This is a genomic window from Streptomyces sp. NPDC002776, assembly GCF_053592195.1.
In genome coordinates this window covers 1-57,671 of sequence record NZ_JBSFVG010000026.1, presented here as the reverse complement: position 1 = coordinate 57,671, position 57,671 = coordinate 1, and the positions used below count along the sequence as shown (strand labels likewise).

The 57,671-nt window shown below is 71.4% G+C and carries 37 protein-coding genes (1 of these 37 running past the window's edge); 12 read left to right on the top strand and 25 right to left on the bottom strand.

Annotation, left to right across the window (positions count from 1 at the left end; genetic code table 11):
* From ACWD11_RS32850 to ACWD11_RS32820, 7 genes are all read left to right on the top strand, one after another.
* Window positions 1-531, top strand: partial view of an ArsR/SmtB family transcription factor gene (locus tag ACWD11_RS32850; RefSeq protein WP_389420926.1) — the 3' portion only. 405 nt of this gene lie to the left of the window's left edge; the window shows 531 of its 936 coding nt (coding positions 406-936); the start codon falls outside the window, past its left edge; its stop codon occupies window positions 529-531.
* A 594-nt stretch (window positions 532-1,125) separates the two neighbouring features.
* A complete protein-coding gene (locus tag ACWD11_RS32845; RefSeq protein ID WP_451287474.1) occupies window positions 1,126-2,079 on the top strand; it encodes a hypothetical protein in 954 nt (317 codons plus the stop codon).
* A gap of 11 nt (window positions 2,080-2,090) precedes the next feature.
* Window positions 2,091-2,246, top strand: a complete 156-nt coding sequence (locus tag ACWD11_RS32840; RefSeq protein ID WP_451287472.1) for a hypothetical protein — start codon at window positions 2,091-2,093, stop codon at window positions 2,244-2,246.
* A gap of 567 nt (window positions 2,247-2,813) precedes the next feature.
* Window positions 2,814-3,455, top strand: a complete 642-nt coding sequence (locus tag ACWD11_RS32835; RefSeq protein ID WP_451287493.1) for an ABC transporter ATP-binding protein — start codon at window positions 2,814-2,816, stop codon at window positions 3,453-3,455.
* Window positions 3,452-4,258: an ABC transporter permease gene (locus tag ACWD11_RS32830; RefSeq protein WP_451287470.1), complete on the top strand. Its 807-nt coding sequence runs from the start codon at window positions 3,452-3,454 to the stop codon at window positions 4,256-4,258. Before ACWD11_RS32835 ends, ACWD11_RS32830 begins: the two co-directional genes overlap by 4 nt.
* A 64-nt stretch (window positions 4,259-4,322) precedes the next feature.
* Entirely contained in the window at window positions 4,323-4,982 is a 660-nt protein-coding gene (locus ACWD11_RS32825; protein WP_451287468.1) for a hypothetical protein, read from the top strand.
* On the top strand, window positions 4,964-6,322 hold the full coding sequence (locus tag ACWD11_RS32820) for a wax ester/triacylglycerol synthase domain-containing protein (RefSeq protein WP_451287466.1): 1,359 nt from the start codon (window positions 4,964-4,966) through the stop codon (window positions 6,320-6,322). The genes ACWD11_RS32825 and ACWD11_RS32820 overlap by 19 nt, the downstream gene beginning before the upstream one ends.
* Here ACWD11_RS32820 and ACWD11_RS32815 read toward each other — a convergent pair whose 3' ends face one another.
* Window positions 6,323-7,411, bottom strand: coding sequence for a polyprenyl synthetase family protein (locus tag ACWD11_RS32815; protein ID WP_451287464.1), 1,089 nt, complete (start codon window positions 7,409-7,411; stop codon window positions 6,323-6,325).
* A gap of 72 nt (window positions 7,412-7,483) precedes the next feature.
* The gene (locus tag ACWD11_RS32810) at window positions 7,484-8,986 is read right to left on the bottom strand and encodes a polyprenyl synthetase family protein (RefSeq protein ID WP_451287462.1); all 1,503 of its coding nucleotides are present in this window, start codon (window positions 8,984-8,986) and stop codon (window positions 7,484-7,486) included.
* Window positions 8,987-9,293: 307 nt separating this feature from the next.
* Here ACWD11_RS32810 and ACWD11_RS32805 point away from each other — a divergent pair, with 307 nt between their 5' ends.
* Complete coding sequence (locus tag ACWD11_RS32805) at window positions 9,294-10,448, top strand: oxygenase MpaB family protein (protein ID WP_451287460.1); 1,155 nt, start codon at window positions 9,294-9,296, stop codon at window positions 10,446-10,448.
* Window positions 10,449-10,515: 67 nt separating this feature from the next.
* Here the strand turns inward: ACWD11_RS32805 and ACWD11_RS32800 are convergent, their stop codons facing one another.
* Window positions 10,516-10,881, bottom strand: a complete 366-nt coding sequence (locus ACWD11_RS32800) for a MerR family transcriptional regulator (RefSeq protein WP_389420934.1) — start codon at window positions 10,879-10,881, stop codon at window positions 10,516-10,518.
* Between the two features lie 58 nt (window positions 10,882-10,939).
* Between ACWD11_RS32800 and ACWD11_RS32795 the strand changes: the two genes are divergently transcribed.
* Entirely contained in the window at window positions 10,940-11,269 is a 330-nt protein-coding gene (locus ACWD11_RS32795; protein ID WP_389420935.1) for a putative quinol monooxygenase, read from the top strand.
* A 10-nt stretch (window positions 11,270-11,279) separates the two neighbouring features.
* On the opposite strand, the gene ACWD11_RS32790 is transcribed toward ACWD11_RS32795, so the two are convergent.
* Genes ACWD11_RS32790 through ACWD11_RS32775 form a run of 4 tightly spaced genes read right to left on the bottom strand, consistent with a single transcriptional unit; the run spans window position 11,280 to window position 26,913 of the window.
* Window positions 11,280-15,152, bottom strand: a complete 3,873-nt coding sequence (locus ACWD11_RS32790; protein ID WP_451287457.1) for an amino acid adenylation domain-containing protein — start codon at window positions 15,150-15,152, stop codon at window positions 11,280-11,282.
* Window positions 15,149-22,783, bottom strand: a complete 7,635-nt coding sequence (locus tag ACWD11_RS32785; protein WP_451287455.1) for an amino acid adenylation domain-containing protein — start codon at window positions 22,781-22,783, stop codon at window positions 15,149-15,151. The genes ACWD11_RS32790 and ACWD11_RS32785 overlap by 4 nt, the downstream gene beginning before the upstream one ends.
* Window positions 22,780-23,889 (bottom strand): MupA/Atu3671 family FMN-dependent luciferase-like monooxygenase, encoded by a 1,110-nt coding sequence (locus ACWD11_RS32780; RefSeq protein ID WP_451287453.1) that lies wholly within the window; start codon window positions 23,887-23,889, stop codon window positions 22,780-22,782. The genes ACWD11_RS32785 and ACWD11_RS32780 overlap by 4 nt, the downstream gene beginning before the upstream one ends.
* 51 nt (window positions 23,890-23,940) lie before the next feature.
* Window positions 23,941-26,913 (bottom strand): amino acid adenylation domain-containing protein, encoded by a 2,973-nt coding sequence (locus ACWD11_RS32775; protein WP_451287451.1) that lies wholly within the window; start codon window positions 26,911-26,913, stop codon window positions 23,941-23,943.
* A gap of 110 nt (window positions 26,914-27,023) precedes the next feature.
* Here ACWD11_RS32775 and ACWD11_RS32770 point away from each other — a divergent pair, with 110 nt between their 5' ends.
* Window positions 27,024-28,313, top strand: a complete 1,290-nt coding sequence (locus tag ACWD11_RS32770; protein ID WP_451287449.1) for an MFS transporter — start codon at window positions 27,024-27,026, stop codon at window positions 28,311-28,313.
* A 124-nt stretch (window positions 28,314-28,437) separates the two neighbouring features.
* Here the strand turns inward: ACWD11_RS32770 and ACWD11_RS32765 are convergent, their stop codons facing one another.
* The 16 genes from ACWD11_RS32765 to ACWD11_RS32690 all read right to left on the bottom strand — a co-directional run bounded on the left by ACWD11_RS32765 (window position 28,438) and on the right by ACWD11_RS32690 (window position 53,972).
* Window positions 28,438-29,208 (bottom strand): 4'-phosphopantetheinyl transferase family protein, encoded by a 771-nt coding sequence (locus ACWD11_RS32765; RefSeq protein ID WP_451287447.1) that lies wholly within the window; start codon window positions 29,206-29,208, stop codon window positions 28,438-28,440.
* Window positions 29,209-29,211: 3 nt separating this feature from the next.
* The gene (locus ACWD11_RS32760; RefSeq protein ID WP_389420942.1) at window positions 29,212-30,186 is read right to left on the bottom strand and encodes an aspartyl/asparaginyl beta-hydroxylase domain-containing protein; all 975 of its coding nucleotides are present in this window, start codon (window positions 30,184-30,186) and stop codon (window positions 29,212-29,214) included.
* A 77-nt stretch (window positions 30,187-30,263) separates the two neighbouring features.
* Window positions 30,264-31,550: an MFS transporter gene (locus ACWD11_RS32755; protein WP_389420943.1), complete on the bottom strand. Its 1,287-nt coding sequence runs from the start codon at window positions 31,548-31,550 to the stop codon at window positions 30,264-30,266.
* Window positions 31,551-31,593: 43 nt separating this feature from the next.
* Entirely contained in the window at window positions 31,594-33,492 is a 1,899-nt protein-coding gene (locus tag ACWD11_RS32750) for an amino acid adenylation domain-containing protein (RefSeq protein WP_451287444.1), read from the bottom strand.
* A 35-nt stretch (window positions 33,493-33,527) separates the two neighbouring features.
* Entirely contained in the window at window positions 33,528-34,538 is a 1,011-nt protein-coding gene (locus ACWD11_RS32745; RefSeq protein ID WP_451287442.1) for a TauD/TfdA family dioxygenase, read from the bottom strand.
* Window positions 34,535-35,320: a thioesterase II family protein gene (locus ACWD11_RS32740; RefSeq protein ID WP_451287440.1), complete on the bottom strand. Its 786-nt coding sequence runs from the start codon at window positions 35,318-35,320 to the stop codon at window positions 34,535-34,537. Before ACWD11_RS32740 ends, ACWD11_RS32745 begins: the two co-directional genes overlap by 4 nt.
* A 2-nt stretch (window positions 35,321-35,322) precedes the next feature.
* On the bottom strand, window positions 35,323-35,541 hold the full coding sequence (locus tag ACWD11_RS32735) for an MbtH family protein (protein WP_171145510.1): 219 nt from the start codon (window positions 35,539-35,541) through the stop codon (window positions 35,323-35,325).
* 164 nt (window positions 35,542-35,705) lie between these two features.
* Window positions 35,706-36,986, bottom strand: a complete 1,281-nt coding sequence (locus ACWD11_RS32730) for a glutamate synthase-related protein (RefSeq protein ID WP_451287438.1) — start codon at window positions 36,984-36,986, stop codon at window positions 35,706-35,708.
* A gap of 58 nt (window positions 36,987-37,044) precedes the next feature.
* Complete coding sequence (locus ACWD11_RS32725) at window positions 37,045-38,349, bottom strand: methylaspartate mutase (protein ID WP_451287436.1); 1,305 nt, start codon at window positions 38,347-38,349, stop codon at window positions 37,045-37,047.
* A complete protein-coding gene (locus ACWD11_RS32720) occupies window positions 38,349-38,819 on the bottom strand; it encodes a cobalamin B12-binding domain-containing protein (protein WP_389420949.1) in 471 nt (156 codons plus the stop codon). Before ACWD11_RS32720 ends, ACWD11_RS32725 begins: the two co-directional genes overlap by 1 nt.
* A 21-nt stretch (window positions 38,820-38,840) precedes the next feature.
* Window positions 38,841-39,590, bottom strand: a complete 750-nt coding sequence (locus tag ACWD11_RS32715) for an SDR family NAD(P)-dependent oxidoreductase (RefSeq protein WP_389420950.1) — start codon at window positions 39,588-39,590, stop codon at window positions 38,841-38,843.
* A gap of 60 nt (window positions 39,591-39,650) precedes the next feature.
* Window positions 39,651-40,670: a guanitoxin biosynthesis L-enduracididine beta-hydroxylase GntD gene (gene gntD / locus ACWD11_RS32710; RefSeq protein WP_389420951.1), complete on the bottom strand. Its 1,020-nt coding sequence runs from the start codon at window positions 40,668-40,670 to the stop codon at window positions 39,651-39,653.
* A gap of 21 nt (window positions 40,671-40,691) precedes the next feature.
* Entirely contained in the window at window positions 40,692-51,575 is a 10,884-nt protein-coding gene (locus ACWD11_RS32705) for an amino acid adenylation domain-containing protein (protein ID WP_451287433.1), read from the bottom strand.
* A 73-nt stretch (window positions 51,576-51,648) separates the two neighbouring features.
* Window positions 51,649-52,650, bottom strand: a complete 1,002-nt coding sequence (locus ACWD11_RS32700; RefSeq protein WP_451287431.1) for an asparagine synthetase A — start codon at window positions 52,648-52,650, stop codon at window positions 51,649-51,651.
* Window positions 52,651-52,866: 216 nt separating this feature from the next.
* Entirely contained in the window at window positions 52,867-53,310 is a 444-nt protein-coding gene (locus tag ACWD11_RS32695) for a helix-turn-helix domain-containing protein (protein ID WP_389421535.1), read from the bottom strand.
* Between the two features lie 299 nt (window positions 53,311-53,609).
* Window positions 53,610-53,972, bottom strand: a complete 363-nt coding sequence (locus ACWD11_RS32690; protein ID WP_451287429.1) for a hypothetical protein — start codon at window positions 53,970-53,972, stop codon at window positions 53,610-53,612.
* Between the two features lie 190 nt (window positions 53,973-54,162).
* Here ACWD11_RS32690 and ACWD11_RS32685 point away from each other — a divergent pair, with 190 nt between their 5' ends.
* Window positions 54,163-54,417 (top strand): hypothetical protein, encoded by a 255-nt coding sequence (locus ACWD11_RS32685; protein ID WP_451287427.1) that lies wholly within the window; start codon window positions 54,163-54,165, stop codon window positions 54,415-54,417.
* Between the two features lie 661 nt (window positions 54,418-55,078).
* Here the strand turns inward: ACWD11_RS32685 and ACWD11_RS32680 are convergent.
* Together ACWD11_RS32680 and ACWD11_RS32675 are read right to left on the bottom strand one after the other, a co-directional pair.
* Window positions 55,079-56,194 carry an NAD(P)H-dependent flavin oxidoreductase gene (locus ACWD11_RS32680; protein WP_451287425.1) on the bottom strand — a complete coding sequence of 372 codons (1,116 nt, stop codon included), beginning with the start codon at window positions 56,192-56,194 and terminating at the stop codon, window positions 55,079-55,081.
* A 59-nt stretch (window positions 56,195-56,253) separates the two neighbouring features.
* Window positions 56,254-56,862, bottom strand: a complete 609-nt coding sequence (locus ACWD11_RS32675; RefSeq protein ID WP_451287423.1) for a flavodoxin family protein — start codon at window positions 56,860-56,862, stop codon at window positions 56,254-56,256.
* Between the two features lie 117 nt (window positions 56,863-56,979).
* On the opposite strand from ACWD11_RS32675, the gene ACWD11_RS32670 reads away from it, so the two are divergent.
* Window positions 56,980-57,573, top strand: a complete 594-nt coding sequence (locus ACWD11_RS32670) for a TetR/AcrR family transcriptional regulator (RefSeq protein ID WP_451287422.1) — start codon at window positions 56,980-56,982, stop codon at window positions 57,571-57,573.
* The last annotated feature ends 98 nt before the right edge of the window (window positions 57,574-57,671 follow it).

Genomic DNA, 57,671 nt, shown 5'->3' with positions numbered 1-57,671 from the left:
CTGGGCAAGGAGACCGAGCGGGTGGGTTCCGCCGTGGTCAGCCGGAACCTCGACGCGGTGCTGACCGGCCTGAGCCCTCGGGTGCGTTACGTGGACGGGGCGCTGGAGTTGCCGCAGTGCGCGAGGGAGGTCTTCGAACTCGCGGGCCGCCGGCTGGTGCTGGTTCCCGTGGTCTCCGCTACGGCCGCCTCGATGCACAGTCTCGACCGCGACGACGTGGTCTGGTTCAGCTACCCGCTGCCGGGGCTAGGGCGTCTTGGCCCACCGGAACGGCAGCCCGAGCGTGTGGACGGTCTCGCTCAGCTGCTGGGACCGGTCAGGGCGGGCGTGCTCCGCTCGGTGCAGCCCCCCGCCACGGTCAGTGAACTGGCCCGCGCGCTGAACATGGGGGTCAGCACCATCACTTACCACTGCGAACATCTGAAGGCGGCCGGTCTGCTTCAGCGCGAACGCTACGGCCGTGAGGTGCGTCAGCGGTTGACCGGCCGCGGGGCCGCGCTGGTGGAGCTGCTCACGCGTCCGGCCGGGTAGCCCCGACCGGGAGCCGCTGGAGCAGACCCCAGGTGGACCCCGCGACCACCTGACGCCGTATCCCCTGCCCGTCCGGCGCGGTGATCGCCTGTCCCCGCGGGTCGGTGCCGTGCCCTGGAGCGTTCGGGCGGGGGTGAAGGCGCGGGCGGCTTCGTCGACCGTGCAGGACCTCGGGGTGAGGTTATCGAGGGTGCGCAGGGCGGGCGGTGGCGGTGTCCAGGGTGCGGACCAGTCACTCATTCCATAGGGCACGGTTCTGGGCGAGGAGACTCTTCACACTGAGGCCGGGCCAGAGCAGGACCGGCCATTGCCAGACCTTGCAGTCCAGGTCACCGACGCGGCGGGCCGCGGTGATCGCAGCGCGGCTGAGTGGTCGCCGGGAGATTGTTCTCGGGAGGACGCCGGCAGCATGCCGGTATGCGCCGCTGTGCCTCTACTCCCCGCTGTCCTGATCGGTGTCGGTACCGTCCTTGATGCAGCGGGCGAAGTTGAGCTTCGGCACCTGGAACATCGCGGACGCCCTCACCCCGCAGCACGCTCTGGGTGGCCGGGTTGCATACTGCCCTCAAGCGGATGTTGGGCCAAGGGGGAGTTGTGAGGACGGTCTACGACGGTGCGATGAGGGTCAGTTATCGACAGTTCTACGTGGAAAGCCGCCTCGACTTTCCTGACGAGGAGGAAGTCGCGCCTTGCGCCGGCCAGAGCAACGGGCTGTGCGGTGCCGCGAATCCAGGCTACTTGTTCCTGACGACGGGTCTGCATACAGGACGTGTGGGCCTGACCGTGGAGGTCCACGAGGTCGAACCGCCGCTCGATGAGCGGTGGGAGGAGATCGTCGAGGTCTCTTTCCGTCCCGGCTCCACGCGGACCGCCGTCGTGCCATGGGGCGATGGCCCGATCTGCTTGCTCGATTTACCTATCGCCGACTACCGGGTCCGCTACTGCGGACAAGGCATGGACGTGACACCGGACGACGAGCTCTCCGTATTGGAGGGAGGCCCGCTGGTCGATCACTACCTGCTGCAGTTCTGGCCGGCAAAGCCCGCCCCTGACCGCGTGATCAAGCAGACCACGCAGAGCGCCGCGTACTGGCATGACCACGCGCGCACTCTGCCGCCCCCGCCCACTCCCGAGGAACGCGCCGAGGCCGAGCGCTGTAGCCGTGAGGCGCAAGAAAGGATCGTCCGCGAGGCGGAGTGGCAAGCCGAAGCAGGCGATTGGGGTGAGCGGCCGCCGAGTCCGACGCTGCGCGAGGTCGGCGGCAGAAAATTGGGCCTCATTCCCCTGGACCGGGACCTGATGGACGCCGTGCATACCGCCGACCCGGCCACTCAACGAGCTATCGCAAAGGCGGCCGTTGGCCAGGCCCTCGTCAAAGCTGAACTCCATACGTTCCAGGAGTTCGGGCGCGCTATCCAGGCGCTGCATGCCGGAGAGAAGCTGCCCACCCCTTCGACGACCAGAACAGGGCTTGGGAGTGGTTCTTCACGCAGAAAAGCCTTCCGCACACCTTCGTGCACACTCTGCACGGCTCTGAAGATGACCTGAGGCAGCAGGCCATGGCAATGCCGGCACTGTTCGCCGCCGTGCAGGAGGATCCGCTGCGCGCGGCGCTGGACGCCTTGTACGCGGCCGCCGCCACATACGGCAGTGCCTACACCGACCTCCTGGCAGAGGTACGCGACGCGTTCCCGGACCTGAACTGGCCATCCTGAGGCCGTGTCTGGGATGGTGCGACCCGACGTCTCCCCCATTGCCGGTCTGTTCGCGGAGTGGGCTGCCGGATGGGGAGAGTCACAGCCGCGCAGCATCCGGATGGTTGCGACGACGCACGAGGCGGCGACCCAGTGGCTCCACGGCCCTCGGGTCGGGTCGGGGGCGGACCGGATCTGCTTCGCGACGGTTCAGGGGACATTCCATAAGGGCGGGAGAGTGGGCAGCGTTGTTCGTTGACCCCGTCACCTTCCGGGTCGTGACGTACACGGTGCGAGCGCGGGATGAGGTCCCGAGCCGCTCACTCGAACAGCTCGGGACCGTCCATCAGCTTTGACGTCTACGGGCACGCCCCGCGCAGTTGGCACGTCAGCAGGCTTGCTGGCACATGCCGCTGATGTTGGCCCTGCACGGCGGGCGACCTTCACAGCATGATCGGTCGTGTCCTGTGATGCTCATCGTCGTTGCACGACTGAGTCGGGGCCCTCGCATCCCTGATGTCCGGCCATTGCCGGGGGGCTCGCGGCAGGTTGACGTTGAAGAAGACGGTGGGTGTGAAGGGCGGAGTGATGAGCGCGGTTGGTCCGGTGCTGGACGTGCGGGATGTACACAAGGGATACCGGCGACGTCCGGTATTGCGCGGAGTGTCGCTGGATCTCCGTCCGGGTCAACTGGTGGGCATCGTCGGCGAGAACGGGGTCGGCAAGAGCACTCTGCTGCGAATCCTGGCCGGGGACCTCCCTGCGGACAGGGGCGCCGTGGAGCGGGCGGGCCGGCTGGGCTGCTGTCCGCAGGAGACCGTGCTCCACCAGGCGTTCACCGTCGAGCAGCACCTGCAGTTCTTCCGGGCCGCTTATGGCATCGCACATCTGACCCGGGCCTACGAACTGCTGGAGGCGCTGAACTTCAGCGGCTACCGGCACGAGCGGGTGGAAACACTCAGTGGCGGCACACGCCAAAAGCTCAACCTGGTTCTTGCCTTGATGCATGATCCGCAGGTGCTGCTCCTGGACGAGCCGTACCAGGGATTCGACTGGGAGACCTATCTGCGGTTCTGGGACCTTGCGGCAGCTGTGCGGGCCCGGGGCTGCGCGGTACTGGTGGTCTCCCACCTCGCCTACGACGCCTCGCGTCTGGACACCCTGTACCGCCTGGACGGCGGGGTATTGCGGGAGACGGACCAGACCGACACGATCGCGGTGGCCTCGTGAAGCGCTGGCGGACCTGCTTCGGCACGGCGGTGCGGTTCGCGCTGGTCGAGCAGGCCCGTAACCGGCTGGCGCTGCTCATCGTGCTCCTGTTCGTTCCGCTGTGGACCACGTTGGCCTACGCCGTGGTCGCGCCGACAGCGCTGCGGTTCTACGTCCGGCCGGTCGGCCGTTTCGTGGTCATGGACGGCAATGTGCTGACCCAGGTCGTCGGGGCGTTGCAGGCCCTCACTCTGGTCGTCGCGTTCATGATGTTCGTCGCCACCGCTCGCTCCGCCGTCTTCGACCGGCGCCTGGTGCAGGCCGGGTTTCCGCGTTCCTGCCTGGCCCTGGCGAAGTGCACCTCACTCGTCCTGGTGGCGGCCGCGGTCGCCGTCTATGTCACCACGTGGACGCATCTGTTCTGGCGGCCGGAGCAGCCGGTCGTGTTCGCCGCCGGAATGTTCACCGGGGCGCTGATCTACGGCAGCATCGGCATCGTGCTCGCCGCCGCGGTGCGCAGTGAACTGGCCGGCATGTTCCTGGCCATCATGATCAGCTCGATCGATCTGCTGCTGCAGAACCCGCTGATCAACCCGGAATCCGACAGCGCCCTGGTGCGGTACCTGCCGGCCCACGGCGCGGTACAGACCGCGGTGACGGCCGCCGGCCTGCACGCGATGCCTTGGAGCTGTCTGCTGCTGGGCTTGGGGTGGGCGCTGGGCATGGCGGCAGTCGGTATGACCGCCTTCGCCCTGCGCACCCGCGCCACCCGGTCGGCACGAGCCTCCGTACCAGGAGTGCTGGAGACCGCTTCCGCGCCGTGACCAGGGCTGTTCGGTGTCGTTGTGCCGGTGGACGTCAACAGGTGTCGCGAGACAGGGGGCATGAGTGGCCGAGCAGCAGACCGCGGTGGTGCGGCAAGCACAGTCGGCTCTTCCTGCCCATGTCCGGGAAGCGTCCGGCATGCCGGCCCGGACCGACGCGCGCTGGGCGTGGCTCCTCAGCGACGGCTTCGAGCCGAGGAACTGGATGCTGGCCCTGGCGCCGCTGATCGGATGGCGCGCCGACGGCGTCACGGGAGCCGGATGGGGCCTGTTCGCGGCCCTGTTCACCAGCGTGCTGCCCTCGGTGCTCCTCCGTCTGGGCGAACGCCGCAGTTACTGGAGTGACCGGCATGTACGGCAGCGCCAGGATCGTCTGGTGGCCGGCCCCGTCGTCCTGGCCTCGGTCATCACCGGAACAGGGCTGCTGCACGGGTTGTCAGCCACACCTGCCGTCCGTGCACTGGTGACGGCGATGCTGGCCGTGCTGCTGGTACTGATGGTGATCACCTTCTTCTGGAAGGTGTCGGTGCATTCGGCGGTCGCGGCCGGTGCCCTAGCAGTACTCGCTCTGCTCTACGGGCCGTGGTGGGCCCTTTCCGCCCCGCTGGTGGCGTTGATCGGCTGGTCACGGGTGCGGCTGCGGTGCCACACCGTCGCCCAGGTGGCCGTCGGAGCGTGCGTGGGCGCGGTCGTCAGCAGCGCGGCATGCACTCTCCTGCGATGACACAGCCGACACAGATGCGAACATTCCTTCCCCCCAGCGCCGCCGATCTCTTCCTGCGCGACCTGGAACAACGCGCCGAGCACCCGGACGCCGCCTCGACCATCGGTGCGGTCCTGCATCTGTCCGGCACCGTTCCCGAGCTGAGTGACCTGCAGGAGTACGTGGCCGCGCGCCTGCCCCACCTTCCGTGCCTGACGCACCTCCTGCACGGGGACGGCCGACAGGCTCAGTGGGTACCTGTCGTTCCCGACCCCGTACATCACGTCGGCGCACGTCGCGTGCCCAGAGGGCCAGAAGCTCTCGAAGCGGCGGTGCAGGAGCTGATGGGCGTCCCTTGGCCCGAGGGCGTCCCGGCCTGGCGCCTGGTCCTGCTGCACGGACACGTCCCCGACGGGTTCGCGCTGCTGTACCTGACCCATCACGCCGTGCAGGACGGCGGCACCATCGTCGCCGTCTTGGAGTCCTTCTTTGGTCCGGATTCACCCGCCGAGCGGCCCGCTCCGGTAGCGCGGACACGGTCCGTCGAGCCCCGGCCCGGGATGCGGCAGCTATGGCGCAGCGCCGCCATTCTGCTGCGGCATGCCAGGAAGCACCATGTGTGGACCTCGCCCGCGCGGCCGCTTTCCAGCCGCCGTCGCATGTCGTGGGCGCACGTGCCTGTGACGTTGCTCAAGGCGGCGGCCCGTGCGGGCGGCGCCGGCATCAACGACGTCTACCTCACTGCCTTGGGCCACGCGATCGCCGGGTGGGCGAGCGCGGCCTGGCCGCGTGCCGCCCGGACTCCCATTCCCGTCATGGTTCCCGTCAGCCTGCGCACGGCGGACGAGTGGGCTGCCCCGGGCAATCGCCTCTTCCTGACGCGGGTCGACCTTCCGGGCGGCCTTCCTCCCCTCGCCCGGCGGCTCGCCGACACCAGCGCGGTCACCGCTGCTTTCAGGCTGCCCGGACACCGAGCCGTACTGCGCGCGGCCCTAACCCGCCTGCCGCCCGGGCTTCTCGGGCGCCTCGTGGCCGTGAGTACCGCTCCGGGCCGGCTCACCCTTGCTGCTTCCTTCCTGGTGATGCGCAAGCGTCTCCGTTATGGCGACGCGGCCGTGAACCGGATCGATCCCGTCATGTGCTGTCCGCCCGGGGCGCCCCTGGCGGTCGTCATGCTCGTCTACGCGGGTGAGGCAAGTCTGTGCTTCCGCATCGACGAAGCCCTCCCCGGCGCCGACACCCTGCCCGGACTGTGGCGGCAGGCCCTGGTAGAGCTGTCGACCGCCGGCCGGCCGATGATCAGCCCCGGAGCCGTTACGGCAGCAGGAGCCGCACCCGCCCCGGGGCGGTCTGTAGAGTGATCACAGAGCCCGTTCGACACTCCACAGCGGCAGGTGTTCGAAGAGGGCGACGGCCTCCTCACGCCAGCGCGGGCGCCAACCGGCCGCTTCGGCCGAAGCCAGTTCCGCATAACGGCGCATGTCCGCCCGCAGCTTCTGCTCGACCCCGTGGCTGGTGGCGATCTCCCGGACAGCGGCCACCGTCTCCGGCGTGCAGGAAGAGTCGCCGAGCGCGGCTTCCACCACCGCCCGCTCGGTGCCGCTCACGGCCGCCAGCAGGGCAGCGATGGTGTAGCTGCGCTTGCCGTCGCGCAGGTCACGACCGGTGGACTTACCCATGGTCTGCGCGTCGCCGAACAGGTCGAGGTAATCGTCCCGCATCGTCTCGTAGATTCCCACGAGCCGCGTGTAGCGGCGCAGCTCCGCCTCGAAGCGGGCCGGCTCCTCCCCTGCGGCCAGCAGGCCCAACTGCAAGGGGGCCAGAATCGAGTAATGGGCGGTCTTGTAGTCGGAAACGGCGTGCAGCAGTTCCTCGGACGGGATGTCGGTGAAGTCCCGCTCGATGTCGGTGATCTGGCCCACGATCGCGGCGGAAGCCGCCGCGGTCAGCACACCGACCATGGCATGACGGACCGACAGAGGAGCGGGCGAGTCGAGGACAACCTGCAGGGACAGGACCAGCGCGAGGTCGCCGGCGAGCACGGCAAGCCCGAGCGCTTCCTGCGGACGGTCGGGGAACCTCTCCCTGTAGGCGTAGTAGGTGGAAGGGCCGCCCCGGCGGACGAGGCCGTCGTCGATGATGTCGTCATGGATCAGCCCGTGCGTTTGCAGCAGTTCGATGCTCAGCGCGGCCTCCTCCAGACCGGGCACAGGATCGGACGTCACCAGCCGGGCCGCCTCGTAGATGAACGCCACCCGCAGCCGTTTTCCGCCCCGCACCGACACGTCCCGCAGAAGTTTGAGGCATTCAGGAGTGAAGCTGCTGGACGGCGGGGCATCGAAGCCTCCTGCGAGGTCACGGAAGTACTGCTCGAACCGTGCGTTGAAGCGGTGTTCGTAGGCGGCGAAGCGCTCTTTGACCTGGTCGGTGGGGAGGGCGGTGTCGGTCATGAGGAGGGTTCCGTCCGTGATGGCGGGCGCGCGCGAGACCGCGGCGCCAGGAGTGGGGTAGGGCTGGTGGGTTCAGGACGTGTACTGGGTGGCGGTGACAGCCAGTCCGCGCAGCGCCCGGGACGCAGTCGGCGGCAAAGGGGACGCATCCAACACCCGCATGACCTGCTCATAACGTGACGTGATCATGCGTTCGGTACGGTGCCGCGCGCCGGTTTGCTCCAGGATGGCCCGCACCTCGGCCGCCCCGTGCTCGTCGAGATCAGCCCGGCCTACCAGGCGGCGCAGGCGACGCTGTTGCGCCGGGGTGGCCGCACGCAGACCCGCAGCGAGGAGAACGGTGCGCTTGCCCTCCCGCAGGTCTCCCAGGCCAGGCGTACACGCGCCGTCCGTGCTGCCGAAGACATCCAGCAGGTCGTCCCTGAGCTGGAACGCCTCTCCCAGAGGCAGCCCCAGCGCGGTGCACAGGTCCAAGGTGGTGTCATCGGCGCCGGCGACGGCGGCTCCCAGCTGCAAGGGACGCTCGACCGTCGCAGTGGCGGTCTTGTAACGGACGATCCGCAGCGCCGCGTCAATGTCGTCATCGGGACCGGTGCCCATCACGTCCAGGTACTGGCCATACATCACCTCCTCCAGCATCGCGTCGTACAGCCCGTGCACCGCCCGGCGCCGCTGGACGGACAGTTCGGCGGAGTGCAGCAACTCCTGCGCCCAGATCAGAGCGAGGTTGCCGACCAGAAGGGCACCGCCCGCCCCGAGCCGCTCCGCCCGCGAGGACGAACCAAGGCGCGTACGCAGCGCACGGTGCACGGCGGGGCGGCCTCGACGGGTGGCGGAATCGTCCATGATGTCGTCGTGGATCAGGGCGAACGCCACGAACAGCTCCAGCGACGCCGCCACCTTCAGGACCGCAGCCCTGTCCTCGCTCCCGCCCGCGGCATGCCAACCCACCACACACAACAGGGCCCGGATACGCTTGCCGCCCGCGGCCAGGAAATCCCGCAGAGTGTCCGCGACCTCCGGCGGATGGCTCCTGCCGAGCGCCGCGCGCGCCTTGTCCTCCAGGAAGTCCTCCAGCACCGCATCGACCTGCTCCCGCACAGCACTCAGATCGATCTCCCGAACGTCAAGCACACCCGAAGTCACCGGCCGGCCCTCCCGGCAAGACGCACCGGCGAACGGCCATGACTCACGGGCAACGGGACAATGCCGCCATTTCGGACCGATAGGGGGCGGCTGTCTTCGGATCCCGTCCGGCCATGCGGCCGGACCACCCGTTTGATCTTCATGCCTGATCAACGACCAAGGCGGCCCCAGAGCACGCCCTGACCACCATGGACCGTTCTGGACATCGCAGACCCCGGCGAGATCCCGCTTGCCCTGAGCAACCGCTTGACGCAGCAGAGCAGCCGGGTGCCCCGAAAGCGGGTCGGCGTCCTTGTCGGACCCGGCGCGCTTCGGCTCGCACAGTGTCCAGTCCACCAGGGCCGGAAGGGAGTTGGCGGGCACGTCCAAGGCCTGGCCGCCGGGGCAGGACGCCAGCACGGCCCCGGCGGTGTCGATGTCGACGACCACGAGCGGCCGTTCTGCGATGTTTCGTACCGGCGCGGCTGCCTGGTCGAAACCGCGGTGGGAAGCGTACAGGGGAGGCGATGCGCGGATGCGGAGTGAGTTCCTCCAGTACGCGGGGGGCGTACCCCTCCCGACCTCGAATGGGGGATCGCGGGTCCGGCCTGAGGCCGGAAAGATCACTTTCGCGTTGCCTGGTCTGCGCGCCTTGCGCCGTCCGCCCCTGCCGGCGTCGCCCGGCAAGACAGTGTGTGGTGCCTGCCCGAACCCGGCGACGGAATGATGAGTCCCGCAAGCAAGAGGGAGTTGTGCTGTGCCGCTGACAGCCGCCAACGTCGTGACCGAGATGGAAGCCGCGAGCAAGGCCGGAGACCCGCCCGCCGACCAGCTGGTGTCCGAAATGATCGACAACAGGGAGGTCGACGGGGTCAACCACCTGTTCCGCACCATCAACAAACTGGGGCCGGACCAGGACCTGAGCGGGCTGCCCGAGCGGCTCGCCCAGTTCCTGCGCGAGGCGCAGGCTCCGCCGCCGGGCTGGAGCGAGGCCGATGTCCGGGCGGCGGAGGGCTTCTTCGCTCACCACCACGGGGAAGCGTCCATGCTCCAGGGCACGGTCGGCCTCATCGGCACCTACCTTTCTCCTACCGGAGCCTTCACCCTGCGCTCCACGGGACGGCTGGGCGGCGTAGAGGGACCGGGCCGCCGACTGTCGCAGTCCTCGCGGCTGTTCATCGACATGGGCAAGGAAAACGCCCTGCGGGACCGCAGCCTGGCCGCGACCGTCACGAAGGTGCGCCTGGTCCACGCCTCCGTACGACAGCTGCACAAGAAGAGCGGCGAGTGGGACTACGCCAAGTGGGGAGAGCCGGTCTCCCAGAAGTACACCACCGGCGCCGCCTGCGTCTTCAGCGCCCAGATCCTCCAGGGCATGCAGAACCTGGGCCTGCACGTCGCCAAGGACGACGCCCACGGCTTCATGTGCGCGTGGCACTACATCAACCACTACCTCGGCACCCCGGAGAAGTGGCTCCTGCCCAAGAACGCCGACGAGGTCGAAGCGATCTGGAACGCCCAGCGCGACAAGGAGTGGAAAAAGACCGACGACGGCGTCTACATGACCGCCCAGGCCATCAAGTTCTACCGGGACCTCATCGGCCCCGGGGCCAGTGACGCCTACATCGCCCTGACCCGCGTCGCGCTCACCGACAAGTACGCCGACATGGCCGGCGTCCCGAAAAGCCCCCTCGACCTCGCCGGCAAGCCTCTGGCCGCCGGACACGGCCTCGCCAGCCATGCGCTGGGCGGCCTGGCCGGCGGCACCGCCAAGAAGACCGTCGGCGTGAACCCGTACAAGGAGATCCTCGGAGTCGCGTCCAAGGCCTTCAACCAGGTGGAGCGCTACGCCCTCACCCACGGCGAGGACGACCAGCCGCAGATGCATCAGGAACTGAACGACAACCGATGACCATGGCTTGCGGCTGAACGTGCAGAACGGCGAGGGCCTGACCGCTCGTGGTCCAGGCCTCGCCGCTTCAACGACGCGCCTCGATCTGTTCGCGGGCCCGAGTGGCGGAGATGAGCCCGGCCAGGGAGGTGCGGGTTTCCGTGAGTGCGGAGATCCGGTCGTCCAGGCCTTCAAGGTGTTCTTGGAGGGTCTCCAGCTTGCATCCGGCGACCGTGCCGTCTTCCCGGATGCACGGCTGCAGGTCGCGGATGACGCGGCTCGGCAGGCCGGCATCCAGCAGCGCTCGGATGCGGCGGACCATGGCGGGGGCGTTGTCGCCGTAGCGGCGGTGGCCGCTGTCGAGGCGGTGGGACTCCAGGAGGCCCTGCTCCTCGTAGTAGCGCAAGAGGCGGACTGAGGTGCCCGTAATGGCGGCGAGCTCGCCGATCTTCATGTGGTGCTCCTCACATCCCCTTGAACCTCACACTGGTGTGAGATCTTAGCGTGAGGCCATGACGAACACAGATCGCCCCATAGCCCTCTACGGATTCCTGCGCCCCAAGCCGGAGCGCGCGGACGAGGTCCGGCGCATCCTCTCCTCTTTCGTGGAACCCACCCGGCAAGAGCCCGGCAACCTGCAGTACCACCTCCACGAGCAGGAGGACGGCCGCTTCTTCCTGTACGAGGTCTGGCGCTCCCAGGAAGACCTGGACCGGCACAACGCGACGCCCCCGCTGCGCGCCTTCCTGGAGAACCTGTCGACCTTCCTGGAGGAATCGCCGGAGGGCTACTTCGACACCATGCTCAGCCCGTACCCCGAGGCAGAACCGGTCCCCGCCTGACGAAGCATCATCAGGGCGACAGCCTCGGCCCGAGCAGGGCTGCGATGCGCTTGAGAGGCTCGGCATCGAGCAGTTCATGGTGACCGCACCTGATGTCGTGCGAGGTCACCGACCCGGTGCAGTACGGCTGCCAGGCCGCGGGATTCGCCCCGCCGTTCTCCTCTCCCGTGGCACGGAAGAACATGACCTCGGTGCCGCCCCCGAGAACGGGCGGTCGGCCGACCCGCAGGAGCTCCACCGCGGACGCTGCCGCCGCGCGCACACCGGTGACGACCGTGTCGCCGAGGACGGCCAGGGAGGCGGGAGGCTCCCCCGTGGAGGAGAAGCCCAGGGTCCGCAGGACTTCGCCCTCTTCCTCGCCGGGTGGGTCCCAACCGTCCGTCGGCAGGTAGGTGTCCAGGAGGGCGAGGAGTTCCACCCGTTCGCCTTCCTCGGTCAGGCGGGCGGCGATCGCGTGGGCGAGCTGTCCGCCGAGGGACCAGCCCAGCAGCCGGTAGGGGCCGTCCCGCTGGACGGAGCGCATCGACTCCACGTGCCGGCGCACCACTTCGTCCGGCTTGAAAGGCCCCGGCCCCGGCTCCGCGAGGTCGGCCGCCTGGAGCCCGTACACCGGTAGGCCGGGGTCGAGGTGCGGGAGCAGGCGGGCGTACGGCCAGGCGAGGCCGCTCACCGCGTGGACGCAGAACAGCGGCCGCCGGTCCGCCCCCTGCCGTAGTGGCAGGAGCGGGCCGAGTCCGGCGTCCGGATGGTCGTCGCCGAGCCGTCGGGCCAGGGCCGTCACGGACGGTGCCTCGAACAGCGCGCGGACGGACAGCGCCGCTCCCGTCATCGCCCGGACCCTGCCGATGAGCCGGGTCGCGAGCAGGGAGTCCCCGCCGAGGTCGAAGAAGGACGCCCCGGGGTCCGGCGCGGGCACGCCGAGCGTCTCCGCGAAGAGCCGGCTCAGCATCTCCTCGCGAGGGTCGAGGGGCACCGCAGTGGCCCGGGGCGGAGGCGGCGGCGCGGGCAGGGCGGCACGGTCGAGCTTGCCGCTCGGCGTCAGCGGGATCCGCTCGGTCTGCACGAACACGGACGGCACGAGATAGTCGGGCAGCAGGGCGCGCGCATGGCGCCGCAAGTCACGGTGATCCAGGGTGAGTTCGGGCCGTACGGCGACGACGTGGGCGACCAGCCCGCGGCCCCCGGCGCGGTCGTCGCACACCGTCACGACGGCCCGCGCCACCAGGGGATGGCGCAGCAGCGCGGCCTCCGCGTCGGCGGGCTCCACCCGGTGCCCCCGGATCTTCACCTGGTCGTCCAGCCGCCCCAGGAACTCGATCGCGCCGTCCGCCCGGTATCGCACGCGGTCGCCGGTGCGGTACATGCGCTCACCCGGCTCGCCGAACGGGCAGGCCACGAAGCGCTCCGCGGTCCAGCCCGGCCGGCGCAGATAGCCGCGGGCCACGCCGGCGCCGGCCAGGTGGAGTTCGCCGGGCACGCCGACGGGCACCGGGTTCAGCCGCTCGTCCAGCACGTAGGCCCTGGTGTTGCGGATGGGGCGGCCGACGGGAGGCTCGCCTTCGGCGCTCCCGTCGCCGGCCTGCCAGGTCAGGGCGAAGACGGTGGTCTCGGTGGGGCCGTACACATTGGTCACCGCGCAGCCGGGTATGTGGCGGTGAATCTCCCGCAGCAGGGCGCCGGACAGCGGTTCGCCGCCCAAGTGGACGCGCCGCACCGCCAGTTCGCCGGTCAGGGCGGGCAGGAGGCTCGCCAGGGCGGTGGGCACCGTGGTCAGGAGGGTGCCGCGCCAGCCGTCGCGTTCGACGAGCGCCAGCAGGTCGTCGACCAGTTCCACGCAGCCGCCGAGCGCGAGCGGCAGGACGGTGTCCTCGATGTGCGCGTCGAAGGCGAAGGAGATCGACCCGAGGACCCGGGCGACCGAGTCGACGCCGAACTCGGCCTCGTACGCGCCGATCAGGTTCACGACACCGGCGTGTTCGACGACCACGCCTTTGGGTGTGCCCGTGGTGCCCGAGGTGTGGATGACGTAGGCCGCGTGGTGCGGGAGGATCGGCCCGCCCCGCTCACGGTCCGCGATCCGGGCCTGGTCGCGTGCCGCGAGGTCGCGGGCGGTGGCCGGGTCGTCGACGACGATCAGGGGGGCGCCGGGCGGCAGCAGGGACCGTTCGGCGTCGGCGGTCACGACGAGGCGGGGCCGCGCCTCGGCGAGGACCCGGGCCAGCCGGTCGGCGGGCTGGCGAGGGTCGAGGGGCAGATAGGCGGCCCCGGTCTTGAGTACGGCGAACAGGGCGACCAGGGCGTCAGGGGTGCGCGGCAGGAGCAGCGCGACGGTCGACTCGGGGCCTGCCCCCGCGTCGAGCAGGAGGCGGGCCAACTGGTTGGCCGCGGCGTCGAGTTCGGCGTACGTCGTCGTGCGTCCCGCGTGGACGATCGCCGGGGCTCGCGGGTTCCGGTCGGCCTGGGCCTCGATCAGGGCGGGCAGTGCGGTCGCGGGGGCGGGGGCGGCGGTGTCGTTCCACTCGACGAGGAGCCTGTGGCGCTCCTCCTCGGGGAGGAACGCCTCGTCGGCGAGGTCGTCGGCGTCACGGTGCGGGTCGTGCGCGATCAGCGTGAGGAGTCGCGCGAACCAGTCCGCGATCCGCTCCGCCCGGTCGCGGGTGAAGTGGGCGGGCTGGAACTCCAGCCGCACGCCGAGGGTGTCACCGGGCGTGCAGACGACGGACAGAGGGTAGTGGGTGGCGTCGAATCCGTCCGCGACGGTGCAGCGCACGCCGGCGTCGAGTGCCGCGTCATGCTCCCCGCCGCCCGCCGGATAGTTCTCGAAGGCCGTGGTGGTGTCGAACAGCGCCTGGTGGCCGGTGAGTCGGTGGATCTCGGAGAGTCCGAGGTGATGGTGCTCGAAGAGTTCGATCTGATCGTCCTGGACGCGTTCCAGCAGCTCCGGCAGCGATTCCCCGGCGCGTACGACGACTCTGGCGGGCAGGGTGTTCACGAGCAGTCCGACCAGGCTCTCCACGCCTTCCACGTCCGCCGCCCGGCCGGAGACGGTCATGCCGAACAGCACGTCGTCCCGGCCGGTCAGCCGGCGCAGGACGAGGCCCCAGGCCACCAGCACCACGGTGTTGAGGGTGACGCCGCAGTCGCGGGCGACACCGGTGAGGGCGGCGGACGTGGCAGGGGTCAGGGTGCGCAGGACCCGCTCCGGTACCGTTACAGCCCGTCCGGCCGCCTCCGGCGCGACCAGGGTCGGCCCGTCGACGCCCGCCAGTGCGACGCTCCATGCCTCCCGCGCCTCGTCGAGCCCGGTGTCGGTGAGCCAGTCCAGGTAGGAGGTGTAGGAGGGCGCCGGCGGCAGTTGCTCGGAGGCGGCCTCTCCTGGCCCGTACAGCCGCCACAGTTCGTCGACGACGAGGGAGGTGGACCAGCCGTCGAGGACCAGGTGATGGCTGGTCAGCGTGAGGCGCCAGCGACGGTCGTCGAGGCGGAGCAGCAGAAAGCGGATCAGGGGCGGGCGGGCGAGGTCGAAGCGCCGGGCGCGCTCCTCGCGGACGGCGTCCGCGGCCGCGTCGCTCTTCGCGTCCGGCGGCAGTCCGGTCAGGTCGGACAGCCACCAGTCCAGGGGCGGATCGGGGCTGATCAACTGCACCGGCTCCCCGGACGGCGCGGCGCGGAACCCGGCGCGCAGTCCGTCGTGACGGCGCTGCAGCGCACGGCAGGCCTCGCGCAGTCGTACGGCGTCGAGTTCTCCGTCGACTTCGAGGGTCAGCTGGGTGGTGTAGATGTCCTGCCCGTCCGCGTCGTACGCGGTGTGGAAGTACAGGCCGCGCTGGAGCGGTGCCAGGGGGAGCGCGTCCGGGGTGCCGGTGGCGGAGTGCCCGCTCATGCCGTCTCCTCCAGGTTTCGCAGGGCGGCGAACCACGTGTCGGCGAGCTCTTCCCCTTGTTCCCGGGTCAGCAGGCGGCGCGGGAAGGTCCAGGTCACATGGAGTTCGGGTCCGGCGCTGCCGTCGAGCGCCGCGGCGGAGATCTCCAGCAGGTGCGTGAGTGGCATCTCCGGGTCGCCGCCTCCCGCGAGGGCGGGGGCGTCGGCGGCCAGCGTCCAGTCCGCGTCGGGTGAACGCTCGAAGCGGCCCAGGTAGTTGAAGATGACCTGGCGGCGAGGCAACCGCGCGAGGGCGGGCGCGGCGTCGGGGTGGAGGTGGCGCAGGATACCGAAGCCGAGGCCCTTGTCGGGCATCGCGTCGAGTCTGCGCTGTACGGCGCCGGGGGTGTCGTCCGGTTCCAGTCGCACGGGGAAGAGGCTGGTGAACCAGCCGACCGTGTGCGACAGGTCGAGGTCCTCGGCGATCTCCTCACGGCCGTGGCCCTCGACGTCGATCAGGAAGGGGGCTTCGGCCGCCGTCGCCGGGTCGTCGCCGAAGTGCGCCGTGCGCCAGGTGCGCAGGGCCCGGCCGAGGGTGCTGAGCAGCACCGAGTTGACGCCGGTGCCGCGCGCGGCGGGGGCCTTGGTGAGCACGGCGGCCGTGGGGCCGGCGGGCAGGACCCGGGTGACGGTGATACGGCTGCGCATCACGTCCCGTGCCGGGTCGAGCGCGGCGGAGCGCAGGATGTCGTCGGTGTCTCGGGCGGCGCCGGTCCACAGGGGAAGTTCGGCGGTCCGCCGGGCGGCCTGCTCCTGGAGCAGGGTGCCCCATCGGGCGTAGGAGATGCCGGTGGGCTCGTCGAGGAGGGCGCCGGTGGCGAGGGCCCGCAGGTCGTGCAGCAGGACGCGCCAGGAGACTCCGTCCACGACGAGGTGGTTGACGACGAGGAGGAGGTGGCCGGTCCGGGTGTCCCCGGCGTCGAACCAGACGGCTTCGAGCATGTGCCCGTCCCTGGGTGCCAGACGCCCCGCGGCCGCTTCGGCGGCCTGGGTCACGGCGGCCTCGCGCTGGTCGGCGTCGAGGTCTCGGACGTCGATGCGCCGGACGTGCTCGCTGCCCCGTACCGTCCCGCGGGGCAAGACGTCGAGTGTCCACTCCGGTGTGCGCCCGAGGCGGATGCGGAGTGAGTCGTGCCGGTCGAGCAGGGACTGTACGAGCCCGGCGACGAAGGGGAGGTCCAGCGCTGCGGGGACGCGCACCAGCACGGACTGGTGGAAGGCGTCGACCGGGCCGCCCCGGTCGCGCTGCCACTGGATGATCGGGGTGAGGGGTACGGAGGCCGGGGGCGTGCCGGTGTCGGGCCGGTGGGCGCCGTCACGGTCACGCGCCTGCGGTGCCGCCTCGGGCGCCGGGTGTGCGGAGGTGCCGGGCGTGCGTTCGCGGGCGTGCGGGGCGAGTCCGGCGACGGTCTTGTGCCGGAAGATGTCCCTGGCGGAGACGGTGAGACCTCGTTTACGGGCTCCGGCGACCAGTCGGATGGAGAGGATGCTGTCCCCGCCGAGGTCGAAGAAGGAGTCGTCCAGCCCGACCTCGGGCACGCCCAGGATCTGTGCGAAGAGCTCGCGGAGCACGCGCTCGACCTCGTTGGCGGGTTCGCGGCGGGCCGTGACGGCCGACTCGGCCTGGGGTGCGTGGAGGGCGGCACGGTCCAGCTTGCCGTTCGGCGTCAGCGGCAGACCGTCTTCGAGGATCATCACCACCGACGGAACCATGTAGTCCGGCAACAGCTCCACCGCCCGCTCCCGCACACGCTCCGCCAGCCGTTCCGTCGATCCCGGGGCCGGTACGACGTGAGCCAACAGGCGGCCGTCGCGCACCGAGGCGACCGCCTGCGCGACACCGTCACATCCCGCCACCACCCCCTCCAGCTCACCGAGTTCCACCCGGAACCCACGCACCTTCACCTGCTGATCCGCCCGCCCGACGAACTCCAGCCCTCCGCTCGCCGTCCACCGCACGAGATCCCCGGTGCGGTACATCCGCTCCCCCGCACCCCCGAACGGACACGCCACAAAACGCCCCGCCGTCACACCCGGCGCACCCAGATACCCCCGCGCCACCCCGACCCCCGACACATACAACTCCCCCACCACACCCACCGGCACCAACCGAAGACCGGCGTCCAGCACGAACGCGCGGTATCCGTCCAGAGGGCCGCCGATGGGCGGGCGTGCGTGGTTGTCGTCGTCGATGCGGGCCGCGAGCGACCAGACGGTGGTCTCCGTGGGGCCGTACACATTGGTGACCTCGGCGGCGAGCGAGTGCAGCCGGCCGGCCAGGGCGGCGGGCAGGGCTTCGCCTCCGACGAGGACGCGCAGACCCACGACGGCCTCCGGGACTTCGGACACGAGCCCGGTCCACAGCGACGGGGTGGCCTGCAGGGCCGTGACGCCGTGCTCCCGGATCAGGTGGGCGAGCGCCCGGGGATCGCGTACGTCGTCCTGACCGGCCAGGACTACGGCCGCACCGTGCAGCAGCGGGAGCAGCAGTTCGAGCTGGGCGATGTCGAAGGAGACGGTGGTCGGGGCGAGCAGTCGGTCGTCCGGGCCCAGCGGCAGATGGCGTTCCATGGCCGTCAGCAGCCGGGCGAGATTGCCGTGGCTGACCGCGACGCCCTTGGGACGGCCGGTGGAGCCCGAGGTGTGGATGACGTAGGCCAGGCGCTCGTCGGCGCGGGCGGCGGGCGCGAGTTCGGCGGCCGACAGGTCGGCCGAGGACAGGCCCGGCGAGCAGGTGGCGTCGGTGAGGACGGTGACCGGTGAGACCTCGGCGAGGATCGACTCGGTGCGGGCCCGCGGGTGCCGGGGGTCGAGGGGGAGGTAGGCGGCGCCCGTCTTCAGGACGGCCAGGAGTGCGACGACGAGGTCAGCGGAGCGTTCCATCACGATCGCGACCAGCTGCTCGGGCCCCGCACCCGCGGCCAGCAGGTGACGGGCCAACTGGTTGGCCCGCTGGTCGAGTTCCCGGTACGACAGGCTTGTGGCGCCGAAAACGACGGCCGTGGCGTCAGGAGTGGCCGCGGCTCGGGCTTCGAACCGGTCCGTCACGGAGGCGGGCTCCACCGTCAGTCGCCGCCCGGCGCCGCGGGCCAGGAGGGCCGCGCGCTCGGCCGGCCCGAGGAGGTCCATCGTGCTGAGCGGACGCCGTGGGTCCGCGGTCACCTCGGTGACGAGGTGTTCCAGGCACCCTGCGAGCCGTCGCGCCGTCGCCTCCTCGAAGAGGTCCCGCGCGAACAGCAGCCGCCCTTCCAGGCCGCCCGCCCGCTCATGGACGTCGAAGAGCAGGTCGAAGTCGATCCGGTCGTCGCCCTCGATTTCCAGCAACTCCGTGTCCAGACCGCGGAACTGCCCCTGGGCGACCGCGTTGTTCTGCAGGCTCAGCATCACCTGGAACAGCGGATGCCGCCCCGCCGAACGCACCGGATTGACCGCCTCCACCACCCGCTCGAACGGCACATCCTGATGCTCCAACGCCCCCAGCACACCCGACCGCACCCGCCCCAGCAACTCACCGAACGACGGATCCCCCGACACATCCGACCGCACCACCACCGTGTTCACGAAACACCCGACCAACTCCTCCAATCCCACATCCGAACGCCCCGCCACGGGACTACCGACCACCACGTCCTCCCCCGCACCCGTCCGCGACAACACACCCGCCACCACCGCATGCAGCACCATGAACAGACTGGACCCGTGGTCACGGGCGAGCCGTTCGAGGGCGGCGCACCGCTCGGGCGGGATGTGCAGGCGTACGGAGCCCGCGCGGCCGGAGGCCAAGGCGGGCCGGGGCCGGTCCAGGGGCAGGGCCAGCTCCTCGGGCAGGTTCCTCAACGTCTCTCGCCAGAAGTCGAGCTGACGCTTCTCCAGGCCGTCCGCTTGCAGAAGTTCGCTCTGCCAGAGCGTGAAGTCGCGGTACTGGACGGGCAGTTCGGCCCACTCGAGAGCGGTGTCGGCCGCGCGGGCCGCGTAAGCCGAGGCGAGGTCCCCTACGAAGGGAGCGGCCGACCAGCCGTCGAAGGCGATATGGTGCACCGCCACCACCAGCACGTGCTCCGTGGGTCCGACGGCCAGCAGTTTCGCGCGCAGGGGCACCTCGCGCGTCAGGTCGAAGCCCGTAGCAGCGAACTCGGCGATACGGGTGCTCACTTCGTCGTCAGACACGGATTCCAGCTCCATGGCGGTTACGTCACCAGCCTCCAGAACCTGCTGGTGCGCCACTCCGCCGGTCACGGGAAGGACCGTGCGCAGGCTCTCGTGGCGGTGGACCACATCCCGCAGGGCCGCCCGCAGTGCCGGCACGTCCAGCTCTCCGGACAGCCGCAGGGCGGTGGTGATCACGCGCGTGTCCGTGCCTCCCGTGCCCTCTTCGAGCTGACCCTGGAACCAGAAGCGCAGTTGCGATGGGGATAGGGGAGCCTGCTCGGAGGGGGGACGCCGGGTGAGCGGCGGGCGCGTCTCGGCCGGGCCACCGCAGCGGGCGGCCAGACCGGCCGGCGTGGGCGCCTCGAACACCTCACGCAGGTCGACCTCCGCGCCGAGGGTCGCGCGGATTCGGCTGACGAGGCGTACGGCGAGGAGCGACTGGCCGCCGAGGGCGAAGAAGGAGTCGTCGACCCCGACGTCCGGCACGCGGAGGATGTCGGCGAACATCTCGCACAGCGCCTGCTCGACCTCGTTGACGGGTTCGCGACGGGTGGTGGCGGCCGACTCGGCCCGGGGTACGGGGAGGGCGGCGCGGTCCAGCTTGCCGTTCGGCGTCAGCGGCAGACCGTCTTCAAGGACCATCACCACCGACGGAACCATGTAGTCCGGCAGCAGCTCCACCGCCCGCTCCAGCACGCGTTCCGCCAACCGCTCCCCGGTCTCCGGCTCAGGCACTACATAGGCGAGCAACCGGCCGTCCCGCACCGAGGCGACCGCCTGCGCGACACCGTCACACCCCGCCACCACCCCCTCCACCTCACCGAGTTCCACCCGGAACCCACGCACCTTCACCTGCTGATCCGCCCGCCCGACGAACTCCAGCCCTCCGCTCGCCGCCCACCGCACGAGATCCCCGGTGCGGTACATCCGCTCCCCCGCACCCCCGAACGGACACGCCACAAAACGCCCCGCCGTCACACCCGGCGCACCCACATATCCGCGCGCCACCCCGACCCCCGACACATACAACTCCCCCACCACACCCACCGGCACCAACCGAAGACCGGCGTCCAGCACGAACACTCGGGAGCCGTCCATCGGACCGCCGATGGACGGCTTCTCGCCCTGGCCGAAGGAGGCGGTGGTGAGGTGCTCGTACGTCGTGAAGGTGGTGTTCTCCGTCGGACCGTAGCCGTTGGTGACGGTGATGTGCGGGAAGAGCCGCAGCGCCTCGGCCACGGCGGGGCCCGAGGCCTGCTCGCCGCCGATCCAGACGTGTTTGAGGGTGCCGAGGACAGAACTTCGCTCCGCGATGAGGGAGTTGAAGAGCGAGGTGGTGAAGAAGGCCGCGCTCACACCGTGGGTGTCTACCGCGCGCTCCAGTGCGGCGGCCGAAGTGTCCCGCGGTGGTACGACGACGACCGTGCCTCCGTTGAGCAGCGGCACCCACAGTTCGTAGGTCGACGCGTCGAAGGAGTGCGCCGAGTGCGCGAGGACGCGGGAGTGGTCCTGAGTCGTCCAGCAGGTGTCCGCCGCGAAGCCCAGGATGTTGCCGTGGGTCACGGCAACGCCCTTGGGGCGTCCGGTGGAGCCGGAGGTGTACATCACGTACGCGACCTGGTCGGCTCCGGCCACTGGGGCGGCGTACGGCGTCTCGGGCGCGTCGTCGGCCGCCGCGCCGAGCCGGGGTTCGTCGGCTCGGATGACGGGGAGAGTCGGTGCCGTGTCGCGCAGGGCCGCGCGAGTGTGCGTCGCGGTGTCGACCACCATGACGCGGGGTTTCGACTCCTTGAGCACCGCGCCGAGCCGGGAGTCGGGGCTGCGCAGGTCGAGGGGGAGGTAGGCGGCGCCGGTCTTCAGGACGGCCAGGAGTGCGACGACGAGGTCAGCGGAGCGTTCCATCGCGATCGCGACCAGCTGCTCGGGCCCGGCGCCCGCGGCCAGCAGGTGACGGCCCAACTGGTCGGCTTGCTGGTCGAGTTCGCGGTATGACAGCTCCCGTGTGCCGCACACCAGTGCCGTGGCGTCGGGTGTGCGGGCCACCTGTGCCGTGAAGCGGTGCACCACCGACCGGTCGAGGGGTGCCTGCGCGGTGCCGGTGCCCCGGGCGAGGACGGTCTCGCGCTCGGCGTGCCCCAGCAGGTCCACGGCGTTCAGGCGGAGTTCGGGGTCAGCGGCCACTTGGTCCACGAACCGTACGAAGCGGTGGGCCAGTCCTCGCGCCGTTTCGTCGTCGAAGAGGTCCCGTGCGAAGAGGAGCCGTCCCTCGATCTCCTCGCCCACCTGGCGGAAGTCGAAGAGCAGGTCGAAGTCGGTGGTGTCGGCGGGTGCCGGGTACTCCCAGTGTGTGTCCAGGCCCGGGAACTGGCCCTGGGCGACCGCGTTGTTCTGCAGGCTCAGCATCACCTGGAACAGCGGATGCCGCCCCGCCGAACGCACCGGATTGACCGCCTCCACCACCCGGTCGAACGGCACGTCCTGATGCTCCAATGCCCCCAGTACCGCCGCTCGCACTCGGCCCAGCAACTCACCGAACGACGGATCCCCCGACACATCCGACCGCACCACCACCGTGTTCACGAAACACCCGACCAGCTCCTCCAATCCCGCATCCGAGCGCCCCGCCACGGGACTACCGACCACCACGTCCTCTCCCGCACCCGTCCGCGACAACACACCCGCCACCACCGCATGCAGCACCATGAACAGACTGGACCGGTTGTGGCGGGCGACTGCGGACAGGGCGTACAGGGTGGGGGATCCGATGGTGAACTCGATCAGCCCGGCGGGGTGGGTGCCGGCTGTCCGGCCGGGGCGGTCGAAGGGCAGGGGCAGTTCGTCGGGCAGGACCTGGAGCGTGGTGCGCCAGAAGTCGAGTTGCCGCTTCTCGAAGCCCTCCGAAGCCAGCAGTTCCCGCTGCCACAGGGTGAAGTCGGCGTACTGCACCGGCAGTTCGTCATGGACGGGCGCGGTGCCGCGCAGCCGTGCCGTATAGGCGGTCGCCAGGTCGCGTACGAAGGGGCCGACCGACCAGCCGTCGAAGGCGATGTGGTGGACCGCCACCACCAGCACATGCTCCACCGGTCCGACGGTCAGCAGCTTCGCGCGGACCGGCAGCTCGTACGACAGGTCGAAGCGGCCCCCGCACACCGCGGCGATCGCGTCCGGCAGTCCCTCCGGGGTGACATCCGCGCGGCCCAGTACCAGGTCGCACGACCGGTCGGGGCCGAGCACGCGCTGGTGAGGTACTCCGTCGGTCACCGGGAAGACGGTGCGCAGGCTCTCGTGCCGGGCCACCACGTCACGCAGGGCCGCTTCCAGGGCGGCCGTGTCCAGCTCACCGGACAGGCGCAGCAGCACGGGGGCGGCCGGTGACGCGTGACGGTCACCGCCGTGCTCCTCCTGGAACCAGAAGCGGGCCTGGGAGAAAGACAGGGGGATCATGCTGCGCTCGACCTCCGGACTCGGTGGGTGGCTGTGCCGGCGCCGGGCTGGTCGGCACTGGAAACCGCGCGGAGGTCGCCGATCCGGCGCAGTCCGGCGAGCACGGCCTTGGTGTCGACGCCGAAGTCGATCAGGCAGGCGATCTCGTCGACTCCCGCGGCGCGCACGGCGTCGACCGTGCGACGGGCGTCGTCGACGGTTCCGAACAGGCCCCGCTGGTCGAAGTACGTCTCGAAGGAACGGGTGAGGAGGAAGTCGATGTCCTCGTCGTCCAGGGAGTCCAGGTCGAAGTCGGGGTCGGCCTCGGTGAACGAACGGGTCACCAGGTGAATGGAGCTTCTGAGGTAGTCACGCAGGGGCTCGCGCACGGTGTCCCTGGCCTCGGCGCGGGTCTCGGCGAGGTAGGTGTGGAGCATCAGGACGACATGGCCGTCCCAGCCGTCGTGAGTGCGGCGGGCCGTCCGGCGGTACTCGGCGATCTTCTCGGCCAGCTCGTCGAGGCTCTGGTGGAGCAGATGCGTCACCACCCCGGCGCGGGCCCGGGCCGCGGCGCGGAAGGTGTCGACCTCGCCCGCACTCGTCACCCAGACCGGCAGCTCCGGCTGAACGGGCGGGGGAAAGACGCGGACGGTGGTGGGCGCTCCGTTGCCGTCGGTCACGTCGAGCGGTTCACCGCGCCACAGCCGTCGTACCTCTTCGAGGCGCTGCAGCAGCACCGTCTTGCGGTCGGCGTACGCGGCGTGGCCGAGGGCGAAGTCGGCGGGATGCCAGCCGGAGGCGAAGGAGACGCCCACGCGTCCGCCGGAGAGGTTGTCCACCACGGACCATTCCTCGGCGATACGGGCGGGGTGGTGGAGGGGCGCGACGACGCTTCCGGCGCGGATGGCGATGTGGTGCGTCGCGGTGGCGAGCGCGGCGCCCGTCACCGCCGGGTTGGGGTAGAGCCCGCCGAAGGGGTGGAAGTGGCGTTCGGGCGTCCATACGGCCGTGAAGCCGTTGCGGTCGGCGAACCGAGCTCCCTCCAGCAGCAGTTCGTACCGTCCGCGGGGGTCGCCGGTCGGCGTGCCGGCGCTGTCGTCGGCGAAGTAGAAGAGACTGAAGTCCATGGCGGGGGTCCCCTGTCGGTCGGTTGCGGTCCGGTTCACGCCGGGCGAGCCTCAGTCGGGGCGGCGCATGCGCCGCAGTGGTGGCCGGGAGGTGGGCGCGCCGTCCAGGTGCGGCGCGAGATCGGCCACCCTTGGCGCGTCGAACAGCGTGCCCACTGCGATGTCGATCCCCAGGTCGGCGCGGATGCGGCTGACCAGGCGGGTGGCGAGCAGCGAGTGGCCGCCGAGGTCGAAGAAGCTCTCGTCGGTGCCGACCTGGTCGAGGCCGAGCAGGTCCGCGTACATCGCGCACAGGGCCTTCTCGCGGTCCGTGCGCGGAGGGCGCGGGGCCGTCGGACCGTCGGGCCGCGCGGTGGGCGGGGCGGGCAGGGCCGCCCGGTCGGTCTTGCCGTGCGGGGTGAGCGGGAGCCGGTCCATGACCACCACGGCCGACGGCATCATGAAGTCCGGCAGGAACGCGGCGGCTTGGCGGCGTACCGACGCGCGCAGGCGGTGCTCGTCGGCCGCGGTGCGCGGTGTGCCGACGTACGCCGCGAGGTCGCCGTCCGCCGTGCCGCGCACCGGGGGTTCGGGGGTGGGGCCGCCCTCGGTGAACTCGGCGTCGAAGCAGGTGTCGTCCGTGGCGGAGGACCAGCGCAGCGCGACGCCGTAACCGAGATCCTCGCCGAGTCGGGCGAGGTGTTCGGGGTCGGCGGTGGCGCGGCGCGGGCGGCCCGGGTCGTGGACGAAGCCGGTCAGCCGGGCGTTGGGCACGCCGGTGACCGTGAAGCGCGTGGGCCGCCGGGTGCGCGCGAAGCGTGCGACGGCGTCCGGGGTGCGGGCGTCGACGCCCCAGCGCAGTACGGGTCCGGTGTCAGGTTGGTCCGGGGCCGCGCCCGTGCCCAGGACCACGTCGTACCGCAGAGCGGTCAGTTCGTTGATCCGCTCGCCGCGCTTCAGCCGCACGTCACAGGTGGTGAACCGGCCGGAGTGGGCTGCGTGGACGGCGAAGTAGTCGGGGTCGACGAGGAGTTCCGGTACGTCTTGTACGCCGCCGAGGCGGACGCGGTCGCGCAGGCGGAGGTTTCTGACGTCGCCGACGAAGAGCCGCCCGCCGGGGGCCAGGGCCTGCCCGGCCACGTCGAGCACGCGGGAGAGGTAGGCGCCGCTCGGGAAGTACTGCACCACGGAGTTGAGGACGACCACGCCGAAGTGGCCCGCGGGGATGCCCGTGGGGTCGTGCGCGGTCTGCTGCCGCAGCACCACCCGGCCCTCGGGCAGCCCGAGCCGGTCCACCCGTGGGCGCAGCCGTCGGATCGCCGCGGCGGAGAAGTCGAGTCCCCAGTACTCGGCGGTGTGCGGGGCGAGTTCGGTGAGGAGCAGACCGGCGCCGACGCCGATCTCCAGCACGCGTGTGGGGCGCAACTCCAGGAGGCGGCGGACGGTGGCGTCCCGCCACTCCCGCATGTCCTCGACCGGGAGGGGGGTGCCGTCACGGCTGTCGTGCCAGCCGGAGAAGTCGTCCTCGCCGGGGTCCGCGACGGGCCCCGCGTAAACGGCGTCGTGGACCTGACGCCAGTCCTCGACGCGTCCGCGCTCGCCGCTGTCCGGGCCGGCCGGGGTCTCGGGGACCACGTACGCCACGATCCGGCGCTCGCCCCGGCGGTCCTCGCGCAGCACGACCGCGGCCTGGGCCACCCCGTCGGTGGCGGCGACGCGGGCCTCGACCTCGCCCAACTCGACGCGGTGGCCGCGCAGTTTGACCTGGTCGTCGACGCGTCCGACGAACTCCAGCCGTCCGTCCGAGGTCCGGCGCGCCAGGTCTCCGGTGCGGTAGGCGCGGGTTCCCGGCGGTCCGAAGGGGTCGGCGACGAAGCGTTCCGCGGTCGGGCCGGGGCGGCCGCGGTAGCCGCGCGCGAGGCCGGCGCCGGCGATGTACAGCTCGCCGGTTTCGCCCGCAGGGACGGGCCGCAGCAGGTCGTCCAGGACGTGTACGCGTGTGCCGCGCACGGGGTCGCCGATGGGCGGGACGTTCCCGTCGGGGCGCAGTGCCTCGCTCATCGTGGCGCAGACGGTCGTCTCGGTGGGGCCGTAGCCGTTGATCAGTGTGCGGCCCCGCGACCAGCGTGCGGCGAGTTCAGCTCCGCAGGCCTCGCCCGCGACCACGAGGGTGGTGACGCCGGGCAGGGCCTCGGGCGACAGGGCGCCCAGGACGGCGGGTGGCACGGTCAGATGGCTGATCGCGTGCTCGTCGGCGAGCCGGGCCAGCTCGCGGCCGGGCAGCAACCGGGCCGCCGGGGCCAGGACGAGGGCGGCACCGGCCGTGAGGGTCATGCCCAGTTCCCAGAAGAAGGCGTCGAAGCCGGGCGAGGCGAACTGGAGGACCCGGCTGCCGCTGTCCACGTTCAGGGTGGCCGCCTGGTGGGCGACGAGGTTGGCGTACCCGGCCCGGGTGACGGCGACCGGTTTGGGGGTGCCCGTGGAGCCGGACGTGTAGATCACGTAGGCGAGATGGTCGGGGCGCGGGCGTCGTGCGGGGTAGGGGCCGGTGTCGGGGCGTGCGGGGGCTTCCCCGTCGTCGTTCTGGACGTCCATCCGGGACACCGACGGTGTGTCCGGCAGGCTGATGTGCGCGGCGGTCAGCAGCAGCGCCGGACGCGCGTCGGTGAGGATGTGGGCGATGCGGGCGGCGGGGTAGCGGGGGTCGACCGGCAGGAACGCGGCTCCGGTCTTCCACACCGCGAGCACCGCGACGATCAGTTCGGCGGACCTGTCCAGGGCAGCCGCGACGACGTCGTCGGGGCCGGTCCCGCGCGCGGCGAGGCGGCGGGCGAGCCGGTCGGCGCGGGTGTCGAGTTCGCCGTAGGTCATCCGCTGCCCCTCGAAGCGCAGGGCGATGGCGTCGGGGGCGACGAGCGCCCGTTCCTCGAACAGGTCGAGAGCGGGGCGGGGTTCGGGGAGCACGGGTGCCGCGGGGCGGTCCGGGTGGCGGCGGACGTCGTCCAGGAAGCGCGTCAACGTGTCGTCGGGCGGGCCGTCGGTCATCGGATTCCTCGCGTGGGCAGGGGGCGTCGCGTCCGGCCCGGGTGGGCCGTATGGCTCGTGTAGCGTGAACTCCTCTGTCTGCCAACGCAGTTGAGGGCGTTCCGCACACCATGACCGCTGAGGGAAGACCGCTCGTCGACGCAGCCGCGGGCACGGCAGGGCGCGGCCTGTTCGGCCATCGGGACTTCCGGCTGCTGCTGATCGGCGAGACGACCAGCAGGTTCGGCACGAGCGTCACGTCGGTGCTGCTTCCGCTCACCGCGGTCGTGACGCTGGACGCCTCTCCCGCCCTGGTCGGACTGCTGACGGCCGCGCCGTGGCTGCCGTGGCTGGTGGTCGGGCTGCCGGCCGGAGCCTGGGTGGACCAGTGGCCCCGGCGCCGGGTCATGCATGTGTGCAACCTGGTCTCGGCGGCGCTGTTCACGAGTGTCCCGGCCGCCTGGTGGCTGGACGCGCTCACCGTCTGGCAGCTGCTCGCGGTGGCCTTTCTCACCGGCACGGCCTCGGTGTTCTTCTCGACCGCGTACTCCAGCTACCTGCCGATTCTCGTGGGCAGGTCCCAACTCCTGGAGGGCAACGCGAAGTTGCAGGGCGGTGAGCATCTGGCCCGGATCGCCGGACCGGGTGCGGGCGGGCTGCTCGCGCAGCTGCTCGGCACGGTCCCGGGGCTGCTGCTGGACTCCGTCTCGTTCATCGTGTCGTCGTGGTGTCTGCGCGGCATACGGGCCGAGGAGCCGCGGCGTGCCGGTGGCCGGGCGCGGCTGCGCAAGGAGATGTCCGCGGGGCTGCGCTTCATCGGCCGTGATCCGCTGCTGCGGGCGGTCATCGGGTTCGGCGCGGCGGCCAATCTCGCCATGGCCGGTTACGAGGCAACGTACATCGTGTTCCTGGTCCGCTCGGTGGGGCTCGGTGCGGGCACGGTGGGGCTGCTCGGCTCCTGTGGCGCGGTCGGCGGGGTGCTCGGGGTGGTGTGCGCGCGCCGGATGGCGCGTGGGCTGGGCACGGCCCGCGCCCTCGTGGCCGCCCAACTCGGTTCCTCTGTCTTCGGGTTGCTGATCCCCCTCACGGCGCCGGGGCCGCGGCTCGCGCTGTTCGTGATCGGCTCGACGGTGACGATGGCCGGGCTCGTGGCCTGCAACGTGATCATCGTGAGCTTCCGCCAGTCGTACTGCCCGGAGGAGTTGCTCGGCCGTGTCACCTCCACGGCGCTGCTGATCAACTTCAGCACGATTCCGCTGGGGGCCGTCGCCGCCGGGGCGCTGAACTCCGCCGTGGGACCGCGTCCGACGATGTGGATCGTCGCCGGGGCTTTGGTGGCGGCGGTCCTTCCGCTGCTGTCGCGTCCCTTGCGCGGTCTGCGCGACCTGCCCGGGGCCGGGGCCGGTGCCGAGGCCCGCTGAGGGTCCTGCCATCGGTTCCATGGGCGTCGTTCACCTCCCGTCCCTGTCCGTGTATGCCGCTGCCGGGCGGACCCGGCGTGGACGGGCACCGGCAGTCGGGCCGTGTCCACGTCCGTGTCCTCCCTCAGGTGCTCTCGTCCCGTCGGCCGGCCGCGCTCACCGGGGCCGTGCGTTCGGCCACCGCGCCGGCCGATCCCCGGCCGACGGGGACGTCCGTGAGGAGCCAGGACCGGTCGGTGCCGGCGGGTTCGGTGCCGGTGCCGACATAGCAGGACGCCGGGGACTCGGCGAGGCCGACACCGAGTCCTTTGAGGTAGGCCTCCTTTCTGACCCAGGCCCGGGCGAAGGCGCGTGGGCGGGCGGTCGGGGGAAGCAGGGCGAGTTCGTCGCGTTCGCGCGGGTGCAGGGCCTCGGCGGCCTCGGCCACTGCGGCCGGTGAGGGCACGGCCTCGACGTCCACGCCGACCGGGACGGCCGCGAAGGCGAGCAGTCCGAGACCGCCGCTGTGGCTGAGCGAGTAGTGCAGCGGGTCCCCCACCACCCCGGGCCGCCCGTGCGGTCCGCCGCACAGCGGGCACGCCCACCGGGTCAGCGGCACGCGCGCCGGCTCCGCGCCCAGATAGGCGCCGAGCAGCAGGCGAAGCCCCAGGTGGGTGGCGAGGTAGCACTCCCGGTCCGTCGGCACGCGCAGGGCCGCGGCTCTGGCGCGTTCCTGCGCGTCGAGCACCTGGGGCGCCGCCCGCACGACCGCCGCACGGTGCCGTTCGGCGTGCAGCAGCCAGATGTGCGCGGGCCCGCCCGCCGCCGGCGGGGTGAGCCGCCGGCCGGTGACCGCCGCCGGGTCGAACGCGCGGACCTGTGTGGGGTCGCGCAGCGTGCCGGTGGCGTACGGCATGGCTCAGGCCGCAGCCGTCGCGGCGGTCCGGACGGTCTCCTCCATACGGCTGCCCTGGCGCATCCGGAAGCGCAGCCGCAGTCCCTCGCCGGTCCGCTCGGCCTTCACGGTGCGCTCGGCGGTCCAGCCGAGGGCGCGGAACTCGCCTTCGCCCAGGTGCACCAGCGCCGCCCTGGGCTCGTCGTCGACCTCCAGAACGAGTCGGCCGCCGTCGAGTTGGAGCCGGGCCTGCCGGTCGGGCCTACTGTCGTCGGCCAGTTCCTCGGGCTCGCCGTAGAGGAAGGCGTCGGGGATGGCGAACGTGCTGCGGAACTCGGCCAGTTCATCCTCGGTCAGCGGGATCTCGGGGCTGTTGAGCAGCACCTCGGACCAGCGGATCCGGTCGCGGAACTCGGCCGGGAACAGCTCCAGCAGTTCGGCGTTGACATAGGCGTCGATGACGAGGTGGACGCGGCGCTCGGAGCCGCCGTTGCGCACCGAGTGCAGGCGGGAGAAGTCACCGAACCACAAGGTGCCGGGCTGCCAGGTGTGGGGCTGCCCGTCGAGGGTGAGGACGGCTTCGGAGTTGGTGACGAACGGTATGTGCAGCCGCACCCAGCCGGCCGCGAGCCCGTACGGCTGGTCGCGGTGCTCGTCGACCTCGGCGCCCACGCCGAGCGACATCAGCCGTACGGCGCGCAGTTCGGTGGGCAGGCTGTCCAGGATGGACCGGATGTAGGGGGTCTTCTCCAGCCACGGGGTGGCGGCGTACTCGACGAGGCCGAGGCCGCCGGGGTCGGTGCGGTCGGCGCGGCCGTCGGGGCTGCGCAGCGGCAGCACCCGCCAGTCGAGGACGGTGTCCTCACTGGGTTCCAGGCTCTCGCCGTAGGTACGCTGGGCCGCCCACTGGGTGCGTTCCAGGACGGCGAGTTCCGCCAGCAGCCGCTCGACGTCGAAGTCACCCTTCAGGCGTGCGGCGCTCAGGTTGCCACTGCTCATGATGTGTCTCTTTCCTCTCGTGTTCTTCGGAGGTGTGCTCTTGCGCGGTGTGCTCTCGGGCGGTGGAAGGGACTGGCTCAGGGTGCGGGGACCTTGTGGTTGTCGGGCTCGGGGGTGACCGCGGGCGGTGGCCGGTCGTCGAGTTCGCGCCAGTGGGGGCGCAGGGCGGGCAGCACGGTGCTGCCGAGATAGAGGGCGGCGCAGCCGATCAGGACGGGGCCGAGGCCCGCCAGGGTGACGAGGAAACCGGCGAGGATGGGGCCGAGCGGAACGCCGGCGGAGCCGACGGAGTCGGTGAGCGCGGAGACCCGGCCCAGCAGGGGGCGCGGGATGCGCTCCATCATCACGGCGTTGAGGATCGGATTGACGAAGCCGATGGCCAGTCCGTCCACGACGGCTACGGCGAGGACCGTCCACAGCGGCAGGTCGAAGACCAGCACCAGGAAGCGGGGCGGCCCGGCGAGGAGGAAGGCGATGACGTACGTCGGCCGGCGTCGCAGCCGGTGCGCGAGCGCGGTGGCGAGTGCGGAGCCGCCGACCGCGGCGATGCCGAACACCGAGCCCAGGGCACCGATCGCGGCCGGGCCGCCGCCGGTCTCCTCCGCCCAGACCGGGATGAGCAGGGAGCCGTACGCCGCGTCGATGAGGTTGGTGACGCTCAGCATGACGGCGATGGACCGCAGCAGCCGGTCCTGGCGCAGGAACCGCAGCCCGGCGCGGAGCCGTTCGAGGTAGCTCTCCTCCTCGGGCGCCGTGTCGGTGGACTCCGCGGGCGCGGGGCCGCGGCCGGACCCGGTGGCGGCGATGATCAGGGCGGAGACCAGGAAGGTGACGGCGTTGACCGCGAGGGCCCACATCGGGTCGAAGAAGGCGACCACGGCGCCGCCGGCGGCGGGCCCGGCGGTGCCGGCGAGCCGTTCCAGGGTGCCCACCATGCCGCTCACCCGCTCCAGCGGCATACCGACCGCCTCGGCGGTCTCCGGGGTGAGGGTCCGCTTGGCCACGTCGCCGGGCCCGCGGGCCAGCCCGAGCAGAGTGGCCAGCGCCAGCAGCAGTCCGTACGGCAGGACGCCCAGCCAGTGGCAGAGCGGAACCGTCGCGACCACCGCGGCGCTGGCCAGGTCGGCGGCGACGCTGAACCTGCGCGCCCCGAACCGGTCGATCAAGGGCCCCGCCAGTGCCTTGCCCAGGACGAGCGGCACCGCCTCGGCGAAGACGACGAGTCCCGTCAGTGACGCGCTGCCGGAGGTGACGAGCACCAGCCAGGGCAGGGCGATCATGGTCAGCCGGGTGCCGAACAGCGAGACCGTGTAGGCGCTCAGCAGTCCGTACAGCGAGACTCGGGAGGCTGGGGATGTCCGCATCGGGGCGGGGCCTTTCCGGAAGGGGCTCAATGGGCGGCGGCGGTCAGTGGTCGCTGCGGTCCGCTATCGCGCGGGCGAGATCACGCAGCCGCGGATGCCGGTAGACCATGCGGGTGGGGATGACCACCCCGCGCCGCTTCTTCAGGTCGGCGATCACGCGCAGCGCGAGCAGCGAGTGCCCGCCGAGGGCGAAGAAGTCGTCGCTGGCCAGCACCCGTTCGCGGCCGAGGACGTCCTGCCAGGCACCGGCGATGAGGGTCTCCAGCTCACCCGCGGGCACGGCGTCGGCACCGTCCGGCCGGTGCTGCTCGGCCGGTTCGGGCAGGGCCGTGCGGTCGACCTTGCCGCCCACGCCCAGCGGGAGGCTGTCCAGGGCGGTCAGTGACAGCTGCGCCATATGGGCGGGCAGCCGGGAGCCCAGGTGGCGGCGCAGCGGCTCCGGGTCGGTGTCCGCGCCGGGCGCGGGGACCCAGTAGGCGGCCAGGGCGCGGCCCAGCCGGGCGTCCTCCCGTACGACGGCGACCGCGGCGGTGACCAACGGATGGTCCGTCAGGACGGCCTCGATCTCGCCGAGTTCGATGCGCAGTCCGTTCACCTTGACCTGGTGGTCGACCCGGCCGAGACAGGCGAGGCTGCCGTCCGGGCGGCGGCGGACCCGGTCGCCGGTGCGGTACATCCGGCTGCCGGGCGGGCCGAACGGCGAGGCGGTGAACCGCTCGGCCGTCAGGGCGGTGCGGCGCAGATAGCCGAGGGCGAGGGCGGGGCCGGTCAGGTACAGCTCGCCCTCGGTGGCGGGGCGCAGGGTGTCGTCGAGGACGTGGGCGCCGACGCCGGGCAGCGGCGGGCCGATGTGCGGCTCGGCGCCGTCCACGCGGCCGACGGTGGAGTCGACGGTGCACTCGGTCGGCCCGTACAGGTTGAGCGCGTGCACGATCCCCCGGGTACCGAGGTCGGCCAGGTCCTGCCACATGGGCGCGGCGATCGCCTCGCCCCCGACGAACAGCCGTATGCCGTCCGGGAGTTGCCCGGCCGTCTCGACGACCCGGTCGCGCAGGACGGACCAGTGGGAAGGGGTCACGTCGAGGTCGGTGACGCCCTCGTGGAGGAGATGCGCGGCGAATGCGGCCGGGTCGGCGCGCTGGTCCTCGGAGAGCAGCACTAGGGTGTCGCCGCGGCAGACGCGGGCCCACTGCTGCACGGAGGCGTCGAAGGACACGCTGGCGTTCCAGGCCACGCGGGCGGGGCGGCCGGTGTAGCAGCCGCTCTCCTCCAGGGTGGCGACCAGTCGGGCGGCCGCGCCACGGGTGACGGCGACGCCCTTGGGCCGGCCGGTCGAGCCGGAGGTGTAGATGACGTAGGCGGGGGCGTCGGCGGGTACCGGGACCTCGGGGACGGTGAACAGGGCGCTCGCATCGGCAGCGACGGTCCGCACCCCCTCCGGCCAGGTGCGGGCCGGGTCGGCGGACACGACGACCTGGATGCCGGCGTCCTCGACCATGTCGTCCAGGCGTGCCTGCGGGTGGGCCGGATCGAGGGGGACGTACGCGGCGCCGGCCCGCCAGACGGCGAGCAGGGCCACGACCAGGTCGGGCTCCCGGCCCAGGGCGACCCCGACGTGCTGTCCGGGCCGGACGCCGGCTCCGACGAGGGCGGCCGACAGCCGTCGTACCCGACCGTCGAGGGTGCTGAAGCCGACGGTGGTGCCGTCGGCCGCCACCACGGCGTCCCGCCACGGGTGCCGCGCGACGGCCTCCCGGAAGCGGTGCAGAAGGTCCCGGACGGGGGCGGACGCGGGCGTGGCGGGGGTGGACGTGGGCGTTGCGGCAGGGGTGGACGCGGGCCCCGGGCGGGTGCCGACGGCGACGGACGCCGACGTCCGTGGTGCGGCCGCCGTGGCCGTGCCGCGGGCCGGTGACGACCCGCCGGGCGGTGTTGCGGACATGGGTGGGCTCCTCTCGGGGGCTTTCGCGACACGCTTTAGGCGCGGCCGGCCAGAGCGGGTGCGCTGACGGGCAGGGAAGGTGCGCAGTCGGCGAGGGCCACCGGTTCGCCCATCGCGACGACGATCTTGCGGTCGCCGCGGAAGGGGTCACGGCCGTGCGCGGTGAGGATGTTGTCGACCAGGAGCAGATCGCCGGGCTGCCAGGCACGCCGTACGGTGGCGCGTGCGTAGGCCGCGTCGAGCGCGGCCACGTCCTCGGGGCTCAGCGGGGAGCCGTCGCCGAGCGCCGTGTTGAACGGCAGCCCGTCGCGGCCGAACTCGCCGACCAGCACGTCCCTGATGTCGGGGTCGAGCGCCCATTCGCTCCAGAACGCGACGTGGTTGAACCAGACCTCCTCGCCCGTGTGCGGGTGGCGGACGGTCGCCGAGCGCACCTGCCGGGTGCGCAGGGTGTCGTCGTCGCCCCAGGTCACGTCGATGGCGTTGGCGGCGCAGTAACGCTCCACGTCGGCGCGGGAGTCGGTGGCGAAGGCGGTCCGCCAGTCCAGCGAGATGTGCTCGGCGTAGTTGCGCGCCAGCGACCAGCCGTGCCGACGGAAGCGGTCGACGAGGTCGGCGGGCAGCTGGTCGAGGACGCGGCGGACGTCGGCGACCGGGGTCGCGCCGCCCTCCGCGGGGGCCGTCAGACAGCCGAACAGCAGCAGGCCGGGGAAGGTCAGCGTGTAGCTGTTCTCGTTGTGCATCCGGATGGCCTGCGCGGGCGGCAGGTCGGTGGAGGAGAACACGTCGTCGCCGAAGTCGCTGCGCGGGGTGGCCTTCTCCTGGTACTTGGCACGCGCGGCGAACAGGGCGTCCCGCACGAGCGCGAAGTCGGCGGCGGTGCGCACCGGAAGGCCGCGCAGATACAGCGCGCCGTGCCGGGTGAGCACGCTGCGCAGCTCGTCCCGGTAGGTGTCGATCCAGTCCGCGGCGGCGGCCGCGTCCGGCAGGCCGTCGACGACGGCGGTGACCGGCGCACCGGGTTCCTCCAGCCAGCGGGGTGTCATCGCAGGCCCTCCTGCAGGTCGGCGTCGGCGAAGTGGTCGGGCAGGGCCGCCCACACCGGCGGGGTGTAGAAGTGGCCGCCGGGCAGGGCGTCCACGCGGAGTCCGCCGGTGGCGCAGCGTGCCCACTGCTCGGCGACGGCCGGTTCGATGACCTCGTCGTCCTCGCCGTACAGCACATGCACGGGCACGGAGGTGGTGACGCCGGGCCGGGGCCGGTAGGAGTCGCGGACGGTGATGTCGGCGCGCATCAGCTCGATCGCCATCTCCCGCAGGTCGGGGTCGTCGAGCGCGTAGTCGGGCAGCAGCCCGATGGTCCGCATCCACTCAAGGAGGCGCCCTTCGGCGTCCTCCAGACGCGGGAAGCGGTCGCGTTCGGTGACGCCGCGGTCGGGCGCGTTGCACGAGGAGACGATCAGGCGCTCGGGCAGCGGGGCGCCGCGCTCGGCGAGCCGTACGGTGACGTCGAAGGCCATCCAGCCGCCCATGCTGTGGCCGAACAGGCGGTAGGGGCGGTCCGGCGCGGCGGCCGCGGCGCGGGCCACGGCGTCGGCGGTGTCCTCGGCGAGGGTGTCCCAGTCCGGGGCGAACTCCTCGGCGAAGCGGCCCTCGCGGCCCGGGTAGCAGACGAGGGCCAGGTCGGTGGCCTCGCCCAGCGACGGCAGCCAGGCCCGGTAGGAGCCGGTGCCGCCGCCGCAGAAGCCGAGGCAGACGAGGGAGCGGGTGGCGTCCGGCCGGGGTACGGGCCGGACCACCGTGGTGTCCTGGAGCAGATGGCCGGTCATCGTCAGCCGGCCATCCGGTCCATGGCCCGGCGCAGGCTCGCCGGGCGGATGTCGGTCCAGTGGGTCTCGATGTACTCCAGGCACGCGGCGCGGCTGTCGACGCCGTGGACGGTGCGCCAGCCGGCCGGTACGGCGATCTGGGCGGGCCACAGCGAGTGCTGCTCCTCGTCGTTGGCGAGGACCAGGTACTGTCCGTTCTCGTTCTCGAAGGGGTTCGGCATCGGGCTGTCCCGTCTGTCGTGGGTCGGACGGCTGGTCGGTGCGGACTGCGTCGATCGTAGGAACGTCCCGGCCGCCCAAGAGGCAGTTGACCAGGCAGGTAGCGGGAAGTTTCGCTTCCGGCCGAGGAGTTGATCAGGACGACGCGTCCGAGTCGCGTGGCCGGTCAGGGTACTCGCGCTGCCGCAGGCACAGGCTGGGGTGCCATGTACGAACTGTCCGGGTGCCAAAGGTCGTCGGGGTCCAGGTCGCGGGGGTGGTACTTGCCCAACGCGCTGACGATCAGCTGCAGTTCGAGGGCGAGGGCCGCCACCAGGCGGTCGAGTCCCGCTTCGGGGTCCTCGTCCACGGCGAGCAGCGCGGCTCGGCCCAGACCCACGGCGCGCGCCCCGGCGGCCAGTGCCTTGGCGGCGCGGGCGCCTTCCCACATCCGGCCGCTGACGAGCAGGCACTCCTCGGGTCCCGGCCGCACCCGGCGCAGGCACTCCGCGAGGGGCAGGCCCACGTCGTCGAGGAAGGCGAGCGGGGCCCAGCCGGAGCCGCCCTCGGCGCCGTCGACGGTGACCGAGTCGGCGCCGGCCGCCCAGGCGGTGGCGGCCGCGGCCCCCACGTCGCGGGCGGGAGGCAGCTTCACCCAGATCCTGGCCCGGGGGAAGTTGTTGCGCATCAGGCGGACCTGGTGGGCGAGGATCTCCTCGGTGAAGGTGCCGGGGCTGCCGCTGCGCAGCACTCGGGAGGTGCCGTCACCGAGCACGGGCTCGACGGCGTACTGCTCCTCCAGCCGCTCGGCGTCGGCCGCGTCGACGACGGTCATGCCGCCGAGCCCCGGTTTGGCGCCCTGCCCCACCTTCAGCTCGAAGGCGAGCCGCCCGGCGTCCAGCAGCGGCCGCACGGAGGGGTCGCTGTAGACGAGGTTCCAGATCTCGGCGTCGGCGTCCTCGGTCGACTGCTGTACGGCCACACCGCCGGCGCCCTCCAGGGCGTCCTGGTAGGCGGCGATACGGCCGAGCAGGGTGCGGCCCTCGCGTTCGCCGAGCCGTCCCGTGCCGTTGACGGGGCCGATGTTCTCGCCGACGACGATGGGGATGCCGAGCCGGGCCGCCTGCCGGGCGGCGGCCACGCCCAGGTCGCGGCTGGCGACCTGGGTGGAGCCGAACGCGGAGATGTACAGAGGCAGTTGGGCTGGGAAGCCGCCGATGTCGGTGGCCGTGTCCACGTCCCGGTACAGGGGTTCGCGGGCCAGCTCGATCAGTTTCTCCAGCCGCCGCGGCATGAAGGCCGGCGGCACCAGCCGGGTCCGGTCCAGGACGTCGTCGCCGCCGCGCCCGACGGCGCCGAACAGTTCGCTGCCGTAGGCGGACGCGGGCGGGAAGACGCGGGCCGCGCCCTGCCGGGCCCTGGCCCGTATCTCGTCCTCCGGAAAGCCGGAGGCGTGCAGTGCTCTCATGACGTGTCGCTCCCTCGCATAGGTGGGCTGCTGTGGTGCGTCGGCTCGTGGGCCGGTCTCATGAGCGGGCCCGCGCGGGCTCGCGGTGCGGGCCGGTCGTGGTGAGTTCGCCGAGGTCGAGGCGGGTCTCGACGAAGTGCAGCGCGTCGAGGAGGCCGCTCGAGGTGAGGGCGGCGGCCGGGCGGGCCTTGACGACCTGCCCGATCGGCATGGAGCCGACGGAGCTCCAGCCCAGCCGGCCCCGCTCGTCGATGAATCCGGCGCTGCGCCCGGCGTTGTCGGGGTGCAGGCAGTACGGCACGTCGAGCCAGCCCCGGCCGAACGCCGTGAGCAGTCCGCGGCCGATGTCGGGGCCGAGACCCAGCACCGCCTCCACCAGGGCGCGGGCCTCGGCGTACACCTGGCTGTCCCGGTCGCCGCCGTCCGGCGCGGACGGGCCGCCCGGGCGGACGGTGCGGGCGGTGTGCGCCGAGGTCTCCAGGGCCGCGACGTTCTCGGCGACGGTGGGGATACGGCGCGCCTCGACCGTGGTCTTCACGATGAGCCGCTGCGCACCGGCCCGCACCGCGAGCCGTACCGCCCGGTCCTGGAGCGCCCGGGCGCCGGCCGGGGTGCGCGGATAGACGCCCATGTAGGTGTAGACGACGATGTGCCAGTCCACGCCGGGCAGCAGGTCGGCGGCGAGCGCGCGCAACGCCCGTACCGCCTCTTCGTCCTGGTGCGGGTCGGTCTGCTGCGCGTAGCTCAGGGAGATGCTGCGCAGCCCGTGCCGGACGAAGAACATCCCTTCCAGCAGGGACAGCGCGACGAGCAGTCCGGGCGGACACAGCTGGCCCATCATGCAGCCGCCGAAGGACTCCAGATGCGGTTCGACACCCGGCCGGCGGGCCTCGGCGAGCTGTTCGCAGGCCCGGGTCCAGTTGTCCACGGCCTCGGCCAGCGGGGTGCGGCTGTAGGGCAGGCAGTAGGAGACGGGGCCGCCCTCGGTGGCGTGCAGTCCGGCCGCGAGCAGGCCGCGCACGATGCTCTGCGGGGCGGCGGACCCGTGCCGCACCTGGACGGGGAACCCGGGGCCGTCGATCCCGTCGAGCATGCGGCGGGTGGCGGCCGGGCCGTGGGTGAGCAGCGGGTAGCCGTTGAGGTCGGTGCCCTCGGTGACGGCACGCCGGGCGGCGTCGAGGTCGCCGACCCTGGTGTAGCTGTCGAGGGTGAGCGTGCCGACCGCGGTGGCGTCCGCGTCGCGGGTGGCGAGCAGGCCCCGGCGCATCCGCTCCGGTGAGCCGAAGCCCATGCGGGGCTGGACGACGAGTTCGCGCGCGTTACGGACGAACGCGCCGAACCCGGTGGTGGTCGGGGCGTCCATCAGCGGCACACCCCGGCCGTGAGCGTGTCGAGGTAGCGGCGAAAGGGCGCGGCCCCGGCGCTCTCCTCGAACACCTCCGCGAACCCGGCGGTCCGCAGCCGGGGCAGCCAGGCCCGGGTGGTTGCCTCTGCGGTGCCGAGCTTGCCGCCGATCACCACCGGGAGCGCGGCGAGCCGCGGTTCGGCGCGGAACCGCGCGATCAGCCGCAGTCCGTCGGCGGCACCGTGGCCGTTGACGCTGCTGACCACGACGAGGTCGGGGCGGTGGGCCAGCGCCTCGGTGGCGACGAGTGTGTCGGGGGCACAGGCCCCGAGGTTGGTCACCCGGTGTCCCCACTCGGTGAGGAGGAGTTCGAGGTAGATCAGGTTCCAGGTGTGCGCGTCGGACGAGGTGCCGGTCACCACGATGTCGAGCCCGGTGGCCGGGGCGCCCCGGGCAGGGCCCGCGGCGCCGCGGGTGGTGGTCTGCATGCGGACTGCTCCCCCGTCCGGTCAGTGCCCGGCCCGTACGGCGGTGCCGTACGCGGACGTCGTGGCACCGGCGGTCTCCCCGCCGTCGATCACGAGCTCCTGCCCGGTGAGGAAGCCGGCCTCGGCCGAGGCCAGATAGCAGAAGGCCGCGGCGATCTCGGCGGGGTCGGCGTGCCGTCCGGCGGGGATGCGCGCGTTGGTGTCGGCGAGCATCTCCTCGGTGTACTCGGCGAGTTGCATGGGCGTGAGCACACCGCCGGGGCTGACACAGGCGGTGCGCACCAGCGGGCTGAGCTCCAGCGCGAAGGTCTGGGTCAGGGCGACGATGCCGGCCTTGGTGGCGTTGTAGTCGGCGTAATAGGGGTATCCCCGGCGGCCGTTGACGGATGCCGTGGCCAGCAGGACGCCGTGGCCCTGGTCGATCATGAGGCGGGCGGCGGCCTGCCAGACGCCCAGGACGCCGAGGAGGTTGACGTCGGTGATGCGGCGGGCGTCCTTCTCCTGGATGTCGAGGACGCCGTGCCGGACGCTGATCCCGGCGTTGGCGATGACCACGTCGAGGCGTCCGGTGTCGCGGTGGACGTCAGCGAGGGCCTCCCCTACGGCGTTCCAGTCGGCGGTGTCGGCCCGTATCCACCGTCCGGCCGGGCGACCGTCCGGTTCGGGTGCCTTGATGTCCAGGTTGACCACATGGTCGCCCGCCTCGGTGAAGCGCAGGGCGGTGGCGCGGCCGATGCCGCTGGACGCGCCGGTGATGACGACGGTGCGCATGTCTGACTCCTAGGTGGCACGTGCGGGTCGGAAAGAGAAAGGGGCAGCGGGCGGCCGGGGTCAGAACAGCACCCGGTGGCGCGTCATCCGGCTCACCGGGGCCGCCTTGCGCAGATCGCGGCTGACGATCATCCGCTTCAGCCAGCGGTCGCTGCCGTCGTAGCGCACCGGGTAGGACTTGCGGCCGTGCACCGCCAGGTAGTTGTCGACGATCAGCAGGCTGCCCTGCTCCACGACGACCGTGTGCTGCACCCGCTCCAGCTCGGCCATCAGGGTGTACACGGCCCGTTCGGCCGCCGGCTCGTCCGACGCACAGCGCATGAAGGGCAGGTCGATACGGAGATAGGGCCGGTCGGGGTCGCCGAACAGGACGGGCACGGCCTCCGGGGAGTGCAGCATCTGCTCCATGCGGGTGAGCGCCGGGTGGTCGGGGTGCCGCAGCTGCAACTGCCGGATGTGCTCGTCGTCGGGGAGGATGTGGAACAGCGGACGCATCAGCAGGGCCAGATCCTCGCGGCTGAGCTTGACGTCCCGGACGGAGGCCAGGATGGTCGGCACCTGGTCGTGGTTGCGGATCCCGAACAGCAGCAGATAGTCGCAGCGGCCGGGGTGGAAGCCGTCCTCGGTGTGGAACTCCAGCAGGGTGGCGCTGCCGTGGCCGCTCTGGCGCTCCTCGTCGCCGCGGATCGGCAGGATGTTCTGGATCATGCGGCCGAGTTGCAGGGTGGACCAGGTGAAGGGGTCGCCGAGCGCGGTCGCGCACATGGCCAGGAACAGCTCCTGTTCCAGGGTGGCCGCCGGATCCGTGGCCTGGTCCCAGTGGCCGGGGGTCGGTCCGACGGCGCTGTCGTCGACGGGGAAGCCGTGGATCAGCAGACCGGCGGCGGACTCGGTGCGCCGGAAGCTCTCCAGGAAGCCCTTCAGGCGCGGCGGCAGTCCGGCGTCGGCGAAGCGGTTGTCGGCGTAGCGGGCCGGGTCGGCCGGGTCGGGCAGGGAGGCGGCGAGTCCGGCCACCTCCTCCCGTATCCGGGACACCTCGGCGTCGGACAACTCGTACTGCAGGACGGTCTCTTCGATCATGGATCGGCTCTTTCCTCGGTGTCAGTCCCGGTGCAGGGTGTGGACCAGGAGGGCGGCGATCTCGGCAAGGGGCTGCGGCCGCGTCATGTCCAGGTGGGCACAGGCGACGGCGTGGCCGTGGATCCGGCCGGCGACGTGCGGCTGCCAGTCGTCCGCCACGGGGGCGGCGGGGTCACGGTCCTCGGTGGCCGTGAAGTGGAGCAGATCGCCGTCGAAGACTCCCGGCTCTGCCGCCTCGGCCAGGGCGACGGTGTGCGCGGCGGCGGCCGCCAGCGACGCCACGAACGGCTCGTCGAACCCGGCGTCGAGACCGGCGTCGGCGGTGCCCTCCCGGCGGAGGAACGCGGCGATGTCGTCGGGGTCGAACCGGGTGTCGAGGGCCGGCCCGCGCAGCGGGTAGGAGTCCATCAGGGCGAGCAGTGCCACCTCCTCGCCCTCGGCGCGCAGCCGGCAGGCCAGGGCGTGCGCGATGTTCCCGCCTAGGGACCAGCCGAGCAGGTGGTACGGCCCCTGCGGCTGTACCTCGCGGAGGCGGCCCAGGTAGTCGTCGACCAGGGTCTCCCAGCGGGCGGGCAGGGCCCGTTCGTCGGCGCCGGGCCGACGCGTCTGCAGGCCGTACACGGGCCGGTCGTCCAGGGCGGCGGCCAGTCCCGCGTAGCACCAGGCGAGCCCCGTGACGGGGTGGACGCAGAACAGCGGCGCCCCGGTGCCGGACGTGCTCAGCGGCAGCAGCAGGTCGGATCCGGCGGTGTCCCGGCCGTCGGCGCGGGCGGCGAGGGCGGCAACCGTGGGGGTGCGGAAGAACCCGGGCAGGGTCAGGTCCCCCAGGACGTCGGGCAGCAGGGCGCGGATGCGGGCGACCACCCGGGCGGCCAGGAAGGAGTGCCCGCCGAGGTCGAAGAAGCTGTCGTCCACGCCGGTGCCGCGCACATCGAGGACGTCCTCGAACAGGGCGGCCAGGGACCGCTCCACCTCGTTTCCGGGCGCCCGTCCGAGTCCGCCGTACTCGGGCGCGGGCAGGGCACGCCGGTCGAGCTTGCCGTTGCCGGTGACGGGCAGCGCGTCGAGGACGACGAAAGCGGCGGGCACCATGTACTCGGGAAGCGTGCCGGCGAGGAACGCGCGCAGCCCGGAGGGGTCGGGCGTGCGGCCGGGCACGGGCACGGCGTAGGCCACGAGCCGCCGGTCGCCCGGCCGGTCCTCGCGGAGCACGACGGCACCGTGGGCGATGTCCGGGTGACGCCCGAGCGCGGCCTCGATCTCGCCGGGCTCGATCCGGAAGCCGCGCACCTTCACCTGGTCGTCGGCTCGCCCGCAGAACTCCAGGCTGCCGTCGGCCCGCCAGCGCGCCAGGTCGCCCGACCGGTACATGCGCGCCCCGTCCGCGAACGGGCTGGCGACGAACCGCTCCGCGGTCGCTCCGGGCCGCCCGGCGTAGCCGCGGGCGAGACCGCGCCCGGCGATGTACAGCTCTCCGGTGACACCGGGCGGCACGGGCCGCAGCGCCTCGTCGAGGACGTACACCCGGGCGCCCTCCAGGGGCCGTCCCACGATGGGCGTCGAGGTGCCGCGCAGGGGTGTGGTCAGCGTTTCGACGGTGCACTCGGTGGGGCCGTAGAAGTTGTGGGCGGTCACGTCCGGTTCGGCGAGCAGCCTGCGCCACAGCGGCTCGGGGATGGCCTCGCCGCCGAAGGTCAGGGTGCGGGGGGTGAGTTCGGGGGTGCCGAGCAGCCCGTGCTCCAGCATCTCCAGGCCGTACGTCGGTGTGGTGTCGAGGAAGTCGACGCCGTGCCGTCCGACGTAGCCGACCATGGCCGCCGGGTCGCGCCGGGTGGCGTCGTCGAGGAGGTGCAGCTCGTGCCCGGCGAACAGGGCGAGCAGTCCCATCCAGGAGGCGTCGAAGGTGAGCGGCGCGGTGACGGCCACCCGGGCGGCGGGCCGGCCGGTGGCCCGTACATGCGCGGTGAACAGGGTCGACTCGTGGCTGTGCAGCAGGTTGACCAGGGCCCGGTGCTCCACGACCACACCCTTGGGGCGCCCGGTGGATCCGGAGGTGTACAGCATGTAGGCGGGGTGCGCCGGATGCAGCGCGGGGACGTCCGGGTCGTGCCCGGGGCCGTCCGGCGCGCACCGGTCGACGTGCAGCACGGGCACCGTGTCAGGGGCGAGCGTGCCTGCCAGTTCGGCCGTGGTGATGACCAGTCGGACGTCGGCGTCCTTCAGGACGTGGGCGATGCGTTCGGCCGGATGCCCGGTGTCCAGGGGCAGGTACACGGCTCCCGCCTTGAGCACGGCGAGCAGGGCCACGACCGACTCGACGGACCGGTCGAGCAGGACGGCGACCCGGTCCTCGGGTCCCGCGCCGCGCCGGATCAGTTCGTGCGCGAGCGTGTTGGCGAGCGTGTTGAGCTCGCCGAACGTCAGCGTCCGCTCGTTCAGGACGAGCGCCGCGGCGTCGGGCCGGGCGGCGGCCTGCTCCTCGAAGTACCGGTGCACGGGGCGTTCGGCCGGCGGTGCGGCAGGGTCCTCACCGCTCCAGGCGCCCAGGACGAGGTCCCGTTCCGCGGCGGACAGCACGTCGGCCTGGCCGACAGGGGCGTCCGGGTCCCCGGCGAACGCGGCGAGCAGCCTCACCAGCCGGTCCGTCAGGGTCCGCATCGTGCCGTGGTCGAAGAGTTCGGTGGCGTACTCGACCGTCCAGCGCAGCCCCGCCGGGTCGCCGTCGGCCGTGTGGGCCTCCTCGACGCCGAACAGCAGGTCGAACTCGGCGACATGAACGTCGACAGGGTGTTCCGAGGCTGTGGTACCGGCCAGGTCCAGTCCGCCGCCCGATCCGTTCTTCAGGAGCAGCATCGTCTGGAAGAGGGGGTGGCGGGCGGTGGAGCGGGTGGGGTTGACCGCCTCGACGACCCGCTCGAACGGCAGATCCTGATGCGCATACGCCTCCAGATCGGCGGCCCGCACCCGACCCAGCAGCTCACGGAACGTCGGATCACCCGACACATCCGTACGCAACACCAGCGTGTTGACGAAGAACCCCACCAGGTCGTCAAGGCTGTCGTCGGTGCGCCCGGCGACCGCCGTGCCGAGCGGGACATCGGTGCCCGCGCCCAGCCTGCTCAACAGCGCCGCCACCGCGGCCTGCAACACCATGAACAGCGTCGCCCCGCTCTCCCGCGCCAACCGCACCAGATCCGCGTGCAGTTCGGCGGGAACGCCGGCCGTGATGGCTCCGGCGTCATGGCTGGGCACGGGCGGCCGGGGCCGGTCGGTCGGCAGGGCGAGCTCCTCGGGCAGCCCGGCCAACGCCTGTCGCCAATAGGCGAGTTGGACAGCGGAAAGGCTCTCGGGGTCGTCCTCGTCACCGAGCAGGTCCCGCTGCCACAGCGCGTAGTCGGCGTACTGGATCGGCAGCGGGGCCCAGTCCGGGGCCCGCCCGGCCAGGCGCGCCTCGTAGGCGGTGCTCAGGTCGCGGGTGAGCGGGGCCATGGACCAGCCGTCACCGGCGATGTGGTGCAGAACCAGCATGAGTACGTGGTCGTCGGCGCCGAGCGTGAACAGCGTGGCACGCAGGGGCAGTTCGGTCGCCAGGTCGAAGGCGTGCCGGGCGGCGCGCCGGACGTGCCCGGCCAGCTCCACCGGAGGGCAGAGGGAGGCGGACAGGGGGACGCGGGCGTCAGCTGTGATGTGCTGGTATGGCTGCCCCTCCACGGCCGCGAAGAGCGTGCGCAACGACTCGTGCCGCAGCGCCACATCGTCCAGCGCCGCCTGAAGCGCACCCTTGTCCACCGGCCCGCGCAACCGCACCGCCAGCGGAATGTTGTACGTCGAACCGCCCTCCTCCCATTCCCGCAGGAACCACAACCGCTGCTGGGCGTACGACAACGGCAGCAGCTCGGGCCGCACCGCCATCACGGCCGGCCTGGGCCGGGTGGTGTCCTCGGCGCGCAGATGCGCGGCGAGCTGTGCGACCGTCGGGTTGCCGAACAGGGCCCTGATGCCCACCTCGACGCCCAGCACGGTGCGGATGCGGCTGATCAGCCCGGTGGCCAGGAGCGAGTAGCCGCCGAGGGCGAAGAAGTTGTCGTCGACACCGACGTGCGCCGCTCCCAGGGTCTCGGCGAAGAGGGCGCACAGGACTTCCTCTTCGGGGGTGCGCGGACGGCGGGCGGGGGCGGGCTCGTCCTGGTCTACGGGGTCCGGCCGCTCGGGCAGCCGGATGTCCAGCCGGCCGTCGGGGCGCCAGCGGGCCTGCCTGCCGGTGCGGTACATCACGGTGCCGGATCCGCCGTGCGGGTCGGCGACGAACCTGTCGCCCGCGGGGGCGGCGGGGCCGGGCACGGTGAGGTAGAGGTCGCCACTGACTCCGGCCGGCACCGGCCTCAGGTGGTCGTCGAGGAGGTAGGCCGCGGCCCGGTCGGGTGCGGACACGCCCGCCAGTTCGCGCCACATCTCGGCCGGGACGGTGGCGCTCCACTCGTCGAGAACGCGGTGCAGCTCGTCGGCCGTGAGCAGTTCCGCCTGACCGACGGGCGTATCCGGCTCGGCGGTCACCGCCTCCAGGAGCCGGAGGAAGCGCCGGGCCAGGTCGTCCACGGTGGCGCGGTCGAACAGGTCGGTGGCGTACTCGAACTCGGCCCTGATGCCCGCCTGCCGGCCGGCCTCGTCGAAGGTCTCCTCCACGCCGATGCTCAGGTCGAACTTGGCGGCACGGTGGTTCAAGGGCTCGGCGGAGGTGCGGAGTCCGGCGAAGCCGTACGCGCCGTCGTCGGTGTTCTGGAGGACGAGCATGGTCTGGAAGAGGGGGTGGCGGGCGGTGGAGCGGACGGGGTTGACCGCCTCGACGACCCGCTCGAACGGCAGATCCTGGTGCGCATACGCCTCCAAGTCGGCGGCCCGCACCCGGGTCAGCAGTTCCCGGAAGGTCGGATCACCCGACACATCCGTACGCAGCACCAGCGTGTTGACGAAGAAGCCAACCAGGTCGTCCAGACTGTCGTCGGTGCGCCCGGCGACAGCCGTCCCCAGCGGAATGTCCGTCCCCGCACCCAACCTGCTTAGCAGCGCAGCCACCGCCGCCTGCAACACCATGAACAGCGTCGTCCCGGTCTCGCGGGCCAGGCCGCCGATACGGGCCTGGAGTTCGGCGGGCACGAAGAGGTCGATCGCCTCGGCCCGGTGGCTGGGTGTGGCGGGCCGGGGCCGGTCGGCGGGCAGGGTGAGCTCTTCGGGCAGGTCGGCCAAGGCCTCCTGCCAGTAGGCGAGGTGGCGGGCCGCGAGACTGTCCACGTCGCGCTCGTCGCCGAGCAGGTCCCGCTGCCACAGCGTGTAGTCGGCGTACTGGATCGGCAGCGGGCCCCAGTCCGGGGCGCCGCCAGTTACGCGTGCCGAGTAGGCGGTGCTCAGGTCACGGGCCAGGGGCGCCATCGACCAGCCGTCACCGGCAATGTGGTGCAAGACCAGCACCAGTACGTGCTCCTGCTCGCCGATCTCGAACAGAGCCGCGCGCAGGGGGAGTTCACCCTCCAGGTCGAAGTCGTGCGCCGCCTCCTCGGCCAGGCGTGAGGGCAGTTCCGCCTCGGTCACGGCCCGCGTGGACAGCGGGACGCGGGCGTCGGCGGTGATGTGCTGGTACGGCTGCCCTGCCACCGCCGGGAAGAGCGTGCGCAACGACTCGTGCCGCAGCGCCACATCGTCCAGCGCCGCCTGGAGCGCACCGGTGTCGACCGGCCCGCGCAACCGCACCGCCAGCGGAATGTTGTACGTCGAACCGCCCTCCTCCCACTCCCGCAGGAACCACAACCGCTGCTGGGCGTACGACAACGGCAGCAGCTCGGGCCGCACCGCTACCACGGCCGGCCTGGGCCGGGAGGTGCCATGGCCGAGGCGGGCCGTGAGCGCGGCAGGGGTGGGGGCGGCGAAGAGGTCACCGATGCCCAGTTCGGCGCCGAGGGTGCTGCGGATGCGGCTGATCAGGCGGGTGGCCGTGAGCGAGTGGCCGCCGATGGTGAAGAAGTTCTCGTCGGCGCCTACGCGGGAGATGCCCAGGATCTCGGCGAAGAGTCCGCAGAGGACTTCTTCTTCCGGGGTGCGGGGGGCGCGGCCTTCGGCGTCACCACCGACCAGGGGCTCGGGCAGGGCCTTGCGGTCGAGCTTGCCGTTCGTGGTCAACGGCAGCGCATCGAGTACGACACAGGAGGCCGGAACCATGTACTCAGGTAGTGACCCGCCGATGAACCGGCGTACTTCCTCCGTGTCGAGACGGCTGCCCTCAGCGGGAACGACGTAGGCGACAAGGCGTTTGTCACCCGGCCGGTCCTCACGCACCACCACCGCACACTGCACGATCCGCTCATGCCGCGTCAGAACCGCCTCGATCTCCCGCGGCTCGATCCGGAACCCCCGCACCTTCACCTGATCATCCGCACGGCGCAAAAACTCCAGCGCACCATCCGAACGCCACCGCCCCAGATCCCCCGTCCGGTACATACGCTCACCCGCCCCACCGAACGGACACGCGACAAACCGCTCCCCCGTCAGACCCGCACGCCCCACATACCCATGCGCCAGACCCGAACCCGCCACATACAACTCCCCCGGCACCCCCACCGGCACCGGCCGCAAACCCCCATCCAGAACAAACACCCGCTTGCCGGCCAACGGCACCCCGATCGGCACCGAAGCCGCACCCTCCACCACCCCAGCCACCACATGACTGGTGGTGAACCCCATCGACTCCACCGGCCCATAACCATTCAGCACCCGAAGCCCCGGATGACGCTCACACACCCGCGCCACATGCGACACCGACGCGGCCTCCCCCGCCGTCATCACCGTCCGCAACCCCGCGAACAACCCCGGATAGTCATCCACCAGCACGTTGAACAAACTCGCCGACAACTGCAACACCGTCACACCACACCCGGCCACCAGCCCCGCGATCTCATCCAGATCCGTCCGAGACCCCACCGGCAACACCGTCCGCCCCCCATGGAACAGCGCCGAGAACACCTCCAACGCAAACGCATCCCACGACACCGGCGACGACTGCAAATACACATCATCCGCCCGGAACTCCAGATAATCCGGACCCACAAACGTCGACACCAACGCCCGATGCGGAGCCACCACACCCTTTGGCCGCCCCGTCGAACCCGACGTGAACATCACACACGCCGCATCCCACCCACCACACACCACAGCCGGATCGGAGTCGTCCCGTGCCGCTATCAGTGCGGCGTCCCGGTCGAGCAGGACACGGCTCAGCCCGGACTCGGGCAGCGGGCGAGCGAGATCATCGCGGGTCACGAGAACGTGAACGCCGGCGTCGGTGACGACAGTGGCCAAACGCTCCGCCGGGAAGGCCGGATCCAGCAGCGTGTAAGCCGCCCCCGCCTTCAGCACACCCAGCAACGACACAATCAACTCAGGCCCACGCTCAAGATGAACCCCGACCACATCACCCGCCGCCACACCCACATCGACGAGATGACGAGCCAGCCGATTCGCCCGAGCATTCACCTCCCCATACGTCAGCTCCACCCCACCCTGAACCAACGCCACCACATCCGGCACATCCCGCACCCGCGCCTCAAACACCCCAGGCACCGACCGCTCATCCACCACACCGGACCCGGCACTACCACTCCACTGCTCCAGAGCACGCTCCTCCTCCACGCCGAGCAGCGGTACTGAAGTGAGGGGCATGTCGGCGTCAGCGACGACGGCCTCCATGAGCCGGGCGAGTCGGTCGACCATGGCCGCGACCGTGCTCTCGTCGTACAGGTCGGTCGCGTACTCCACGTCCCAGCTCAGCCCGGCCGGGCGACCGTCGTCCCCGGCGATCTCCTCCACGAAGAAGGTCAGGTCGAACTTCGCCGCCGGGTGCTCCAGGGGTTGCGTGGCAGCCTGGGCGCCGGCGAACCGGTAGACCCCGTCGATGTTGTTCTGGAGGACGAGCATGGTCTGGAAGAGGGGGTGACGGGCGGTGGAGCGGGCCGGGTTGACCGCCTCGACGACCCGCTCGAACGGCAGATCCTGATGCGCATACGCCTCCAGATCAGCGGCCCGCACCCGACCCAGCAGCTCACGGAACGTCGGATCACCCGACACATCCGTCCGCAGCACCAGCGTATTGACGAAGAAGCCGACCAGGTCATCCAGACTGTCATCCGTGCGCCCGGCGACCGCCGTCCCCAGCGGAATGTCCGTCCCCGCACCCAGCCTGCTCAGCAGCGCAGCCACCGCCGCCTGCAACACCATGAACAGCGTCGTCCCGCTCTCCCGCGCCAACCCCACCAGACCCGCATGCAGCTCCGCACCCGAACGCACCCGCACCATCGCACCCCGATGCGACGCCACCGGCGGACGCGCCCGGTCCACCGGCAACTCCAGCTCCTCCGGGAGGTCGGCCAACGCCGCTTGCCAGTAGGCGAGTTGGCGGGCGGCGAGACTGTCCCCGTCGCGCTCGTCGCCGAGCAGGTCCCGCTGCCACAGCGTGTAGTCGGCGTACTGGATCGGCAGCGGGCTCCAGTCCGGGGCTCCGCCGGTCACGCGTGCCGAGTAGGCGGTGCTCAGGTCACGGGCCAGGGGCGCCATGGACCAGCCGTCACCGGCGATGTGATGCAGTACCAGCACCAGCACGTGCTCCTGCTCACCGAGCTCGAACAGGTCCGCGCGCAGCGGAAGTTCGGTCGCGAGGTCGAAGACGTGACCGGCGGCGTCGGTGAGCAGGGCGGGCAGCCGGTCCTCGGTCGCGGGGGTGGCGCGCAGGGTGAGGCCGGGCGTGGTGAGGATGTGCTGACGCGGTTCGCCGTCGACAGCCGGGAACAGGGTGCGCAGGGCTTCGTGGCGCAGGGCCACGTCGTTGAGGGCGGCTTCGAGGGCGGTGAGGTCGAGGGGGCCGCGCAGTCGGACGGCGAGCGGGATGTTGTACGTCGAACCGCCGTCCTCCCACTCCCGCAGGAACCACAGGCGCAGCTGGGCGAAGGACAGCGGGACCGGGTCGGGGCGCTGTTCGGCGACCGTGAGCTGGGGCCGGCGCTCGCCGCTGTCGCGCAGGACGGCGGCGAGTTCGGCGACGGTGGGCGCGGCGAACAGCGTGGGGAAGGTGATCTCGGCCCCGAGGGCGCTGCGGATGCGGCTGATCAGCCGGGAGCCGAGCAGTGAGTGGCCGCCGAGGCGGAAGAAGCTCTGGTCGACGCCGACTCGTTCGAGGCCCAGGATCTGGGCGAAGAGCTGGCAGAGGACTTCCTCGTCGGGTGTGCGGGGCGGCCGTATGCCATCCGTTCGGGCGGCGGGGGCGGGCAGGGCCTTGCGGTCGACCTTGCCGTTGGAGTTGAGCGGGAGCGAGTCCAGCACCACGAACGCGGTGGGCACCATGTACGGGGGCAGTTCCTCGGCGGCCCGCTCGGCGAGGTCGTCGGGGTCGGGGGTGCCGGACTCGCCCGGGACGACGTAGGCGACCAGGCGCTTGTCGCCCGGCCGGTCCTCGCGGACGACGACGATGCGCCGGCCGACGCCCGGGAGGCGGCCCAGAACGGCCTCTATCTCACCGAGTTCGATACGGAAGCCGCGGATCTTCACCTGGGCGTCGGCCCGGTTCACGAACTCGATCACGCCGTCGGGGAGCAGGCGTACCAGGTCGCCCGTGCGGTACATGCGCTCGCCGGGGCGGTCCGGGCAGGCGACGAACCGTTCCGCCGTCAGTCCGGGCCGGGCTATGTAGCCGCGGGCCACGCCGGCGCCCGCGAGGTACAGCTCACCCGTCGCCCCTTCGGGCACCTGGCGCAGGGAGTCGTCCAGGACGTGGGCGGCCATGCCGTCCATGACGCGTCCGACGGGGACGGTCGCTCCCACGCGGTGGGGCGGGCGCAGCGCGAGGAAGGTGGCGAATGTGGTGGTCTCGGTGGGGCCGTAGACATGGACGAACTCGGTGTGCGGGCAGCGGTCGAGGACGCGCTGGATCGCCTCGGGCGAGCATGCCTCGCCGCCGCTCCATACCTGCCGCACCAGGTCGAAGACCTCGGGGTCCTCCTCGGCGACGAGGTTGAACAGGGCGGTGGTCAGGAACAGGCTGGTGACGCCGTGCTGTTCGGTGACGCGGCGCAGGGTGCGCGGGTCGAGCTGGCCGGGCGGGGCGAGCACGGCCTGGTGGCCGGCGAGGAGCGGCACCCACAGTTCGTAGGTGGCCGCGTCGAAGGCGTGCGAGGAGTGGACGAGGACACGGCGCTGTGCCTCGCCGTCCCAGCAGTGATCGGCGGCGAGGGCGAGGATGTCCCGGTGGGTCACGGCGACGCCCTTGGGCGCGCCCGTGGAGCCGGAGGTGAACATGACGTAGGCCAGCCCGAGCGGGTCGATGACCGTGCCGGGGTCGGTGTCGGGGCAGCCGGCGAGGGCGCTGTCGTCGTCCACGGCGAGCGTGGTCACCAGGTCGTCGAAGAGGTCGCCCGGGTGGGTGGCGCGGTCGCTGAGCAGCACGGCGGCGCCGGTCTGCTCGATGACCGCGCGCATGCGGGCGGCGGGGTAGGAGGGGTGCAGCGGCACATAGGCGGCGCCCGCTTTGAGAACCGCGAGCAGGGCCACCACCAGGTCGGCGGAACGTTCCATCAGTACGGCCACGGCGCTCTCGGGGCGGTCGCCCACCCCGAGCCCGGCCAGCCGGTGCGCCAACCGGTTGGCCGCGCGGTCGAGTTCGCCGTAGGTGAGGAGCGTGCCGTCACCGCGCAGGGCCACGGCGTCGGGGGCCCGCCGGACCTGTGCGGTGAACGCGGCCACGACATGGCCGAAGCGGTCCGGGCCGGTACGGCCGTTGTCGTCGCCCACCGCTCCGCTGCCCTGCCGGGCCTCGGCTCCGGTCGACGGGATACCGTCGTAGGGCATGTCCGCGTCACGATGGGTCGGCATGGCTTTCCACTCCACCTTGTCTGGGGTTGATGGATCTCACGAACGGGAAATGCGGGGGCCGGCGGGCCGGGGCTCAGGCCGAGTAGACGCCGGGGAGTTTCGGGTAGGCGCTGGCCTGCCACACGGAGTCGACCCCCGCGATATAGCGGGTGAGCCGTTCCAGGCCGATACCGAATCCGGAGCTGGCGGGGATTCCGGCGCGGGCCATGTCCAGATACCAGCCGTACTTGGCGGGGTTCTCCCCGGTCTCCCGCATACGGGTCACGATCCGCTGGTATTCGTGTTCGCGTTCGCTGCCGCTGGCTATCTCGCCGTATCCCTCGGGTAGCAGCAGATCGAAGTTGCGCAGCACACCCGGGTTTTCGCGGCTCTCACGGTCGTAGAAACCGCGCGAGCCCTTCGGGTAGTCGGTGACGAAGAAGGGGCGGGCGGTCTCTCGCGAGATCCGCGCCTCGTCGGCCCAGGCGATCTCGGCATGCGGGTCGCCGCCCACCCGGGCGACGGCGTCGGCGTGCGACATCACGTCGAAGGGGCCGGCCAGCACGTCCTGGAACCGGCTGATGTCCCGGCCGAGCCGCGTCAGCTCCTCCCCCATGGTGGCGGCGGCCTCGCGGACCGCGGTGACCACGATGCCCTGGGCGACCCGCATGATCTCCTCGCGGGAGTGGCCGGCGGCCTCGACGTCGATCTGGTGGAACTCGGCCAGATGGCGGCCGGTGTCGGCGGTCTCCGGGGGCTCCAGACGGACGTTGGGCGCGATGCAGAAGATCTTGTCGAAGGCGTGCAGCGAGGCCTGCTTGTAGAGGATCGCGCTCGTCATCAGCTTGTAGCGGCGGCCGTAGTAGTCGATGTCGACCTGCTTGGCGCCGCGCACTCCGGGGTCGGTGACGGGACCGATGATCGGCGCGCGCAGTTCCACGAAACCGGCCTCGTCGAGGTGTCTGCGTATCGCCATCAGAATGCGGTGCTGAATACGCAGGACATCACGGGTGACCGGGTCGGAGAGATGTTCCTGCGGGGATTGCGGCGGGCGTTTCCGATGAAGTGACGGCGTTTCCTTCAGGACCACTGACATGTGAGGTCTCGATTCTCTGAAGAGGGCGTGCCAACCGGGCCGATCGGGTCCGGCCGACAGCGGCTCCGGCTGATTTCAGCAGGAGATTAGTAGGCGGTCTTTCGGTCAATCGGCAGTTGAGTACGGCAGATTCGCGGAACTTCGTGCGGCGGCCCCTGAACGGGTGCGTGCGGCAAAGGGCGCGGCGACGAAGCACGGCGAAGGGGCGGCCGGTCCCTAACCGACGAGCCGACGTTCCAGGAACGCCACGCCCTGATCGACGGCCAGGAGCCGCCAGGCCTGCTTGGCCATGTCGTTGAGGGCGCTCTCCCAGGTGCCGTCACCGGCGTCGGGAGCCAGGGAGGCGAGAAGGATGGTCGCGTACTCGTATCCGGTGCGCGAGGAAACGGCGGCCCACTCGGGGGCGCCGACGCGGTCCGGAGGGACGCCGCGGGCGGCTTGGGCGAAGGCGTCGCGGCTCTCCTCATCCAGCCGCAAGGCGTCCGCCAGGAGGCGTACGGTGTCCTGCCTCGGCCGGTCCACACGCCCGTGTTCGAGGTCGCGGATGGCGCGGACGCTCAGTGCCGAGAAGTCGGCCAGCTGCTGCTGGGTGTAGCCCTCCCGGATCCGGTGGAACTGAAGCAGGGATCCGAAGGGGCTGTTCTGGGTCAGCGTGGTCACGGTTCCTGTCCCCCGTCTCGGTGTGATGGGTGCGAACGGTCACTGCCGACCGGTGGTGTCCCTGCCGACCGTCGGGTCGGCGGTGGGGACGGTGACGAGCACGAGGCGGGCAGCGAAATCGGCAGCACTGTCGGGCACAGCGGACATCAAACGGTCTCCTGACTGAAGGTGCGGGTGCTGTTTCGGTGGGTTCGAGCCGGGAGCCGCGGGTGCGCTCCCCCGGCGTCCGGTGGCGTGCCCCCCGGTCGGGGTCCAGCGCCTGCCGGTGCAACCACTCTCGGCCAGGCGCCGCGCGAATGTCAGCTCTCGGCCGTGTCCTCATCCGGCAGCCGCATAGTCCGTCCATCCCCACTCGACCGTTCCAGGAGGCCGTCGAAGTACGCCCCGACGATCGCCACCGAGCAACCGGTGATCCTGCTCCGACGCAGGGCGGGCACCCGCGCGACGGCGCGCCGCGAGACCGCGAGCGCGGCCTGCTCCGCCATCACGAGCGACTCGGCCACGACGTAGAGCCCCACGGTCAGCGCCTGTCCGGCGCCCGGGTGGACGCTCACATGCTCGACGCCCTCCACGGAGGTCGCCTGCGCGATGAACTGTGCGGCCAGGTCTTCCGGCACCCGGAAGTCACAAGGCATGTGCAGGCGCACATGGATGAGATGCATGCCTCGATCCTCGGGAAGCCATCGAGGACCAGCAAGCAGGAAAGTTGAACGCTTTCTGCCAGGGCCTGAAAGGGCCACTCGCCGGGGCATTGAAGCCGTCACGATTTTCCCGGGAACTGGTGACGCCCGGGAATGCGTGCTTGGATGGCCCCCGTCTTCGGACAGCCACCGGCCCGGGGAGAGTATGGTTTTGGCTGAGCTCGGTTTTGATCACACCTGTGAATCGGTCTATCGCGCACTGCTGGCCCGCCCGCAGCTGGGCCTGGATGAACTGCGGGAAGACCTCGGCCTTTCGGACGCCGATCTGCGCAGGGCACTGGACAAGCTCAGCGAACTGGCGCTGGTCCGGACGTCGTTCGACGCCTCCTCACTCGTTCAGGACCGTCGATCCGGAGATGGGCGTCCAGGCGCTCATCGCCCGTCAGCAGGAACGTTTGGCCTGTGAGCAGCAGCGCATCGCGCAACGCCGCGTCGCCGCCACGTATGTGACGGCGGAGTTCTCGCCGGCCGGCCGCGGCACATCCGCAGGACCTCGAACTGCTGGAACGCGGGGCCCTGGGGATGCGGACCTCCTGATGATCCTCGACCACCGCACGGCCATCGTGCCGACGGGCCAAGAGGACAGCGAGACTTGGGCGCTGGTGTTGACCGCGCGCGGCGCCCTCACCGTTCTGAGGAGCAGCAACGAGCGTGGTCTGACGCCCCAGGAGCGGAGACGCTACGGCTGTTGAGCCATGGGCTCACCGACCAAGTGGGCACCAATAGGCTCGGTCCGCCCGGTGCGCCGGAACTGCCGGACGGGGAACTTCCAGGACCGTAATACCGAGCGGTTTTTCATCCTGCCGGGAATTCCAGCAGGACAGGGAAGAATTCAGCCATTCCAGCACCCGCGGGGACTTCCACCGCAGCGTGGATCCGGTCGACTGCCAGTCAACCGCCGCCCCCACTGCAGCCCGCCGCAGGGCCGGAACATGGCCTGCTGCATTCGTAAGCGTCTGCGAATCCGAGCTCCGACCACGGGCCATGTGTCCCCAGCAGAGGGAGCCCTCATGACGAACTCGCAGACCGAGGGAACCGCACATCCTGATCGTCAGCTCGCCTCGCTTCTACGACCCGAAGGGCGCCCGGCGGCCCCAGGCCGCGTCCGTTTCGGTGATGAGTGCGTCGAGGTAGTCGCGTGCGGGGCGCGGCCGGGTGAGCGCTGCTGCTTGTCCCGACCACAGGTTGACGTAGTCGGTCAGCCCTCGTTCCGCGGCCGCTGTGCGCAGAGGGCGGGTGAGAGTGTATTGGAGCGGGTAGGGGGCGAGTTCGCTCTCGTGGGCCAGGGCCTCGCGCGTGAATCGGTTGGGGATGGCCCTGGCGAGCCGTCCCGAGAAGGCCCTGGTCAACACGGTCGTACGCGCATCAGGGCCGTGCAGCGCGGTTCGATGGACGGTGCTCGCGCCGGACTCCTCGGTTGCCAGGAAACCGGTGCCGACCTGTACTCCGTCCGCTCCGAGCATCAGCGCGGCAGCGATGCCCCGGCCGTCGGCGATGCCGCCGGCTGCCACGACGGGGACAGAGACTGCTTGTGCGATCTGGGGAACAAGGGAGAAGGTCCCGACGAGGGATTCGTTGACGGGGCGGAGGAAGGAGCCGCGGTGACCGCCGGCGTCACTGCCCGAGGCAACGACGGCGTCCATGCCCGCCGCCTCGATCGCGAGGGCTTCCTCGACGGTGGTCGCCGTACCGATCGTCCGAATGCCCCTGCGTCGGGCTTCGGCGACCACCCGCGCCTCGGGAACGCCCATCACGAAGCTGATCACCGGCGGTTCCGCCGCGAGCAGTGCGTCGATCTGCTCCGTGAAGTCCGGTGCCTGCGGCGGGTCCTCCAACTGGGCTGTCGGCAGTCCGAGTTCCTCGAACCAGGGACGCAGCAGCCGCGTGTACCGGGCCATCTCATCCCGATCGGGCGGTGCCGCGCCTTCCTCGGGGTGCGGCACCCAGAGATTGACCGCGAAGGGCCGGGCGGTGGCCTTCCGCAACTGGCCTACGAGTTCCCCGATCCCGTCCGGAGCGAGGATGTGGCCTCCGTAAGATCCGAGCCCGCCGCCGTCCGAGACGGCGGAGGCAAGGGCTATGGAGGACAGGCCTCCGCCGAACGGACCCTGCACGATGGGGACGTCGAGGCCCAGTAGCTCGGTGAGCCGGCCTCGGGCCCAGGCTCGTTCTCCGTTGATCATGTCGGGATTCCTTCCAGGACGTACAGGGCTCTGGGAGCGTTCATGGGAGTTGAGGGAACTCACAGCGCGTGGGTGAGCGCCGTACGACCCGACACCTGCTCGAGTGCGGTGGTGGCCACCCGGCGCCCGAGGTGTTCTGCGGTTCTCAGATCCGCCCCGGACGGTGCGTCGTTCGGACCGAGGTCCGAGGGCGACTGGGCCATCGCACCGAGGAAGCCGCCGAGACGGTTCAAGTCGTCGGGTGTTCCGCTGGTGGAGTACTCACCGCCGGGCGGCAGGCCCAGCGAGATCCAGTTCATGCCGTGCTGCGCGGCGAAAAGCGCCAGGGAGACCAGGACGTTCAGTTTGTCGCCGTTGACCCCGGCGGAGTTGGTGAAGCCCGCGGCAAGCTTTCCCGACCAGCGCTGCTCCATCCAGACCGGGGCGCTGGCCTCGGCGAATGCCTGGAAGACGGCAGACTGGCTGCCCATGTAAGTGGGGGTGCCGAAGATGATCGCATCGGCGGTGGCGAGGGTGTCCCAGAGCTGATCGTCAGCGGCGGCCACGTCGCACAGTTCGGCTCGTGCTCCGGGCACGGACCCGGCACCGGCAGCGACCGCACGAGCCTGGCGGGCGGTGTGGCCGTAGCCGCTGTGAAACGCGACCGCGATCTTGACGTTTTCCGGCATGTTGGAGTCCTTACTGGTCAGGAGGGACCGACGGGACTTTCGGCCCCTGCCAAAAATAGTAGACGACCGGTCAACTAAAAGCCAGCCGGATAGTTGACCACCCGTATACTCATCGGTATGGGACGGACGAGCACGGCAAGAGAACGACTGCTGGACGCGACCCGCGGCCTCATGCTGAGCCGTGGTTACGGCACGATCGGTGTGGCCGAGATCTGTGCCCGCGCGGACGTCAAGAAGGGGAGTTTCTATCACTTCTTCGAGTCGAAGCAGGCCCTCACGATCGAAACGATCAACACCCACTGGGCGTCCCAACGGCCAGGCTGGGTGTCCGTCCTCCGCGACGACAGTCCGGCAATGGAGCGACTGGAACGGTTCTTCCTCGACCAAGCCGCCGCCCAGCACACGGCGAAGACAGAGGACGGAGCGGTCAACGGCTGCTTGTTCGGCAACCTGGCACTGGGACTGAGCACTCAGGACGAACTCGTCCAGGCCCGGGTGTCGGAGATCTTCGAGGAGCAGATCGACCTGGTCCACGCAACGCTGACGGACGCGGCACAGCAAGGTGCGATCCCCGCAACGGCCGCGACCCGCGACACCGCCCGCGCCCTGCTCGCCCAACTGGAAGGCATGGTCATGTTCGCGAAGCTCGCAAACGACCCGTCCGTCCTCAACGGACTGTGGAAGCAGACCTCGCGACTCTTGCTCGACTAAAGGCAATGCCGTTGTTTTAGTCTGCGGGCGTACGCTGCTGCGTAGTGCTTCCCGGGGGTGGTGCGGGTGTCTGCGGATGTCGGCGAGTTATCGGGGCT

Excerpts from the sequence above, each read along its gene's own strand:
- ACWD11_RS32815 (WP_451287464.1), bottom strand. The coding sequence starts at position 7,411 with ATGACCGACACCGCCCTCCCCACCGACCAGGTCAAAGAGCGCTTCGCC.
- ACWD11_RS32690 (WP_451287429.1), bottom strand. The coding sequence starts at position 53,972 with ATGCATCTCATCCATGTGCGCCTGCACATGCCTTGTGACTTCCGGGTG.
- ACWD11_RS32750 (WP_451287444.1), bottom strand. The coding sequence starts at position 33,492 with ATGTCCGCAACACCGCCCGGCGGGTCGTCACCGGCCCGCGGCACGGCC.
- ACWD11_RS32785 (WP_451287455.1), bottom strand. The coding sequence starts at position 22,783 with ATGATCCCCCTGTCTTTCTCCCAGGCCCGCTTCTGGTTCCAGGAGGAG.
- ACWD11_RS32720 (WP_389420949.1), bottom strand. The coding sequence starts at position 38,819 with ATGCAGACCACCACCCGCGGCGCCGCGGGCCCTGCCCGGGGCGCCCCG.
- ACWD11_RS32745 (WP_451287442.1), bottom strand. The coding sequence starts at position 34,538 with ATGACACCCCGCTGGCTGGAGGAACCCGGTGCGCCGGTCACCGCCGTC.
- ACWD11_RS32840 (WP_451287472.1), top strand. The coding sequence starts at position 2,091 with ATGGCAATGCCGGCACTGTTCGCCGCCGTGCAGGAGGATCCGCTGCGC.
- ACWD11_RS32800 (WP_389420934.1), bottom strand. The coding sequence starts at position 10,881 with ATGAAGATCGGCGAGCTCGCCGCCATTACGGGCACCTCAGTCCGCCTC.
- ACWD11_RS32705 (WP_451287433.1), bottom strand. The coding sequence starts at position 51,575 with ATGCCGACCCATCGTGACGCGGACATGCCCTACGACGGTATCCCGTCG.
- ACWD11_RS32770 (WP_451287449.1), top strand. The coding sequence starts at position 27,024 with ATGACCGCTGAGGGAAGACCGCTCGTCGACGCAGCCGCGGGCACGGCA.
- ACWD11_RS32795 (WP_389420935.1), top strand. The coding sequence starts at position 10,940 with ATGACGAACACAGATCGCCCCATAGCCCTCTACGGATTCCTGCGCCCC.
- ACWD11_RS32775 (WP_451287451.1), bottom strand. The coding sequence starts at position 26,913 with ATGACCGACGGCCCGCCCGACGACACGTTGACGCGCTTCCTGGACGAC.
- ACWD11_RS32740 (WP_451287440.1), bottom strand. The coding sequence starts at position 35,320 with ATGACCGGCCATCTGCTCCAGGACACCACGGTGGTCCGGCCCGTACCC.
- ACWD11_RS32755 (WP_389420943.1), bottom strand. The coding sequence starts at position 31,550 with ATGCGGACATCCCCAGCCTCCCGAGTCTCGCTGTACGGACTGCTGAGC.
- ACWD11_RS32735 (WP_171145510.1), bottom strand. The coding sequence starts at position 35,541 with ATGCCGAACCCCTTCGAGAACGAGAACGGACAGTACCTGGTCCTCGCC.
- ACWD11_RS32760 (WP_389420942.1), bottom strand. The coding sequence starts at position 30,186 with ATGAGCAGTGGCAACCTGAGCGCCGCACGCCTGAAGGGTGACTTCGAC.
- ACWD11_RS32780 (WP_451287453.1), bottom strand. The coding sequence starts at position 23,889 with ATGGACTTCAGTCTCTTCTACTTCGCCGACGACAGCGCCGGCACGCCG.
- ACWD11_RS32680 (WP_451287425.1), bottom strand. The coding sequence starts at position 56,194 with ATGATCAACGGAGAACGAGCCTGGGCCCGAGGCCGGCTCACCGAGCTA.
- ACWD11_RS32835 (WP_451287493.1), top strand. The coding sequence starts at position 2,814 with ATGAGCGCGGTTGGTCCGGTGCTGGACGTGCGGGATGTACACAAGGGA.
- gntD (WP_389420951.1), bottom strand. The coding sequence starts at position 40,670 with ATGATCGAAGAGACCGTCCTGCAGTACGAGTTGTCCGACGCCGAGGTG.
- ACWD11_RS32790 (WP_451287457.1), bottom strand. The coding sequence starts at position 15,152 with ATGAGCGGGCACTCCGCCACCGGCACCCCGGACGCGCTCCCCCTGGCA.
- ACWD11_RS32700 (WP_451287431.1), bottom strand. The coding sequence starts at position 52,650 with ATGTCAGTGGTCCTGAAGGAAACGCCGTCACTTCATCGGAAACGCCCG.
- ACWD11_RS32725 (WP_451287436.1), bottom strand. The coding sequence starts at position 38,349 with ATGGACGCCCCGACCACCACCGGGTTCGGCGCGTTCGTCCGTAACGCG.
- ACWD11_RS32820 (WP_451287466.1), top strand. The coding sequence starts at position 4,964 with ATGCACTCTCCTGCGATGACACAGCCGACACAGATGCGAACATTCCTT.
- ACWD11_RS32765 (WP_451287447.1), bottom strand. The coding sequence starts at position 29,208 with ATGCCGTACGCCACCGGCACGCTGCGCGACCCCACACAGGTCCGCGCG.
- ACWD11_RS32675 (WP_451287423.1), bottom strand. The coding sequence starts at position 56,862 with ATGCCGGAAAACGTCAAGATCGCGGTCGCGTTTCACAGCGGCTACGGC.
- ACWD11_RS32670 (WP_451287422.1), top strand. The coding sequence starts at position 56,980 with ATGGGACGGACGAGCACGGCAAGAGAACGACTGCTGGACGCGACCCGC.
- ACWD11_RS32715 (WP_389420950.1), bottom strand. The coding sequence starts at position 39,590 with ATGCGCACCGTCGTCATCACCGGCGCGTCCAGCGGCATCGGCCGCGCC.
- ACWD11_RS32730 (WP_451287438.1), bottom strand. The coding sequence starts at position 36,986 with ATGAGAGCACTGCACGCCTCCGGCTTTCCGGAGGACGAGATACGGGCC.